General features: G+C 33.9%; 55 protein-coding genes and 1 other RNA gene (2 of these 56 cut by a window edge). 36 read left to right on the forward strand and 20 right to left on the reverse strand.

The features are described 5' to 3' along the window. The 3 genes in view from Q1A60_RS16865 to Q1A60_RS16875 are tightly spaced (at most 10 nt apart) and all read left to right on the forward strand, a layout consistent with a single transcriptional unit that may run on beyond the window. Positions 1 to 1036 carry the 3' portion of an MBL fold metallo-hydrolase gene (locus Q1A60_RS16865; RefSeq protein ID WP_299767587.1) on the forward strand. Its footprint begins 353 nt before the window's first position, so the window shows 1036 of its 1389 coding nt (coding positions 354–1389); its start codon lies beyond the left edge, outside the window; its stop codon occupies positions 1034 to 1036. Beyond that, entirely contained in the window at positions 1033 to 1338 is a 306-nt protein-coding gene (locus Q1A60_RS16870) for a rhodanese-like domain-containing protein (protein ID WP_299767586.1), read from the forward strand. The genes Q1A60_RS16865 and Q1A60_RS16870 overlap by 4 nt, the downstream gene beginning before the upstream one ends. Positions 1339 to 1348: 10 nt before the next feature. Then, positions 1349 to 1735: a rhodanese-like domain-containing protein gene (locus Q1A60_RS16875; protein ID WP_299767585.1), complete on the forward strand. Its 387-nt coding sequence runs from the start codon at positions 1349 to 1351 to the stop codon at positions 1733 to 1735. Positions 1736 to 1814: 79 nt separating this feature from the next. Here Q1A60_RS16875 and Q1A60_RS16880 read toward each other — a convergent pair whose 3' ends face one another. The 3 genes from Q1A60_RS16880 to Q1A60_RS16890 all read right to left on the reverse strand — a co-directional run bounded on the left by Q1A60_RS16880 (position 1815) and on the right by Q1A60_RS16890 (position 8621). Continuing rightward, entirely contained in the window at positions 1815 to 3860 is a 2046-nt protein-coding gene (locus Q1A60_RS16880; RefSeq protein ID WP_299767584.1) for an FG-GAP-like repeat-containing protein, read from the reverse strand. Between the two features lie 17 nt (positions 3861 to 3877). After that, entirely contained in the window at positions 3878 to 5026 is a 1149-nt protein-coding gene (locus Q1A60_RS16885) for a hypothetical protein (RefSeq protein ID WP_299767583.1), read from the reverse strand. Positions 5027 to 5429: 403 nt separating this feature from the next. Then, positions 5430 to 8621: a M36 family metallopeptidase gene (locus Q1A60_RS16890; RefSeq protein ID WP_299767582.1), complete on the reverse strand. Its 3192-nt coding sequence runs from the start codon at positions 8619 to 8621 to the stop codon at positions 5430 to 5432. 505 nt (positions 8622 to 9126) lie between these two features. Between Q1A60_RS16890 and Q1A60_RS16895 the strand changes: the two genes are divergently transcribed. Further along, complete coding sequence (locus tag Q1A60_RS16895; protein ID WP_299767581.1) at positions 9127 to 9582, forward strand: Na(+)-translocating NADH-quinone reductase subunit F; 456 nt, start codon at positions 9127 to 9129, stop codon at positions 9580 to 9582. Here the strand turns inward: Q1A60_RS16895 and Q1A60_RS16900 are convergent. The 4 genes from Q1A60_RS16900 to Q1A60_RS16915 all read right to left on the reverse strand — a co-directional run bounded on the left by Q1A60_RS16900 (position 9579) and on the right by Q1A60_RS16915 (position 11222). After that, positions 9579 to 10187, reverse strand: coding sequence for a hypothetical protein (locus Q1A60_RS16900; RefSeq protein ID WP_299767580.1), 609 nt, complete (start codon positions 10185 to 10187; stop codon positions 9579 to 9581). The two genes, Q1A60_RS16895 and Q1A60_RS16900, sit on opposite strands and share 4 nt — an antisense overlap. A gap of 195 nt (positions 10188 to 10382) precedes the next feature. Further along, the gene (locus tag Q1A60_RS16905; protein ID WP_299767579.1) at positions 10383 to 10535 is read right to left on the reverse strand and encodes a hypothetical protein; all 153 of its coding nucleotides are present in this window, start codon (positions 10533 to 10535) and stop codon (positions 10383 to 10385) included. A gap of 74 nt (positions 10536 to 10609) precedes the next feature. After that, entirely contained in the window at positions 10610 to 10798 is a 189-nt protein-coding gene (locus Q1A60_RS16910) for a hypothetical protein (protein WP_299767578.1), read from the reverse strand. 211 nt (positions 10799 to 11009) lie between these two features. Beyond that, positions 11010 to 11222 (reverse strand): hypothetical protein, encoded by a 213-nt coding sequence (locus Q1A60_RS16915; RefSeq protein WP_299767577.1) that lies wholly within the window; start codon positions 11220 to 11222, stop codon positions 11010 to 11012. 637 nt (positions 11223 to 11859) lie between these two features. Between Q1A60_RS16915 and Q1A60_RS16920 the strand changes: the two genes are divergently transcribed. After that, complete coding sequence (locus tag Q1A60_RS16920; protein ID WP_299767576.1) at positions 11860 to 13443, forward strand: AraC family transcriptional regulator; 1584 nt, start codon at positions 11860 to 11862, stop codon at positions 13441 to 13443. Between the two features lie 83 nt (positions 13444 to 13526). Beyond that, a complete protein-coding gene (locus Q1A60_RS16925; protein WP_299767575.1) occupies positions 13527 to 13694 on the forward strand; it encodes a hypothetical protein in 168 nt (55 codons plus the stop codon). A gap of 111 nt (positions 13695 to 13805) precedes the next feature. On the opposite strand, the gene Q1A60_RS16930 is transcribed toward Q1A60_RS16925, so the two are convergent. After that, on the reverse strand, positions 13806 to 14030 hold the full coding sequence (locus Q1A60_RS16930; RefSeq protein ID WP_299767574.1) for a hypothetical protein: 225 nt from the start codon (positions 14028 to 14030) through the stop codon (positions 13806 to 13808). Positions 14031 to 14572: 542 nt separating this feature from the next. Here Q1A60_RS16930 and Q1A60_RS16935 point away from each other — a divergent pair. The 5 genes from Q1A60_RS16935 (at position 14573) to Q1A60_RS16955 (ending at position 18360) form a co-directional block, all read left to right on the forward strand. Then, complete coding sequence (locus Q1A60_RS16935) at positions 14573 to 16234, forward strand: AraC family transcriptional regulator (protein ID WP_299767573.1); 1662 nt, start codon at positions 14573 to 14575, stop codon at positions 16232 to 16234. Between the two features lie 503 nt (positions 16235 to 16737). Next, positions 16738 to 16944, forward strand: coding sequence for a hypothetical protein (locus tag Q1A60_RS16940; protein ID WP_299767572.1), 207 nt, complete (start codon positions 16738 to 16740; stop codon positions 16942 to 16944). Between the two features lie 13 nt (positions 16945 to 16957). Next, on the forward strand, positions 16958 to 17176 hold the full coding sequence (locus Q1A60_RS16945; protein WP_299767571.1) for a hypothetical protein: 219 nt from the start codon (positions 16958 to 16960) through the stop codon (positions 17174 to 17176). A gap of 579 nt (positions 17177 to 17755) precedes the next feature. Beyond that, the gene (locus Q1A60_RS16950; RefSeq protein WP_299767570.1) at positions 17756 to 17941 is read left to right on the forward strand and encodes a type II toxin-antitoxin system HicA family toxin; all 186 of its coding nucleotides are present in this window, start codon (positions 17756 to 17758) and stop codon (positions 17939 to 17941) included. Between the two features lie 41 nt (positions 17942 to 17982). Then, positions 17983 to 18360 carry a type II toxin-antitoxin system HicB family antitoxin gene (locus Q1A60_RS16955; RefSeq protein ID WP_299767569.1) on the forward strand — a complete coding sequence of 126 codons (378 nt, stop codon included), beginning with the start codon at positions 17983 to 17985 and terminating at the stop codon, positions 18358 to 18360. Between the two features lie 431 nt (positions 18361 to 18791). Here the strand turns inward: Q1A60_RS16955 and ssrA are convergent. Then, positions 18792 to 19191, reverse strand: a transfer-messenger RNA (tmRNA) gene (gene ssrA / locus Q1A60_RS16960). A 275-nt stretch (positions 19192 to 19466) separates the two neighbouring features. Between ssrA and Q1A60_RS16965 the strand changes: the two genes are divergently transcribed. The 3 genes from Q1A60_RS16965 (at position 19467) to Q1A60_RS16975 (ending at position 23497) form a co-directional block, all read left to right on the forward strand. Further along, the gene (locus tag Q1A60_RS16965; protein ID WP_299767568.1) at positions 19467 to 20672 is read left to right on the forward strand and encodes an NAD(P)-dependent oxidoreductase; all 1206 of its coding nucleotides are present in this window, start codon (positions 19467 to 19469) and stop codon (positions 20670 to 20672) included. Between the two features lie 156 nt (positions 20673 to 20828). Next, the gene (locus Q1A60_RS16970; RefSeq protein WP_299767567.1) at positions 20829 to 22466 is read left to right on the forward strand and encodes a carboxypeptidase-like regulatory domain-containing protein; all 1638 of its coding nucleotides are present in this window, start codon (positions 20829 to 20831) and stop codon (positions 22464 to 22466) included. Between the two features lie 113 nt (positions 22467 to 22579). Beyond that, the gene (locus tag Q1A60_RS16975) at positions 22580 to 23497 is read left to right on the forward strand and encodes a TIGR01777 family oxidoreductase (RefSeq protein ID WP_299767566.1); all 918 of its coding nucleotides are present in this window, start codon (positions 22580 to 22582) and stop codon (positions 23495 to 23497) included. Between the two features lie 59 nt (positions 23498 to 23556). On the opposite strand, the gene Q1A60_RS16980 is transcribed toward Q1A60_RS16975, so the two are convergent. Then, on the reverse strand, positions 23557 to 24228 hold the full coding sequence (locus tag Q1A60_RS16980) for a YceI family protein (protein ID WP_299767565.1): 672 nt from the start codon (positions 24226 to 24228) through the stop codon (positions 23557 to 23559). 178 nt (positions 24229 to 24406) lie between these two features. Between Q1A60_RS16980 and Q1A60_RS16985 the strand changes: the two genes are divergently transcribed. The 6 genes from Q1A60_RS16985 to Q1A60_RS17010 all read left to right on the forward strand — a co-directional run bounded on the left by Q1A60_RS16985 (position 24407) and on the right by Q1A60_RS17010 (position 31070). Continuing rightward, positions 24407 to 24955 (forward strand): nucleotide exchange factor GrpE, encoded by a 549-nt coding sequence (locus tag Q1A60_RS16985; RefSeq protein WP_299767564.1) that lies wholly within the window; start codon positions 24407 to 24409, stop codon positions 24953 to 24955. Positions 24956 to 25050: 95 nt separating this feature from the next. Further along, entirely contained in the window at positions 25051 to 26175 is a 1125-nt protein-coding gene (gene dnaJ, locus Q1A60_RS16990; RefSeq protein ID WP_299767563.1) for a molecular chaperone DnaJ, read from the forward strand. Between the two features lie 565 nt (positions 26176 to 26740). Beyond that, positions 26741 to 27676: an ATP-binding cassette domain-containing protein gene (locus tag Q1A60_RS16995; protein WP_299767562.1), complete on the forward strand. Its 936-nt coding sequence runs from the start codon at positions 26741 to 26743 to the stop codon at positions 27674 to 27676. Beyond that, positions 27673 to 28971: an ABC transporter permease gene (locus tag Q1A60_RS17000; protein ID WP_299767561.1), complete on the forward strand. Its 1299-nt coding sequence runs from the start codon at positions 27673 to 27675 to the stop codon at positions 28969 to 28971. The genes Q1A60_RS16995 and Q1A60_RS17000 overlap by 4 nt, the downstream gene beginning before the upstream one ends. Before the next feature lies 1 nt (position 28972). Beyond that, positions 28973 to 29869 (forward strand): mechanosensitive ion channel domain-containing protein, encoded by an 897-nt coding sequence (locus Q1A60_RS17005; RefSeq protein WP_299767560.1) that lies wholly within the window; start codon positions 28973 to 28975, stop codon positions 29867 to 29869. A gap of 37 nt (positions 29870 to 29906) precedes the next feature. Beyond that, the gene (locus Q1A60_RS17010; RefSeq protein WP_299767559.1) at positions 29907 to 31070 is read left to right on the forward strand and encodes a sigma-54 dependent transcriptional regulator; all 1164 of its coding nucleotides are present in this window, start codon (positions 29907 to 29909) and stop codon (positions 31068 to 31070) included. 135 nt (positions 31071 to 31205) lie between these two features. Here the strand turns inward: Q1A60_RS17010 and Q1A60_RS17015 are convergent, their stop codons facing one another. Then, positions 31206 to 32054, reverse strand: coding sequence for a T9SS type A sorting domain-containing protein (locus Q1A60_RS17015; RefSeq protein ID WP_299767558.1), 849 nt, complete (start codon positions 32052 to 32054; stop codon positions 31206 to 31208). Positions 32055 to 32181: 127 nt separating this feature from the next. Here Q1A60_RS17015 and Q1A60_RS17020 point away from each other — a divergent pair, with 127 nt between their 5' ends. Next, positions 32182 to 33054 carry a PPK2 family polyphosphate kinase gene (locus Q1A60_RS17020; RefSeq protein ID WP_299767557.1) on the forward strand — a complete coding sequence of 291 codons (873 nt, stop codon included), beginning with the start codon at positions 32182 to 32184 and terminating at the stop codon, positions 33052 to 33054. Between the two features lie 7 nt (positions 33055 to 33061). Beyond that, on the forward strand, positions 33062 to 34477 hold the full coding sequence (locus tag Q1A60_RS17025) for a M20/M25/M40 family metallo-hydrolase (protein ID WP_299767556.1): 1416 nt from the start codon (positions 33062 to 33064) through the stop codon (positions 34475 to 34477). A 61-nt stretch (positions 34478 to 34538) separates the two neighbouring features. Here Q1A60_RS17025 and Q1A60_RS17030 read toward each other — a convergent pair whose 3' ends face one another. From Q1A60_RS17030 to Q1A60_RS17040, 3 genes are all read right to left on the reverse strand, one after another. After that, positions 34539 to 35150, reverse strand: coding sequence for a hypothetical protein (locus Q1A60_RS17030; RefSeq protein WP_299767555.1), 612 nt, complete (start codon positions 35148 to 35150; stop codon positions 34539 to 34541). 65 nt (positions 35151 to 35215) lie between these two features. Continuing rightward, positions 35216 to 35599: a hypothetical protein gene (locus Q1A60_RS17035; RefSeq protein ID WP_299767554.1), complete on the reverse strand. Its 384-nt coding sequence runs from the start codon at positions 35597 to 35599 to the stop codon at positions 35216 to 35218. Next, positions 35596 to 36087, reverse strand: a complete 492-nt coding sequence (locus Q1A60_RS17040) for a hypothetical protein (protein WP_299767553.1) — start codon at positions 36085 to 36087, stop codon at positions 35596 to 35598. Before Q1A60_RS17040 ends, Q1A60_RS17035 begins: the two co-directional genes overlap by 4 nt. A gap of 147 nt (positions 36088 to 36234) precedes the next feature. Between Q1A60_RS17040 and Q1A60_RS17045 the strand changes: the two genes are divergently transcribed. From Q1A60_RS17045 to Q1A60_RS17065, 5 genes are all read left to right on the forward strand, one after another. After that, entirely contained in the window at positions 36235 to 37605 is a 1371-nt protein-coding gene (locus Q1A60_RS17045) for an MATE family efflux transporter (protein WP_299767552.1), read from the forward strand. Between the two features lie 45 nt (positions 37606 to 37650). Further along, positions 37651 to 37881, forward strand: coding sequence for a hypothetical protein (locus Q1A60_RS17050; protein WP_299767551.1), 231 nt, complete (start codon positions 37651 to 37653; stop codon positions 37879 to 37881). A 6-nt stretch (positions 37882 to 37887) separates the two neighbouring features. After that, the gene (locus Q1A60_RS17055) at positions 37888 to 38448 is read left to right on the forward strand and encodes a phosphatase PAP2 family protein (protein ID WP_299767550.1); all 561 of its coding nucleotides are present in this window, start codon (positions 37888 to 37890) and stop codon (positions 38446 to 38448) included. Between the two features lie 108 nt (positions 38449 to 38556). Beyond that, positions 38557 to 41403, forward strand: coding sequence for a pitrilysin family protein (locus Q1A60_RS17060; protein WP_299767549.1), 2847 nt, complete (start codon positions 38557 to 38559; stop codon positions 41401 to 41403). 9 nt (positions 41404 to 41412) lie between these two features. Next, entirely contained in the window at positions 41413 to 43134 is a 1722-nt protein-coding gene (locus tag Q1A60_RS17065; RefSeq protein ID WP_299767548.1) for a M28 family peptidase, read from the forward strand. 75 nt (positions 43135 to 43209) lie between these two features. On the opposite strand, the gene Q1A60_RS17070 is transcribed toward Q1A60_RS17065, so the two are convergent. The 6 genes from Q1A60_RS17070 to Q1A60_RS17095 all read right to left on the reverse strand — a co-directional run bounded on the left by Q1A60_RS17070 (position 43210) and on the right by Q1A60_RS17095 (position 48763). Further along, entirely contained in the window at positions 43210 to 45021 is a 1812-nt protein-coding gene (locus tag Q1A60_RS17070) for a zinc-dependent metalloprotease (RefSeq protein WP_299767547.1), read from the reverse strand. Positions 45022 to 45229: 208 nt separating this feature from the next. Next, entirely contained in the window at positions 45230 to 45361 is a 132-nt protein-coding gene (locus tag Q1A60_RS17075) for a hypothetical protein (RefSeq protein WP_299767546.1), read from the reverse strand. Positions 45362 to 45365: 4 nt separating this feature from the next. After that, complete coding sequence (locus tag Q1A60_RS17080) at positions 45366 to 45668, reverse strand: hypothetical protein (RefSeq protein ID WP_299767545.1); 303 nt, start codon at positions 45666 to 45668, stop codon at positions 45366 to 45368. Positions 45669 to 45863: 195 nt separating this feature from the next. Then, positions 45864 to 46352 carry a hypothetical protein gene (locus Q1A60_RS17085; protein ID WP_299767544.1) on the reverse strand — a complete coding sequence of 163 codons (489 nt, stop codon included), beginning with the start codon at positions 46350 to 46352 and terminating at the stop codon, positions 45864 to 45866. A gap of 180 nt (positions 46353 to 46532) precedes the next feature. Then, on the reverse strand, positions 46533 to 47363 hold the full coding sequence (locus Q1A60_RS17090) for a DMT family transporter (protein WP_299767543.1): 831 nt from the start codon (positions 47361 to 47363) through the stop codon (positions 46533 to 46535). Positions 47364 to 47620: 257 nt separating this feature from the next. After that, positions 47621 to 48763, reverse strand: a complete 1143-nt coding sequence (locus Q1A60_RS17095) for an acyl-CoA dehydrogenase (RefSeq protein WP_299767542.1) — start codon at positions 48761 to 48763, stop codon at positions 47621 to 47623. Between the two features lie 83 nt (positions 48764 to 48846). On the opposite strand from Q1A60_RS17095, the gene Q1A60_RS17100 reads away from it, so the two are divergent. From Q1A60_RS17100 to Q1A60_RS17140, 9 genes are all read left to right on the forward strand, one after another. After that, positions 48847 to 49917, forward strand: coding sequence for an anhydro-N-acetylmuramic acid kinase (locus Q1A60_RS17100; RefSeq protein ID WP_299767541.1), 1071 nt, complete (start codon positions 48847 to 48849; stop codon positions 49915 to 49917). Between the two features lie 202 nt (positions 49918 to 50119). Then, complete coding sequence (locus tag Q1A60_RS17105) at positions 50120 to 50515, forward strand: ArsC/Spx/MgsR family protein (protein WP_299767540.1); 396 nt, start codon at positions 50120 to 50122, stop codon at positions 50513 to 50515. A 121-nt stretch (positions 50516 to 50636) separates the two neighbouring features. Beyond that, positions 50637 to 51863: a Glu/Leu/Phe/Val dehydrogenase dimerization domain-containing protein gene (locus Q1A60_RS17110; protein WP_299767539.1), complete on the forward strand. Its 1227-nt coding sequence runs from the start codon at positions 50637 to 50639 to the stop codon at positions 51861 to 51863. Positions 51864 to 51886: 23 nt separating this feature from the next. Beyond that, on the forward strand, positions 51887 to 53254 hold the full coding sequence (nhaD, locus tag Q1A60_RS17115) for a sodium:proton antiporter NhaD (protein WP_299767538.1): 1368 nt from the start codon (positions 51887 to 51889) through the stop codon (positions 53252 to 53254). Positions 53255 to 53305: 51 nt separating this feature from the next. Continuing rightward, complete coding sequence (locus Q1A60_RS17120; protein WP_299767537.1) at positions 53306 to 54010, forward strand: MotA/TolQ/ExbB proton channel family protein; 705 nt, start codon at positions 53306 to 53308, stop codon at positions 54008 to 54010. Position 54011: 1 nt separating this feature from the next. Then, positions 54012 to 54404 (forward strand): biopolymer transporter ExbD, encoded by a 393-nt coding sequence (locus Q1A60_RS17125; protein WP_299767536.1) that lies wholly within the window; start codon positions 54012 to 54014, stop codon positions 54402 to 54404. Between the two features lie 46 nt (positions 54405 to 54450). Continuing rightward, positions 54451 to 55284, forward strand: coding sequence for an energy transducer TonB (locus Q1A60_RS17130; RefSeq protein ID WP_299767535.1), 834 nt, complete (start codon positions 54451 to 54453; stop codon positions 55282 to 55284). A gap of 127 nt (positions 55285 to 55411) precedes the next feature. Next, on the forward strand, positions 55412 to 55765 hold the full coding sequence (locus tag Q1A60_RS17135) for a hypothetical protein (protein WP_299767534.1): 354 nt from the start codon (positions 55412 to 55414) through the stop codon (positions 55763 to 55765). A 203-nt stretch (positions 55766 to 55968) separates the two neighbouring features. Continuing rightward, a protein-coding gene (locus Q1A60_RS17140) for a T9SS type A sorting domain-containing protein (protein WP_299767533.1) crosses the window boundary here: on the forward strand, positions 55969 to 57671 show its 5' portion. It continues 772 nt past the right edge of the window; the window shows 1703 of its 2475 coding nt (coding positions 1–1703); the start codon lies at positions 55969 to 55971; its stop codon lies beyond the right edge, outside the window.

Genomic DNA, 57671 nt, shown 5'->3' on the forward strand with positions numbered 1-57671 from the left:
ATTAAGAGATGAAGATGGTAAAGAACAAGCGCTTTTTACAGGGGATACTTTATTTATAGGAGATGTAGGACGTCCAGATCTTGCAGCAAAATCAAATCTGACTAAAGAGGATTTAGCAGGACATCTTTATGATAGTTTGCATAATCGTATTATGCCACTCTCTGATGATATTATAGTGTACCCAGCTCATGGAGCGGGTTCTGCTTGTGGGAAAAATATGAGTAGCCAGACCAGTGATACATTGGGAAATCAAAAAGAAACTAATTATGCTTTTAAATTAGAAAAGCAAGATTTTATAAAAGAATTGGTCACAGGGTTAAGTGCGCCACCTAGTTATTTTCCTGAGAACGTAGCGATGAATAAACGTGTAAACACAGATTTTGACACGATCATTAAAAGAGGGACGACACCACTTTCGGTATCTGCGTTTGAGGATTTAGCATCTCAAAATGATGTATTGGTGTTGGATACAAGAAGTGTTTCCGCTTTCGCGAAAGCATCGCTATCACAAGCCTGGTTTGTTGGATTGAGCGGGCAGTTTGCTCCTTGGGTAGGTGCAATCGTAAAGGATATTAATCAGAAAATTATCGTTATCACTGAAAAAGGAAAGGAAGAAGAGGTAGCAACACGTCTTTCTAGAGTAGGATACGATCATAGTTTAGGATACCTTAAAGGAGGGATAGATGCTTGGATTGCTGAAGGGAAAGAAGTAGTACAAACACAAGAAATTACAGCGCAAGAATTTATAGATGGTTTGTCAAACGGAAGTATTGCATATCCAGTAGATGTGCGTAAAGATGGAGAATTTGCAACAAGCCATATAGAGGGAATTGCTCATAAGCCATTAGATAATGTACATACAAATAGTAAGGAATTAGATCCTGCAAAGACCTATCATGTGCATTGTGCTGGAGGGTATAGATCTTTAATATATGCATCTATAGCTCGATCTCAGGGCGTGAATATGGTGAATGTCTTAGGAGGCTATGGGGCTATTAAGAAAACAGAATTAGGAACAATTAAAATAACAGAATGAAAGATATAACAGTAGAAGAGTGGAAGTCACTCATAGCAACCGATGATAATGCAGTGATTCTAGATGTTCGTACGCAGGATGAAGTTGATGAGGGTGCATTAGAAAATGCACATCACATAGATATATTTTTAGGGCAAGGGTTTATAGATGAAGTCAAAAAATTAGATGCTGAAAAGAATTATTATATTTATTGTCGTTCTGGAAATCGTAGTGGTCAAGCATGTACTATTATGAGTCAATTAGGCTTTGAAAACACCTATAATATGATAGGTGGTTATATGGCTTGGGAAGAAGAATTATAAAATTATAACAATGCGTTTTTTCTTATCTATATGTTTTTTAGTTGTGATTGTAGCTTGTAAAGAGAAAGCTACAACGCCTCGTGTCGAAATAATTTCTGTTCAAGAAATGAAAGATGTACTTAAGGCTGAGACTGTACAATTGATAGATGTTCGTACACGTAATGAATATGCTTCTAATCATATTAAAAATGCTAAAAACATTGTATATCAAGGCGATGATTGGGAAACTCAAATAGCATCTTTAGATAAAGAAAAACCAGTATATGTATATTGTCAAAAAGGAGGCAGGAGTGCAAAATGTGCTTCTTTATTAAAGGAAGCTGGTTTTGAAAAGATATATGATTTAGAGGGAGGGATATCACAATGGATGGCTCAAGGTAATGAAGTTGAAGAGTGATATTACTTCCGGATATTAAAATAATGACATAAAAAAGCGTGCTTTTAGCACGCTTTTTTGTTACAACAGTATTTCTATTTTACTTTTTCAAAAATTGTTGAACATAGGTGTTGTTATCTTGTAGAATACGTATAAAATAGTTTCCAGTAGCAAGATTGCTTACATCTATTGTTTTAGTGTCATCAAGTTTAGCATTTAATACACGCTTTCCTTCTACTGTAAATACAGAGTAGATTGCATTATTTAATTGAATAGATGTCTCTAAATTAATAATGTTGTCAGCTGGGTTTGGATATACTTTTAGATCGTTTCCAGTGATATCATCTATGCTTAATGCTTCACTTTCATCTATAATAAGTGTATCATTAATGTCAGGGTTTTCAACTACAGAAATTTGCCCAGATGGCCAGTATACTGTTACTATTTCGATCTCTTCATCTTGACCAAGACCAAAATGTGTATTAAGTGAACTCATATATCTAAAGCCTTCTCCACTTCTTACATCTCTAATTTGAGTGCCTAGCCCAGGAGACGTTATTTCTACACGAGCTCCAATACCATTTATGTTACTTTCGTCTCCTATAGTAACAATTTTAATCCAGTTGTTGTCATTCCCATTGTTTAAGAAAAGTCCATTACTGAAAATATCAAGAAATCCATCGTTGTTTGCATCTCCTATAGCCCCACTATCTGGTACTGTTTGTGTGATTGTTGTAAACGATAGTCCATCACCTCCATTTAAAAGAATTCGTCCGTTAGAGAATATATCAATATGCCCATCATTATCAAAATCGGCAGGTGCATTTTCAATTCCTAATGGTGTGTTAGAAAGGTCTACAGATCCAGAAATATCAGTAAATGTACCGTCTCCATTATTACGCACATACTTTGTAGGTCCATCTGAAGTAGAACTAGCGCCAATATACCCATCCATATCTCCATCATTATCATAATCTCCCCATGCAGAAGACCATGTCTGTAATGGGTCGGCTAAGTCTACTCCACTATCTGGAGCCACATTTGTATACGTATTATCTCCATTATTTCTATGAAGTTCATTGATTTTTGCATCTGTATTTCCTCCACGACACTTAGCAATAAAGAGATCCATATCACGATCATTATCGTAATCAATCCATACGGTACCGTAGTTACCTCCATTACTTACAAGTCCTAATCCAGAAGGAATTCCGTCTGGATCTGCTCCTTGGTAGAAGGTAAGATTTCCTTCACCATCATTTATGTAATATACATTAGGCGCAATATCATGGCATACAAATGCATCTAAATGCCCATCATTATTAAGATCTACAAAATTGGAACGTTGTGAAAATACAAACTCTGGCCCAGAAACTTCAGTATACGCAGTACCATCTTCATTTGCCATCATAAAGGTAACACCATTACCACCTCCGTATAGAAGGTCATTATACCCATTGCCATCTATATCACCAGCAGCAAGACTCCAAGATGGTGTATAGTCTGCATTTGTAGTATTAATGTCTACAGGATTAAAACCACCTGTTTCGAGCTGATAATTGATGTTTATATTATTAGCGGTTACCGAAACTAAATCATCAAGATAATCACCATTCATGTCTACCATTGCTAATCGAGATCCACTTGTAGAAACACTTTGTGCCGTAAATGTAAGTTGCCCTGGAGGCGCCGCATCTGCTTCATTTATTTCAAAATCGAAGCCAGCTGATGACCATCTGTTATCCCAAGCGATATAGTAAGACTCTCCTGCGTTTGCTTGAAAAGAAGCTACCGATAGAAAACCCTCTCCAATATTCCCACCATCATCGTCTCCTACAAGACAATTTAAATTGTCACAAGTGCCAGCATATATTTGTACACGCGTATCTCCACCTGAGTTAACTTCTAAATCTGAAGTTACGGTTACATACACATCATCTCCTGCTGGGGCTGTATAGATATACCATTCTCCATTATTAGCTTGATTTGTTGTTTCTGTAGTACATACAGGAGTTGGAGCTTGTCCATCTATACCGTCTACAGTATGCGTTCCTGCTGCTACGGGAACAGCATTTGCACAGTCTTGTTGCGCATGTATTGCAATAGGCAAGCACAACAATGTGGTGTAAAATAGTAGTTTTTTCATAATTAGTTTAGTTTAGTTTATTCGCATTCTGTATCTAATTCATTGATAAATTCTTCTAAGAGGGTTACTGCTTCTTCATGTATAAGTGTTCTTCCTAATAACGGCATACGTGCTTCTTCTGCGGTTGTATTTAGTCTAAAGTATAGGGTAGATCGTTGTATGTTACCAGGTCGTATAATGTGTGTAAGTCCATTGCCTAAGTCTTCATCAGGTACTACACATACTCCAATATTTTCATCTAGAAGAGATGATGTGTAATCTAAGCGTATAGGTCTATACGAACAATGTCCGTCGTCTATATGACAGTGTGCGCAGTTAACCTCAAAATAGTTGCGAACTCTATCTTTTAATGGAGCACTGGTATCTTGCCAGTCTATAAGAGCGCTTACATCTGCAGGAACTGATTGTAAATATCCTTCTTCAATCCATTTATCTAGTTGGTTTGCTGTGCTTCCATCTGTATATGTGAAATCTCTATTGAGGTTTTGAGGTTTGGGTCCAATAGGAATAGAAGTATCTCCAGATTTATGACATGTTTGACACTCTGTTACGTTAGGTATTCTATAGTTTACAGATCTTGTTTCACCATTTAATTCCCACATAATATCTACATTACTGCCATCTAAATTGTATGTAGCTTCAGTTTGTGTTTCATTCCAGATATAGTCTGCAAATTCCCAACCATCTGCAGTATTTATAAGAAGTCGTGTCTCTAGAATTTGTCTTGCGTTTTGAGGCAGTACATTATCATAAAAGAAGTTTTTTATAATGATGGTCCCTACAGGAAACACTAATAGTTTATCATCTGCATCATAGGAAGCACTCACTCCCTCAGGCATCCATATAAAACGTTTTTTTATAGAGTAGTCAGAAAAAAGTTTATTGATTAAAGAGTATTCTAGTACTCCTTCGTTAGGAGTAAGATTAGCTAGATTTCCATCAAAAAAACCATATTCAGATAAGGTATCAAAAGGGACAGCTGTTAAATCAATAGTCACTCCCATATCTTCATCTGTACTTCCTTCATCATCGGTACTTCCTCCGTCATCATCTGTCATCATGGGGTCATCATCTGTTTCTCCCATAGGTGTATAGTTGTCGTCGTTTCCGCAGGATAATAATAGTGTAAATAGTATAGTCGTGAGTGTTAAGTAATACTTACTCATATTTAATGTAGTTTTGAAAAATATGGTTTTTATTATAATTGGTTTAATCCCCTTTTTAATAGCAAAATAACACAAAACATGTTATTATTTTGTACGCTGTCTTGTTATGGTGTTAAAAAAGCGTTGATTTGCTATCTTCTACTAAAATAACAACTGAATGTCAAAAGTTCCTACCTAAAACTGTTAAAAAAAGATGTAGTAGTCTTAATGCTTGTTTTATAGTAGGTTCCTTTGTTTTGCATGTTCAATATTACCTATTAAAAGATTGCCTGAATTATGCGTGCTTTATACGCTTTCGCGAAAGCGTATTTAGTAAGGAATACAATTCTAAAGTAGTTTCAATAAAAAAAGGGTTGTCTTAAAACAAGACAACCCTTTTTGTAAAAGTATGTGTTATGTATTATTATTTGATAATTAATTTATCAATAAATGTTTCTCCATTAGCAGTACTTGCTTTTACTAAATAGATTCCTGTGTTAAGTGTATTAACATCTACTTGTAATTGAGAAGTTCCTGCTTGAATATCTATACTTTTCACTTTTTTACCAGTGATATCAAAGATCTCTAATTGCTCAAGGCTATTAGTAGCATCCCAATTTAATGAGAAACTTGAACTTGTAGGGTTAGGGAACATGCTTACTTGATCAGAAAGTGTGTTCTCTTCAATAGCTAATGTACAGTCAATAGTTACTGTAGCAGTACACGTTGATGTATTTCCTGCTGTATCAGTTACTGTTATTGTTACTGTATTATTACCATCATCACTACAATCAAAAGTATCTATATCTAATGTTACTGTAGTTTCGTTTCCACAGTTATCACCAAATACTCCTTCTTCTGGAATAAAAGCAACATAATCATCTGTCGCACTCCAGCTAGCTGAATTACGTCCAGGTGTTGCTACTCCAATTGTTCCGTCTATGTTTTCTATACCTTGTGTCGCGTTACCATCTGCAGGTATTGACGCACTGTGTATCTCTACTATGTTAGATCCTTCAAGTAAATGTACTTGCGAAGTCACTGCATTTGTAGATCCAAAATACGGTACATTATCAAATTCCATAACAAGTGTTCTATTAGGAGCAGTACCAATTGTTTGATAGCTAATTGATCCTCCTGCAGTTGGGTTTATATCTTCCCATGCAAAAGCAATAAGATTATCTATACCATCAGTTGATGGAAGCACTGGTCCTGTACAACATCCATTATCTACTCCAGATGAGAATGTGATAAAACCATTTGATGAGATATAAAAGTTTTGATAAGTTTCTCCAAAGAATTCAAAATCAAAACCTATAGGTAACGCACCAGATACTTGATCATCTCCTAAGCCAACTCCAGTTCCATTGATATCTGCTGGAGCAAATTCTCCAGTTTGATCAACTGTATAATTATCTCCTGCTGGGAAATTTGCAATTACATCTCCTGGTGTGATTACGACAACTTCTTGTTCGTCATTTACTTCGATAGTAATGTCTTGACATTCTAAAATTGGAGTGTCAGAACGCACTTCTATAGTATCTGTATCTGTATTTCCTTCAGAACATTCACTTTCTGCTGTATATGTAACTGTATGTACACCAATTCCAGCTGCTGCAGGGTCAAATGTATATGTCATACCATTTCCATCGTCAGTTACTCCTGGTCCAGAATAGATTCCTCCTGCTGGTAATCCTCCGTCTAGAACCATTGTTGCTTCAGATACACAAAATACTGTGTCTGGAGTACTTAATGTTATAGATAAAGAATCAAAAGCTTCTGTTCCATCATTTCTATTATTAGAAGAACCTTGATCAGCACTAAAGCCTAAACCTCTTTTTGCAAATGCTTCCCATATGATACATTGGTTTTCACCATTAAAAAGTGCTGCATCTGCTGCTAAGATAGCATCTCTTCCGTCTACAAATCCTGGGCTACAAGGTTGTAATTTTAAACCTTCAGTAACTAATGCTAATGCAATATTATTACCTCCTGTACCATTATATAAATCTGGATCAAATCCATGCTCTTCAATTAATCCCCATGTTACTTCCCATAACATTGCAGCCCAAACAGAACCTAATGGGTGAGGCCCACCAGTACCTTGGATTGAATTATATGTTCTAGGATCTTGTGCTAGATCTGTTGTGTAAGGAAAAGCTCTAATTCCAGGTCCATTTTCATCTTGACCAAATAACCAGTTTCCTACAGGGCGTAAGTCAGTGCTTACGTCATCAGCTTCAATGGTAAGAACTGTTCCATACCAGTCACTCCATCCTTCTCCCATCTGCTCATCGTTAGAAAGACATCCAGAGTTACCTCCACCACCAGTAAGACGTATTGAAACACCGTGTCCATATTCATGAACTATTACTAAGTTGTCTGTACTTCCATCTCTATTTCCACAAATGAAATTAGACATTTCTCCAGAAATACCATCTGGTGGAGTACCGAAGAAAGCATTACAGTTATCTCCAATTTGAGATAATGCATTAACAGAATCATTTCCTAATCCTCCGTTTCCATAATTATTTACTTGAAAGTTACCACTAGCTTCGTCAAAACCATAACGGTACGTAATATCGTGTATCACGTTACTCCAGTAAAAAAGATTTGTAATAGCTGCGTCTTCAGACTGGTCACCATTACTGAATACAGGATTGTAAGGGAAATCAAAAACAAGTCCAGCACCACCATCAGGTTGGTACCCATTATTATTACCAGCTTCAAATGCATTTACATTATTTCCTTCTGTAACTGTAAATTCTGCTCCATCTGCTCCATCAGTATCATGCCATCCAAAAGGAGATGCAATCACATCGTGTGGATCTGATACAATACTACGATCACCTTGTAGTGGAGAAGCAAGTGGTAATGCAAATACATTATATGTTCCATTATCCATAACTGCAGTTGCAGCTGCGGCAGGTCCCATGTTAAAAGCAGTAGCGGCATCTTTTGAATGGTCATGTGCGTGTCCTGCATCACACTGTATCATCCAGTTATTTCTTGAGATAATTAATCCTGTTGTAGCATCAACAAAAAAGTTATACCAATTATTATCATTTACTTCTTGTATAGAAATTTCCCAAGTAGCTACCCATTTACCATTTTCTAGTTTGCTATATACTAGCTCGGTAGGGATGTCTTTTTTTGAGATACCTCCATTACTAAATAATGTCTTGTCTGGAAAATTACTATTGTTTGGTAATTGCGTAATAGAAGACGTAATTGAATACTGCATTCTTTCAGCGATACGTTGAATAGCTTCAGTTTGACTAAGAGTAGGTGATACAACTCCAATTTTCTGATCAACATCTTTTATAAATGTATGTTGTCCTTTTATTAGATTCCCATTTTTTAGGTGAATGCTACTTTCTGTACCAATTACCTCATGACCATTGTAAGATTGTCTGAAGTAAATGTGTAATATCCCACTTTGACTACTTGTATGCTGACTAGTAATTTTATAGTTAGCAATGTCTGTAGGATTTAAATCATTGTTTTGTACTTGTTGTAACAAATACATAGTCACATCTGATGATTGGCTTTGCGCATTTATTGTAAAAAAGCCCAGACATGCAAGTAGTAGTAATGCGTGTAATTTTTTAAACATATTTTTTAGTGTTTTGCTTTATGCTATTAAAGCGTTTGAGTGATTGATTGAGTGAATAGTTAAAAATGGAATTCTCAATATTTACTATTTTGGAAGCTATTATATTATTGAAATACCACATTTATTAATTCCCCTTTAAATGCATTAGTAATAAAAGTTTTAAAAGTAAATTAAAATCTATGCTAATGTGTAAGCTCCGATAAAAATTTACTTAGGTTATGTAATTAGTTAGTTATTAAATATTAAACGATAACGAGTTAAAAATAGTTAATATATAAAGATATAACAATTAAAAATTGAAAAACCCTACCGAGCAAGAGTAAATATTTTTTAAAATACATTTAAATCTCTGAATATCAAATTCTTAAAGGTGTTTTCTTTTTGTTTAAGAAATACTATTTATTTTTATACGCTTTCGCGAAAGCGTACTCAAAAAAAATAAAGAGTGTTAATTTTTATGGTCATTACATCATATATTGTATTTTAAATTCATAATATTGGAGTTATGTATACATCGAAAAGATTAGAGCACGCTATTACAAAATTGTACACAGCCTTTCACAATAATACACTGCATCCAGAATGTTGTAAATCTTGTGCAGTAGGTAATATACTTGATAATACAGATGCTTGGAAACATCTTTCTGATGTGCATGGTTCTATAATTTTAAATTATATTGGAAAAGTACATCAAGGCTTGGGAAGAAAATTTAATGGGTATACACCCCAAGAATTATTACAGATAGAAGCTGTTTTTTTAGAAGCTTGTGGGTATTCCTTGCCACTTACTTATAAAAATATAAAACCTTCTAATCCAGAAGATAAAGAGACTTTATTTCAGGGTCTTTCTGAGACTATTTCTTTTTTATGTAAACTTGATAACATCACTAATGTAATGGATTACTCGAAGTTATTTGAGTTTAAAGAAGATCATGCTCCAGTTTATGAGCTAGCTTTTTAATTTTTTTCTTTAAGATAGTCTTTATATTCTTTAAGATAGTTTTCTAGGGCATCACCTACAGCTACTTTTCTCCACAATTCTATATCTTTTTCTATAATTCTAGGATCATAAGATGCATTTATATACTTTTTTATAGAAGTGATATATCTTTTGTCATTTTTAGGGATTTTTATGATAGATTGTTTACCAGTTATTGCATAATTACCTTCATAAGAAACACAAAATACAAGTACTTGATCTCCATTTGAAAGGGTAGTTCCTTCAAAACAATCGGTGGTTATACTTCCTATACTGTTCATATCATTGCCATGTGATTTTGAATCTAAAATCACTTCTTTTATAGTGATATGGCCTTCTACAGATGTATATATAGCATCTTCAGAAACCTCAGCAGGGTTTTCTATTTTGGTAACCGTGCCTAAAAGTATAAGGCTATAACGTGACCCAAAACCAAAGGGTGTAAAATCATTTGCCCAATACATATACCCAAGATCTAATGTGTCTGTTTTTATTACATTAGGTTGGATGTTTTTATGAGATTGACATGCTGTGGTAATAAGCAGTGTAAATGCAATCAGTAAAATGGGTGTGTAGAACGTTTTCATACAATATAATTACTAATCATATTGTAAAATACGAATTAATCTTCCAAAGAACTATTTCTGTAATAGTAAAGATTCGTGTGCTGAGAAAGTATTTGACTTTTAGCTTCTTTCTTAATTGTAGTGCAATAGAGAAAAGATTTTAAAACAAAAATAAGGTCGTATTTATTAAAATAATACGACCTCACTATTTTGTTACTAGCAATTTGCGCAAACATGAGCACAAGGCCCAGGATTTAGACAATCTGCACAAAGTGCTACGCGACCACAATTTGGGTCCCAATTTCCTCCGTCAACTTCTTGTTGTTCTACTTTAGTTAAAACTTTTCCTAGACTTAATAAATCTTTCATAATTTCATTGTTTATAATTACTGAAATCTTGAACTTTTAAAGACACTCAAGATTTATGTCCATTTATTAGCTAATTAGAAGATTCTACACTCTTCACCAGATCCAAATATATCAGAACATGGTACGCAAATACCTCCTAGAGATGCACATGTAGATGGACAAGATGGACCACAACCACTACCAATAAATGGACGACGTGCTCCTTGAATTTCTTTTTGTTCAATTTTACTTAGTACTTTTCCTAATTTTAATAAGTTTTTCATGAATTATATTTTTATGGTTAATAAAAGAATAGTTAGAGACTACCTTAGTTTTAAAATAAATGATCTACTTAAACACTACTCATTATTTCATTTTACTATGGTCAAATAGTAACAAGCGTACAATGAATTATAGATTTGAATTCGTGCAGTGTTTTTTAAGTAGATGAAGCTATTTAAAAGAGGTCTCTTTAAATGATGTAGGCTTAATAAATTAGTTTAAGCAACAAACAGATCCATTATGAGTCCCGTAACATACGCTCCCTCCAGGACCTGGAACGGCACATACATTAGTTCCTTCTTGACATAGATATGGAAAACCAACACAGCTTCCCGATGCACAACCAATTGGTCTAAGTCGACCTCCATTAATTTCTTTCTGTTCTTCTTTGCTTAGAATGCTTCCTAAATTTGATAATTTTTTCATAAGTTTTAGTTTTAATTTTTTTAAAAATCTTGAACATTTAGAGACATTCAAGACGTATGTCTTTAGTAATTTGTCTAGTTCGTAGTAATACACTAAGTACTATCATCTTACACTCAAACTTCATTGTTTTACTAAGAGAATACAAGAAAAATTTACAGGAATTCGCGGAATTTCAGTATTAAAAATTAAATTTAAGTATTTGTTTTTTAGTACTTTATATGTTTTTTAAAAGTGCAGCGTAGTAAGAGGAAAAAAATATCGGAACGGATGTTGTATTCTGTTTTTTTGAGGAAGTAATATCAAATTTTTATAATGTAACCGCTCACTTTTAATATCTTATGTTTTTTAAATATAATTCGAAATGAGTTCGCTTTCGCGAAAGCGTATACTAGAAATATAGAAGTATTTCTCTTAATAAAGATGTTAAATCTACGTTGTTATGAATGTATCGTTTTGATTTGATTATTTTAGAGAAAAAATGCAATCTCCCTAAATGTGCACATTTATGTATTTCAATAGCATACGGTTTTTTTTATTTTGGAGCTTATGTTGTTTGTATAGTTGCGTATATGCGCAAGATGGAATATTAGAAATACCTGATTCTCTCAAAAATAAAACGTATGATTATTTATATACAATGCAGGGACAAAATGTTGAAGACACCATTTCTTCTAAGATGTATCTTAATGCTTGCCTCTATAAAGCTACTTTAACTAATGACTCCAAAAATAAGGCAAGAGCATTAAATGAACTTTCCTATTATGTAAAATCTAAAGAAGTTAAATTAGATCTTATACAGAAGTCTTTAATTGAGAGTCATAGTTTAGATTCTACATATTCTATAGCAGCTTATAATAATTTAGGATTATATTATCTAGATTATTATGATTATGACAAGGCGCTTACAGAATATCTTAGAGTACTACGTCTTTCTAAAAAATATAAATACAAAACGTATGAAGTTATAGCGACCACTAATATCGCTGAACTTAAAACAAATATTGGAAAGCATGAAGAGGCTTTAGAATTATATAAAAAATGTTATGAGATAGAAAAAAACAAGAACCCTATAGAAGATGTAGCCATTGTTGATGTGTCATTATATTTAGCAAATTCATTTCGAAATAATAAGAAGTATGACTCAGCTTCCAATTATTATCATTCGGTCATAGATAAAATAGAAAAAAAGTATCCTTATTTTTTAAGTATTGCAAAGATAAACGAAGGAGCTAATTTGTTTTATAAAAAGGAATATAAGCAGGCTAAAATTTTATTGGAAGAAGGAGCCTCTCTTATAAATACGAACTCTGCGTTTTATTTGAAATATTATATAATATCGCAATTCTACTTAGGGAAAATACATCAATTTTCAGATAATCAACGCGCAATAGATCATTTTTTAAAAGTAGATTCTTTACTTACAAAAGTAGATATCGTTATTCCCGAGGTAAGAGATACGTATGTATCATTATTAACAGAACATACAAAGAATAATTCTTATGAAGAACAGTTACATGTGATTAACAAACTCATGAAATTTGATAGTATTAAGAATGCTATTAGAATTAGTATGGGAGAAAAATTAAATGCTGAATTTGACACTCCTGAATTATTAAAAAGTAAAGAAATAGTAATTCAAAAATTAGAAAATAAAAATCAGAATCTCAATTTAAAATTTGTCCTTCTACTAATACTGTTTCTTATCATTACAGGGATTATTATCATTCAATTTAGACGACATAGACTATATAAGTTGCGCTTTGAGAATTTATTAAATGAATCTAATAATACAACTAAAGAAGTTCCAAAAGTAGACGTAGAAAAAACATTTCAAAATTTGAATATTGATCCCAAAACAGTTTCATTGATTTTAAATAAGCTACAGGTTTTTGAAACAAAAAAAAGGTTTTTAAAAAATGGAATTACGGTAACATTACTCGCTAAAAAGCTCTCTACAAACACAAAATATTTATCTAGGATTATTAATATTTATAAGGGAAAAACATTTATTCATTATATCAATGATTTACGTATTGAATACATTTTGGATGAACTAAAAGTCAATACAACACTTCAACGTTATACGATTTTAGGTATTGCAAAAGAAGCAAGTTTTAACTCTGCTGAATCCTTTACAACTGCTTTTAAGAAAAAAACAGGTATAACCCCTTCATATTATATAAAGAATTTGAAAAAACAAAAACTAGTATCTGAAATTTAGTAAAGATTCAGTTAGCGCTGTAAATTATTCTAGACATTTATGTCCATTATTTTGTATCTTGATAGTTCTAATTCAAAAAAACAATGAAAAAATTAAAAAAACTACGTTTTGATAAATTAACTATTTCAAAACTCACAAGTTCAGATGTAATTATGGGTGGTTCTGGTATTTGCGGAGGAAGAAGTCGTCCATATCATTGTCCTCCAACTAATAATAATTGTCCAGGAAGTACTCCAGCTAACGGTTGTTAATATCCATATCATATATTCTTTTAAATAATAAAAGAATCATATGGTACATTTAAAATGGGTCTGCTTTGTATGAAGCAGACCCAAATAAATAGTAAACGTTACTTCTCTTACTTAACATTGCATCCCAACATTTTCAGGGCACATGTCACCACCGCCACCACCGCCAGGAGATATACAATAACCATCTACAGTACATACAGTGTCACCTGGACATTCATAAGCACTACATGGCCATCCTTCATCACCAGGTCTTGTAAAAGTTGCTCCATCACCAGCAGCAATGCTTTTTAATTCAGTAGTGTTTAAATTTCGTCCAATGTTCAATAAATTTTTCATAATTGTGGGTTTTATTAATTGATCTATATCTTGATCATTTAAAGACATTCAAGTGTATGTCTGTCACTTATTACAGAGATGTTTTATACTAGGAATACCCTATGTAATGTGACATTCAAATGTCATTTTTTTAAACGTGTGGTACAAGGAATACTTGTTCTGATTCACGGAATTGAATCATTTAAGTAAACATTTAAATAATTGATTTTGAGTGTTTTGTGTTTGTTTTTCTATTTAATGAGAAAACACTTAGACTTATGTCGCTATATCATTTTTTAAAACGTTTTTTATACTCTATGAATTTATTTTGTAGGGTCTAAGGCTTGTAGTGGAGTTTAATACCTTTCATTATTTAAAAAAGAGTACATCCTAAAATATAATTCTTTATAAATTATAAAGTTTATCCTTTAATAAAAACACTTTCTTACATTACTATTGCTAATTTGATTACATTACAATCTTAAATAATATTCCCTATCAAGTTGAAAGCATGTTTATACGTAAGTAATAAAGCCTATTTTTTCTTAGTATTCTTGTTATGTGTGAGTCCTATATATGCACAAGATAAAGTATTTGAAGTGCCAGATACCTTAGCAGGAAAAACATATTTTTATCTTTATAATCAATATAAGAAACGTGTCTCTGATACGACTCATTCGAAATTATATCTCAATACTTTTCTTAGTAAAGCAACAAAAGAAGGCAATAGAATAAATAGAGCGTTAGCATTTAATGATCTTTCTTACTACGTAGATACTAAAAAGGAAAAACTACAACTTATACAGGCATCATTAGCAGAAAACAGTCATATAGATTCTTTGTATTCTATTGCTACGTATAATAGTTTAGGATTGTACTATAAGAATTCTTATGATTATGAAAATGCTCTTGAACAATACCTTCGAGTTTTAAGTATTGCCCAGAAAGGAAATGACACATTGTATCAAGGAATAGCTAGAGAAAATATTGCAAAAATAAAAACCGAGATAGGAAATTATGAGGAAGCATTAAAATTATATAAGAGAGAGTTTGATCGTAAAAATAAACGAGATGATGTGTCTGAAGAAAATATAGTATTAACTACTTTAAGATTGGCAGAGTCGTATAGGTATAACAAAAAATATGACTCGGCTTCTTATTATCATCATTCAGTCATTAAACTTGTAAGAAAAAAATATTCATACATTCTAAGTATGGCAATTATTAATGAAGGAATTAATGAATTTTATAAAAAAGACTACAGGAAGGCTAAGGTATTATTAGAAGAAGGTGTATCTCTTATAAACTCAAATTCGCTATACTATCTAAGATATTATATTCTTGCACAATTTTATTTAGGAAAAATAAATGAATCTATAGACAAAGATCTCTCGATATCATATTATCAAAAAATAGATTCGTTGCTTACAAAAGTTGATATTGTCATTCCAGAAGTCAGAGAAACTTATGAGTATTTAAAGATTAATCACAAAAAAAATGATGATTATTCAGGACAATTGTATGCGATAAATAAATTGTTGAAATTTGATAGTATTATTGCTGTTAGAAAAATAAAGACTTCCTATAAATTAAATACAGAGTTTGATACGCCAGAATTTCTTAGGAATAAAGAGCTGTTAATTAGTAAATTAGAAAATAAAAATTATAATCTGAGTATAAATTTCATTTTTCTTCTAATTATAATTGTGATAACTATTACAGTCATTATCATCCAATTTAGGAGGCATAAAATATATAAACGACGTTTTGAGAATGTCGTGAAGGAGTTAGAATACAAACCAGAAGAAACTCCAAAAATAGAGATAGAAAAAGCGTCTCAAGATTTGAATATTGATCCAGAAATAGTTTCTTCAGTATTACATAAGTTAGAAATATTTGAATCGAAAAACGGATTTTTAAAAAGAACAATCACTATAACATTATTAGCTAAAAAACTATCTACCAATACAAAGTATTTATCAAAGATTATAAATACGTACAAAGGGAAGACGTTTGTTCACTATATTAATGATTTACGTATTGAATATATTTTACACGAGTTAAAAGTAAACCCGAGATTACATCATTATACAATTTTGAGCATTGCTAAAGAAGCTAGTTTTAATTCTATAGGTTCATTTACAGTAGCTTTTAGAAAAAAAACGGGCATTACGCCTTCATACTATATTAAGAATTTAAAGAATAAACGAAAAGGCGAGGTGTAATTTTGTATATTCATATCTCTTCAATAACAACATAAGAATCATGAAAAAAAAATCTCTAAAAAAACTATCACTGAACAAACTACATATTTCAAAACTTACAATTTCTGATACTATTGTTGGTGGTTCGGGCAATCACATATGTTGGCCAGAGAGTGAACCCTTTAATGTCTGTCCACCACCTGCAACATGTTTTAGAACAAGATGTGATTCTTGTAATACAAATCAAGTAAATGGTTGTTAGAAATTAATAGTAGTAAGGCATATAAGTCTTAGCTAGATAAAAACAGGAAACCCAATCAAATATATTTGATTGGGTTTTTTAATTTAATCCATAACATAACGCAATTATGAATGATCGTGGAGTCGGGAGTTAATGTATAAGGACTAACGAGTGAAACTCCAACCCTATCACAATTAGGAATAACAAAGAATGAAAGTAGTACCTATCAAAAAATAGCAAGTATTAAATAATTATATTTATGGAATGATAAATTAATACTGCTATGAGTAAGCCAAAAAAGGAAAAGATTAGCAACCCATTAACTCAAAAGGAAATCGACGTCTTGCGGAAGTTAATCAATCGGTTTGAAGCTCAGGAAGAAACTAAAATAGTTCCTGAGCTAACACCAAAGGAGAAGCGAGTAAAGAAGTGGGAAAAGATATTAAATAGCGGAAAACGAGTAACTAAAAAAGATATACTAGGAATGTAAACCTTTGCTAAAAATGAGTAAAGAATTATTTGATAGAGACTTTAAGCCTTATTTTGAGAATAGAAAAGAGGTTGCAAAAATTGACAGGAGCTATCCGCCCGAAATAATGGTTGTGCTATCATGTGGATATACACAAAGATTTGCGCATCAAATGGATGATGAAAATGCAGTTGCTAGATGTAGAATGATGAAGCGTAAAGGGATTGAAACAAAAACTTTAGAAAACCTATGACAATATAAGTGTGTATATTGTCATAAACCTAGATTATATCCAAAAAGTAATAATAAATGCTTAAAAATGATCAAAAAATAAACTTAAACGTTTATTGATGTAAAGCAAACTAGGTGTGAGATTTCACCAGATTTGCAAGGCTTATGAATTTAGATACCCCAGAGGGGGAGTTAGTGAAATACACTAAGTATTACTAAGGTGTTTGTAATAGAAAACTAATACATAAGCGCCAGGAAACATGAGTCATTAATGCTAAAAGCAATTACCCTTCTTTTGGGGTGTTAAAACTATTTCCTGTTGTTGTCTTTATCTTCTTCTTGTGCTCTTTCTTTCTAATATTTTTTACATTAAAGGTTAATTTAGAAAAATTATACGCCTGATTACAGAAGATGAAAAGCGCTGAAACTACAGATTCGAACTAATTCAATCCTTTATATTCTTTAGGATACTTTATAAGTTTACATGTTTATTAAATTAAACATAACAATTTTGTTATATAACAAATATGTTATATATTTGCAATGTGATAAAGATTAAGTTCTTTGAAAAATTGATGTTTAATTTAAAAACTATAGCAAAATGGCTAAAGTTAGTGAGCTTCTTAGGAGGCTTAAAAAAGATGGATGGCATATACATCGTCATGGAAAAAAACATGATCTGTATAGACATCCAGAGAAAAACGGCGAGTTAGTTATTCCCAGACACGGGAGTAAAGAATTAGCAAAAGGTACTTTACATAGTATCTTGAAAGAGGCGGGGCTTTAATAGCCCCATCTTTTTCAGATTCGGAGAAAAAATACACAAACATGGAAAAAAAATCATTAACAGCAGTAATAGAAAAAACTGGAACTGGCTTTTCTGGTTACATTAAAGAAATTAGCGGAATTGTGTCGGTCGCTGATAGTTTAACAGAAATAAAGGAAAATTTATCGGATGCGTTAGAGTTGAAATTAGAGAGCATTGAAGATATTAAATTAGAATACGTTATAGATTTAGAGCAATTTTTTGAATATTATAACGTTTTAAATAAATCTGCTTTTGCAGATTACATAGGAATGAATAGAAGTTTATTCCGACAATATATAAGCGGTTTAACAAACCTTTCTGACAAGAAGTTGTTGGATATTAGTAAAGGTTTACATAGATTAGCTGAAGATTTTAGTGATGTTGTTTTAGTTAAGTAAATTAATTATTCAATTTTCATTGAACATTTATCACACCAATTTTTAAGAAAAAAAAACATTTTAAAACTCTGTTTTTCTTAATCTTTACCTTTCAAAAGGGCTACATTAGTAGCCCTTTTATTGTTTGATTATAGTTGAAAATATAATTTAATCTGCTTAGAACTTGAATACAACAACATATTTGTATTTAGTGTAAATAAGTGCGATAATCCAAATCGCAAATATTCGACTTGATGTAACAATTAATCTATTTAGAATGAATACAAATAACGGTGAGATTATGGTTAGGAAATTATTTAAACATGAAGGTTAAAAAAATCCAATAATTCAAAGTTAAATAAAATTATTGTCTAAATGTTGTCTAAGAAAATCAACATAAAAACCTTAATCATCTGTTAATAAAGTGATTAAGGTTTTATGTAAACGATAATAAGTGGAGTCGGGCGGACTCGAACCGCCGTCCAAACAAGTAACGAAATAGCTTTCTACACGTTTAGTTTCTAATTAGTTTTCGTGCAACCACCGGTCAGAAACTACCAAGGATTACCTTATTCTCAATTAAATTTCGCTTTCGTATCAAGACCCTACAAAAACTAGGTTTACTTTTACGAAGTCACTATATCAAAAACCGCAAACCAAGGTGTTTGAGTGACTTCCTGCTTGTCTACCTTGTAGACCGAGGCGTAATCCTACTATAATTCGGATTATGCAGCTAGGGCGTAGTTATTTTCGCCGTTTAAAAAGTTTGAAATATGATATTTACGAGCTATATCCCAGCGCTCGACGTGCTTACCATTTGGTTAATCTCGCTGTCAAAACCAAATCGACCCCTTCCATAAGATGGGCACGTTATACGTACCGTAATCGAATTGAATCCTGAACTTGTTTCAGGAATTCATCGATATCTCATTTATTTTCAATGAACATTTTCCGATGTAAATAATAGATACCGTCTAGAAAATAGTATTATTTTGTATACGCTTTCGCGAAAGCAAAACAAGTCCGCAAATATAGGACTTAAACCCATATATTTGCTATATAATTTATGTCAAAAGGCGTACCACATCGCTTAACTGACAAATCAACAGAACATAAAATACATATTCATGAAGTTTGCCATTATAAAAGAACGTAAAAATCCACCAGATCGTAGAGTCGTTTTTTCTCCTCAGATGCTTGCAGAAGCACGATCACAATTTCCTGATGCCTCTTTTGTAGTCGAATCTTCAGATATTAGAATTTTTTCAGATCAAGCCTATGCATCAGAAGGTTTTGAAGTAACACAAGATGTCACAGACGCCGATGTGATGTTAGGTGTAAAAGAAGTGCCTATTGATGCACTTGTGCCTAATAAAAAGTATTTCTTCTTTAGTCATACCATTAAAAAACAGCCTTACAATAGAAAATTATTGCGTGCTATGCTTGATAAGAATATTGAGATGTATGATCATGAAGTGATTATTAAAGCCAATGGCGCTAGGCTTATTGGTTTTGGACGTTATGCAGGATTGGTAGGTGCCTATAACGGTTTTCGATTACTAGGAATACGCGACGGACTTTTTGAATTACCTAAAGTAGAATACTTACGTGATCTTGATGAAGTAAAACAAGAGCTAGATAAAATTACACTTCCTACCATTAAAATTGCACTTTCAGGAACCGGAAAAGTAGCAAAAGGAGCTAAAGAGATTTTAGACCATTTGCAAATAAGAGAAGTGACAGATGAAGCCTACTTATTACAAGACTTTGACGAACCTGTATACTGTCTCATTGATGTGATGGAATATAATAAGCGTAAAGATGGCGGTGAAGGTGATAAATATGCATTCTATAAAGATCCTTCTCCCTATGAGAGTGATTTTATGAAATATGCAAAAGTGACCGATTACTTTATTGCTGGTCATTTTTATGGAGACGGTGCCCCTTTCTTATTTACTCGAGAAGATGCTAAACATCCAGAGTTTAAAATCAATTTAGTAGCAGATGTATCTTGTGATATAGATGGTCCTGTAGCCAGTACTATACGACCTTCTACCATTGCAGACCCGTTTTATGGCTATGACCCAAAAACAGAAACTGAAGTTGCTATGGATGCTCCAGGGGCTATTGCCATGATGGCGGTAGATAACCTTCCGTGTGAATTACCTAAAGATGCGAGTGAAGGTTTTGGAGAAATGTTTATGAAACATGTCATTCCTTCCTTTTTTAATGATGATGCCGATGGAATTTTAGAGCGTGCATTAATGACGCAAAACGGAAAATTAACAGCACGATATGCCTATTTACAAGACTATGTAGATGGAAAGGAATAGTTTCTTATACATAAATTGATATAAAATGTGTTGATTTTAGTTACATAATGTGGTATAAAACTTGTTGCTGTATATAGATTCTTTAGTGATACTTAAAACTAATTTATGAAACAGTACTACAGCTTTATACTATTATTATTTTCTATTTCTTTTTCATTGTTTTCTCAAAATGAAAAAGAAATTATAGGTCAAGTTTTAGAAATAAATACCTTAAAGCCTATATCATTTGCAACAGTACAAATTAAAAACACGAAGTTAGGGGTTATTGCAGATGAAGAGGGATATTTTAGGTTACCTTATGTATACAAAGAAAAAAAAGGAAGTATTATTATAACTTCTATAGGGTATCAAAAGAGAGAGATTGCATTAGCCAGCTTGAAAGATGGGGTTGTAAATACGATTGCTATTTCTGTTCAAACAGAATCCCTTGGAGTTGTTAATTTGAAATTTAAAAAGAAAAAGAGATTATCTGCTAGACAAATCGTTAAAAAAGCTATTGCAAATATACCTAGAAACCTTCCAAGTATTCCTCATGCTTATATAGGTTATTATAGAGATTATAAGTTGTTAGATGATGAATATGTAAATCTTAATGAAGGTATTGTCGAGGTTTTTGATGGGGGTATTCAAACAGATAAAATTGGAGACTCATTAAATCAATCTGTACTATACAAGTATGCATTAAATGAAAATTTTAAAAGAAACAAACTTCTAGAAAAGCCATATGATAATAGAGATTCTAAATACATAATTGATAGGTTAAAATATATAGAAGGGGCAAGAGTTACACCACTAGGAGGTAATGAATTGTCTATACTAAACCTACATGATCCGATAAGAAATTACAATGAATTTTCATTCTCTTTTATTGATGTTTTTGAAAATGATTTTATAAAGAATCATGACTTTAGATTAATAGGTAAAACTTTACTTAATGAACTTTCTATTTATGAAATAGCCTTTACGGCTCTTGTCGATGCAAAAAGAAAACGATATAAGATTTCAGGAAAAATATTTATCGAGACCACTAATTTTGCAATTCATAAAATAGAATATGAAAGCTTTCAATCCGCTATATCCACAAACTTTGAAAGTATTCAATATGCATCAAATTCAAAAGCCATATCGAACGAAAAATTTAAACCTTTTTATTCTTTAAAATTACAATATAGCCGAATTAGAGACAAAATGTATTTGAATTATATTTCTTTTAATAATTCTTTTAGACTAGATACTGAAGAAGGCTTTTTTGTGAAAGATTTTCTTTATGATAAAATCGATAATGCTTTTTTTGTGGAGTTTAGTTCAGATGTACCTGCTTCTTTATTGGTAGATAGTAGGTCCGATAAGTTAAATGGGGTTTCTTCCATAAGAAAAATAACGCCTAGATATGTTGAAGTAAATAATGTAAAGAATTATTTAGTGAAGTATAGAAATATCTCTTTAGAAATAAAAGATGTTGAGATTTTAAAACCTAATTTGATTAAAATTAATTTAAAAAATACGGACCTATTGAAATTAAGTAATAGGAATATAAAAAATCATTTAAAATATGAGATATATAATTTAAAAGATGTTTATGGTAGAGATATCAATCAAGTAGATGTTTTTGATGTATATCAATTTAGGGAATTTTTTATTCAAGAAGTATTTGTAGACAAAGAAATTCCTGATGATCTTGAATTCGTTGAAAAATCAAAAAACCTAACTAAATCTAAAATTAATACTTTAGATAATGTATCCCGTTATTGGATTAATACACCTTTAAGAAAAATTAAAGAAAAGTCAAGATAGATTCAAGATAAATATGCATACCTGTAAGCCTATGTAGACGGAAAAGAGTAAGCTGTTAAGATTCCTATAAATACCCGTATTTTTTTAGATGCCCTACGTATCTTTGTAGTGCTATGAAAGTACTTATTACAGGAGCTACAGGGCTTGTAGGGAAAGAAGTGACTCGATTATGTCGTGCACAAGGTATCTCGGTACACTACTTAACAACGTCTCAAAAAAAAATCGTTTCTGAACCTGATTATAAAGGGTTTTATTGGAATCCTTCTCAAGATGAATTAGATGTTGCTTCTTTGGAGGGAGTAGATGCTATCATTCATTTAGCAGGCGCTTCTATTGCTCAAAAGTGGACACCTAAAAACAAAGAGATTATTAAGGATAGTCGTATTAAAAGTGCGCAATTATTATATAATGCCTTGGTACGCTTTCGCGAAAGCGGAAACATATCTACTGTAAAACATATCATATCTGCCAGTGCTATAGGATGCTATCCTTCTTCACCCACCAAACTATATAATGAAAAATATCCCAGCTATGCTTCAGGGTTTTTAGGAGAAGTTGTAAAAGAGTGGGAGGAAGCTATCATAGCGTTTCAAAAATTAGATATAGGAACGAGCTTGATTCGTACGGGTATTATCTTAGATAAAACACAAGGTGCTTTACCTAAAATAGTAAAGCCTATACGCTTTTTTGCAGGAGCACCTATTGGGGACGGACAACATTGGCAATCATGGATTCATATCGAAGATATGGCACGTATGTATGTACACGTGCTACAAGAAAAACTTACAGGAATATATAATGGGGTGGCACCAAATCCTGTGACAAATGAAAAGCTAACAAAAGTAGTAGCACATACTATAAAGAAACCACTTTTCTTGCCCAATGTTCCTAAGAAGATGTTGACATTACTGCTTGGAGAAATGGCGACTATTGCTTTAGAAAGTCAACTCGTTTCTGCCGAAAAAATTCAAGAAACTGGGTTTGTATTTACATATGTTACTGTAGAACAAGCCATCGAAAGCATCTTGTAAAAAGAAAAGCCACTTCGTGACGAAATGGCTATCTGATAGTTGTAGTGGTGATTTTCTGCTTACGCTTTCGTTGCTTTAATTGAAATTGTAATTTCCATATCATCACTGATAAATTTATCCTTAAGATCGTCAAAGACACTTTTAGACATAAACTCAATACCCCATTGTGTACGATCTATTGTAAAGGTTTTACTACCTAATGTCATCGTGTCTCCTCCTACAGTATATGCTACAGGGAATTCTATATTTTTAGTCTTTCCTTTTATCGTAAGGTTTCCTTGCATCATTTTTGCACCTGCTTTGTCAGAAACTCCTGTGATTTCAAAAGAAGCCGTTGGATATTTAGCTACATTAAAAAAGTGATCTTCTTTCCCTTCAGCAGCTCCTTTTAAATGCGCTTCAAGACTAGCTTTGCCATCTCCTTCAAGATCGGTAACAGTGATACTATTCATATCGATTACAAAAGATCCTGTAATGGTATTATCTGCTGCTACTTGCATAGATCCAGACTGTACGTTAATTGTTCCTTCATGCGTTCCTGCGGGTTTAGACCCTTTCCAAGTAATTGTAGAAGCATTAGCATCTACAGTATAGGTAATTGCTTGTGCTTCTGGAGTAGCTGCTTCTTTTGCAGTGGTTGCATCGGTTTCATTTTTTAGATCACCTTTACAAGCAACGGTACTTACCAAAATAGCTGTGATGGCAATTGTATTTACAATCAATCTGTTCATTATATATTGTTTTGATGTTAAAAGGGTACGAAGGTACATAATAACATAAACTACGTATTTTAAATTTATATTAAAATAGTATTGCAACTACTAAAATTATACTGTGACATTTTGACATTTTTTCCAGAAATGGCAGTACTTTTGCCACCTCCATGTAAAATTGAAGTAGTCACCAATTATGGCAAAAAAAGATAACACACAAGAAATAGAAGATACTCAGGTAGATGCTACCTTACAAGATGATGTTGCAACAGAAACAGAAGCAACAGAAGAGTTAAATGAAGTAGATCAATTAAAGAATGATCTTGAAGCAGAAAAAGATAAATTCCTTAGACTTTTTGCAGAGTTTGAAAACTATAAGCGTCGTACTACAAAAGAACGTTTAGAATTGTTTAAGACGGCTGGTCAAGAAGTGATACAATCATTACTTCCTGTAATAGACGATTTTGATCGTGCACTTACAGAGATCGAAAAAGCAAAAGATAAAGAACTTGCAAAAGGAGTAGGGCTTATTAGTAATAAGCTAAAAGAAACTCTAAAGTCTAAAGGACTTGAAGAAACAAAGGTGAAAGCTGGAGATACTTTTGATGCAGAACTCCATGAGGCTATTACACAAATACCTGCTCCTAGTAAAAAAATGGTAGGTAAAATTGTAGATGTCATAGAGAAAGGATATACTTTAGGAGATAAGATTATACGTTTCCCTAAAGTAGTGACAGGAAAGTAATTTTTGAAAACCAATTCAAAATCTAATGTTGCTTCTTCAAAAAGAGCAATAGAAGATTTTACTAATAAAATACTCAGGGAGGCTGGGTAGTATATATGAAAGAAGATTTTTACGACATATTAGGCATTTCAAAAGGTGCTTCTCAAGCAGAAATTAAAAAAGCATATCGTAAAAAAGCGATTGAATTTCACCCTGATAAAAATCCAGGTGATGCAACTGCTGAGGAGAATTTCAAAAAAGCAGCAGAGGCTTATGAGATATTGAGTGATGAGCAAAAACGAGCTCGTTATGACCAATATGGACATAAAGCATTTGAAGGCGGCGGCTTCGGCGGAGGCGGCGGAATGAATATGGATGATATCTTTAGCCAATTCGGTGATATCTTTGGCGGCGCTTTTGGCGGAGGCGGCGGTTTTGGCGGCTTTGGTGGTTTTGGAGGTGGCGGACAGCGACGTGCTAAAGGAAGTAACTTACGCATTCGTGTGAAACTTACATTAGAAGAGATAGCGCAAGGTGTTGAAAAGAAGATCAAAGTAAAACGAAAGAAACAAGCACCAGGAGTTACTTATAAAACCTGTGAGACCTGTAAAGGATCTGGACAAGTAACACGTGTGCAAAACACAATATTAGGTCGTATGCAAACCTCAGCACCTTGTTCCACATGTGGAGGAGCTGGCCAAAGTATTGATAAACGTCCTGATGGCGCAGATGCCCAAGGATTAAAAGTAGAAGAAGAAACAGTAAGTATAAAAATACCTGCAGGTGTTGTAGATGGTATGCAACTTAAAGTGCAAGGAAGAGGGAATGATGCACCAGGTAATGGTATCTCAGGAGATTTACTAGTAGCCATAGAAGAACTTCCTCATGAAAATTTACAACGCGAAGGTGATAACTTACATTATGATATGTATATCAGTATTAGCGAGGCTGTTTTAGGAAGCTCTAAAGAGATAGAAACAGTTACTGGGAAAGTGCGTATTAAAGTAGAATCTGGTGTTCAAAGCGGGAAAATATTACGCCTTAGAGGTAAAGGAATTCCATCTATAAATGGATATGGTAAAGGTGATTTACTCGTACATGTAAATGTATGGACACCTAAAACACTTACAAAAGAACAAAAGCAGTTCTTTGAGAAAATGGCTAAAGATGAGAATTTCACACCTAATCCAGAGAAAGAAGACAAATCTTTCTTTGAAAAAGTGAAGGATATGTTTTCATAGTCCGTGTTAAATTGTCAATTTTTCTAAAGGTTTTCATTATAGGTTTATAAAAAAAACTTATATTTGAATAACGTTAAACACTATTTAACGTTATTTTTCTTTTTCATAGCAATTTTTTTCCCATCCTAGACATTCGTCAAGGGTGGGTTTTGTATTTATAGACTATTGTTTTTGAGTGCTTTAAAGTATTTCTTTAGATAATATGTAGCGTAAGTATTGATCGGGAGTAACTATAGTTAGCATCTATTTATTGATTTTATAGAAATAGATAGATTGCTAAGTATAATATATCTTCATAATAGCTACAGTAGGTGTCATCAAAGATTTGTCAATTTAAAGTATTAAAAAGATTGAGCGTACCTATATTAAGAACTATTCGTATTCCTGTTCTTGAAAATTTTAATAGTATGTTTTATCTTGAAGCTAAGATCTAGAGAAATTTTTAACCCAACACTACAAGACTTCATAGACGGTAATTGTAGTAATTAACTCAGGTATAAAAAACAGTAAAGTACATACATCCTCTCCTATCTTATTCCTATCTTTAGCCTACTAAAGATCAACTATGAATTCATTACTTGTTGCAGATACAGTTTCTAAACAATTTGGGAACTTTACTGCACTTAACGGAGTGTCTATAGCGGTACCTCAAGGGAGTATTTTTGGGCTTCTAGGGCCTAATGGAGCAGGAAAGACGACGCTCATACGTATCATTAATCAAATTACCATGCCAGATACGGGCTCAGTTACTTTAGATGGCGAGCCATTGCAACAACATCATATTAGTGATATAGGATATATGCCAGAAGAACGTGGTCTCTATAAATCTATGAAAGTAGGAGAGCAAGTTTTATATCTAGCACAATTGAAAGGACTTGATAAAGCAGAAGCTAAAAAAAGAGCAAAACACTGGTTTGAGAAATTAGAAATTGGTGCCTGGTGGAATAAGAAAATTCAAGAGTTATCTAAAGGACAAGCACAAAAAATACAATTTGTAGTTACGGTGATGCACAATCCTAAATTACTCATCTTTGATGAACCTTTTAGTGGTTTTGATCCTATCAATGCAAATCTTATTAAAGATGAGATTCTTCAATTGAGAGATGAAGGGGCTACGGTTATATTTTCAACACATCGTATGGAGTCTGTAGAAGAATTATGTGATCACATTGCGTTGATTCATAAATCCAATAAAATTTTAGACGGGGAGATTAATACGATAAAACGTCAATATAGAAACAATACATTTGATATTGGCGTGGAGATGGAGGCGTCCGCTTTCGCGAAAGCGGAAACAGCATTACAATCTACATTTAAAGTAACTCCGGCAGAATTTAAATCACTAGGCGATGAACTAAAATTACGAATTCAACTTGGAGATCAAGGAAACTCAAATGACTTGCTGAAACAATTACAGTCTTATGGGCAAGTAACTCACTTTACAGAAGTGATTCCTAGTGTAAATGATATTTTTATCCAAACAGTAAATGAAAGTTTATGAGTGTATTGTCATTAATTATAAAAAGAGAATATAAGGCAAGGGTTCGTAATAAGTCATTTTTGATTATGACATTTTTGAGTCCGCTTATTTTAGTGGGGATGGTTTTTTTAATTGGATATCTTACACAATTAAATAGTGATACAAAACGTGTTATCGCTTTTGTAGATGAGTCAGGCCTGTTTGAAACAACATTTACTACAACAGATCAAACTACATATATAAATCTATCTTCTCAAGGATTAGAAACGGCAAAAGAGGTTGCTGAAGGAGAAGAATATTTTGGACTTATTTATATTCCTGAAAATACAGAAAACCTAGCTTCTGGTGTTAAGTTTTATGGAGAAGAAACGCCTCCTCTTGGACTTGTTGAGAGTATAGAGAGAAAAATAGAAAACAAACTCACGAACCAGATACTTGCTAGTAAAGGAGTTGATCCGCAAATGATTGAAAATGTAAAAAATGATGTTAGCCTAGGTATAGAAAACTATTCGGGAGAAAAATCATCAAAACTGAGTAATTGGGTCAAAGCTGGATTTGGAGGCGCTGCAGGATATTTACTGATGATGTTTATTATTATCTATGGTAATATGGTGATGCGTAGCGTGATAGAAGAGAAGACCAATCGTATTATAGAGGTTATTATCTCTTCTGTAAAACCTTTTCAGTTAATGCTAGGTAAAATACTGGGAACTACAATGGCAGGAATTACGCAATTTTCTATATGGGTTTTACTAGGTGGTATACTGCTTATTGTATTGCAATTAGTACTCGGTATTGATCCTAATGTAACAGAAAACATGACAAATGCTGAAGTGCAAGAAATCCTTAAAGATCAAAATCTTGTAATTCAAATACTAGAGGAAGCAAAAAGGCTTCCATTGGTACAATTAGTATTTGGGTTTTTAGTATATTTTATCGGAGGGTATTTTTTATACAGTTCTATTTATGCTGCTATTGGTGCTGCCGTAGATAACGAAACAGATACCCAACAATTTATGTTGCCTATTATTATGCCATTAATGCTCGCTATTTATGTTGGCTTTTTTGCAGTGATTGATAATCCTCACGGGACGGTAGCAACAATATTTTCTATTATACCGCTTACATCCCCTATAGTGATGTTGATGCGTATTCCTTTTGGTGTACCAGGATGGCAAATAGCATTATCTGTAACATTACTCATAGCTTCGTTTGTTTTCACGGTATGGTTTGGATCAAAAATATATAGAGTTGGTATCTTAATGTATGGCAAAAAGCCTACGTATAAAGAACTCTTTAAATGGCTGAAATATTAATATGCTTCAAGAAGATACAGTAGATAAAGTAAAAGATGTGATCACCCAAGATGTTTGGGGGAGTATCAAGGAGTTCCTTAATTGGGGGCTTCACTTTGGTTCTGGAAAAGAAAAAATTCATATTACTATAGGAACTTTTTTACTTATCATCATATCATTTATTATTGTCAATCGTCTTCTTATACTTTCGCGTAAGCTAGTATCTAAGAAATTACCGGAAGATGACCGTAATAAATTTAATAGCATCTTTACCTTTTTAAGGTATCTTATCTATATCCTTGTTGTTATTGCTGTATTAAGTGCTTCAGGTGTAGATGTGACTGTGTTTTTGACAGCATCTGCGGCACTATTTGTAGGATTAGGATTTGCCTTGCAAACACTATTTCAAGATGTGCTTTCGGGTATTTTTATTATTCTGGATCAAACATTACATATAGGAGATATTATAGAATTTGATGATGGGAAAATAGGTCGTGTATTTGATATTAAACTAAGAACGACTAGGGCATTGACAAGAGATGATAAAGTAATTGTGATTCCTAACCATAAATTCCTAACAGAGAAAGTATATAACTGGACTCAAAATCATAAAACAACGCGAGAACACGTTTCTATAGGTGTTGCCTATGGAAGTGATACAACACTAGTTTCTGAATTGCTTATAAAAAGTCTTGAAGGGCAAGAAGGAATACTTAAGGCTCCTAAGCCATTTGTGTTATTTGAAGATTTTGGAGATTCAGCATTACAATTTGGCGTGTATTTTTTTACAAGCAATAGTTTTGCAGATCCTCGTATTAAAAGTGACTTGCGATTTAAGATAGATGCATTATTTAAAGAACATAATATTTCGATACCTTTCCCGCAACGAGAAATACACGTATACAATAAAAAGGAATAGTATTTGATTCCCACCTAGAAAATAAAAGAGATCATATATGTCTAAAATATTAATAATAGAAGATGAAGCTGCAATACGCAGAGTACTCACAAAAATTCTTTCTGAAGAGAGTAAAGACTATGAAGTAGAAGAGGCCGAAGATGGTCTAGAGGGAATTAATAAAATTAAGGAGAAAGATTACGACCTTGTACTTTGTGATATAAAAATGCCCAAAATGGATGGGGTCGAAGTACTTGAAGCAGCAAAAAAGTTGAAACCAGAAGTTCCTATGGTAATGATTTCTGGACACGGAGATTTGGATACAGCTGTAAATACAATGCGTCTAGGGGCTTTTGATTATATTTCAAAACCACCAGATTTAAATAGGTTACTTAATACAGTTCGAAATGCATTAGATAAGAAAAATCTTGTCGTTGAGAATAAATTACTGAAAAAGAAGGTGAGTAAAAAGTATGAGATGATAGGTAATAGTGATGCTATCTCTCAAATAAAAGAAATGATAGAAAAGGTGGCTGCTACTGATGCTCGTGTATTAGTAACTGGACCTAATGGGACTGGTAAAGAGCTTGTAGCGCATTGGTTACATGAAAAAAGTGAACGATCTAATGGCCCATTAATAGAAGTGAATTGTGCTGCAATACCTTCTGAATTAATAGAGAGTGAACTTTTTGGTCATGTCAAAGGAGCATTTACCTCAGCAAATAAGGATAGAGCTGGGAAGTTTGAAGCTGCAAATGGAGGAACTATATTTCTAGATGAAATAGGCGATATGAGCCTTTCTGCTCAAGCAAAAGTGTTAAGAGCGCTTCAAGAAAGTCGAGTGCAACGTGTAGGAAGCGATAAGGATATTAAAGTCAATGTGCGTGTAGTTGCCGCTACGAATAAGAATCTTAAAAAAGAAATTGAAGAAGGAAGATTTAGAGAAGATTTATATCATAGACTTGCTGTGATTCTTATACAAGTACCTGCTTTAAATGATCGTAGAGAAGATATTCCATTATTGATAAACCATTTTGCAAAGAAAATATCTGGAGAGCAAGGAACAGCAGAAAAGAAGTTTTCAGATAAAGCCATAAAATTACTACAAGATTATGACTGGACTGGAAATATTAGAGAACTTCGTAATGTAGTAGAGCGACTTATTATTTTAAGTGGCGTCGAAGTTTCTGAAGCCGATGTAAAGTTATTTGCAAGTAAATAAAGCTGATGTATTAGCACCATCGAAAAGTTTAATACTTCGAGGTAGTTTACTTATTTAGCATAAAAATGCCGAAATCATTATGATTTCGGCGTTTTTTAGTTTGTTGAGTTGTGTATGAAAAACTAAAACTTAGTTTTAATTTTTGATAAATTTAATGGTAGTAGTTGCTGTTTCATTAGAAATTTGAGCAAAATAGATACCATTCGCTAATTTGCTAGTAGCGATTGTATTGTTTCCAAATCCATCTACAGAAGCATTTAATACTTTTTGACCGTTTACGTTGATGATGTCAACAGTAGTAGTTCCAAAGTTTCTAGCAAAGTTGATGTTTAAATCTCCATTTGTAGGATTTGGGAATACAGAAATGTTATCACTTAAGATATCATCCTCTACTCCTAATGTAGCATCATCAGAAGTTAATGTCATATAAAAATGCGCATCTGGGAATCCGATATCAGTTGGTAATGTATAATTAGCAACACCACATTGTGCAGATCTTAAAAAACCTTCAGCTGTTTCATCTGCAGTTCCTCCAACGAAAAAGTTATTACCTAAAGGAGTAGTAATTGCATAAACAATTGCTTCAGTACCAGCAGGAACTACTATTGGAGTATCAAAATCAAAGTTGATAATAACTTCTGCATCAGTTTCAGCTATAGCAACATCTTGTGTTCCAAGAATATTAGTGTCATCAAAAGTTGCAGGGAAATCAGCAGTAGCTCCAAAAATAGTAACCGTAGCTGAAGTTCCAGTTGCGTCAGTAGTTTGAACACCAAATGCCCCTGAATTTAAAGTAAAATCTACAGATGTGTCAATGAAAAAGTCAGATAAAATAAAAAGTCTAGCCCAATCATTATCACCACCTGGACATCCTACAGAGTTCGTACCTGTAACAACATCATCCGTGTTTTGAGAAATTGTAGTTTGAGCATTTACTGCAATACCTACAATAAAAATTAAAATAAAAAGAGTAATTTTTTTCATATTGTTTATTGTTATGATTATAATATGCTAATATATTAAATAAAATGCTATGTTATTTGCTATATAATATGCTTTAACAGTACTATATTGCATAATAAATAGTTTTTTGTCATTAATTGCGAATTTTATGGAGAAATTAAATCAATATAAGGTTAATCAAAAAATTAACTTAAAAGACTTTGAAGGAATTAAAATTTCTGAACTTCCTGATGAAGAATTAGAAAAAAAACTTCGTAAGGTTCGTAAAAAATTAGGGAAGCTTCAAGACACATTATATGCTCATGATAAATATAGTGTCCTTGTTTGTTTACAGGGGATGGATACTTCTGGAAAAGATAGTTTAATCCGAGAGGTGTTTAAAGATTTTAATGTTAGAGGTATAGAAGTTCATAGCTTTAAAGTGCCTACAGATTTAGAGCTAGGACATGATTATTTATGGAGACATTATATCGCTTTACCACAACGCGGTAAATTTGGAGTGTTTAATAGGACACATTATGAAAATGTATTAGTAACTAGAGTACATCCGGAATATATTTTAGGAGAAAACTTACCAAATGTACATTCTGTAGAAGATATAAACGATGCTTTTTGGGATAAGCGATTTGAACAAATTAATGCTTTTGAGAAACATCTTGCCGAAAATGGTACGCTTATTTATAAATTCTTCTTGCATTTATCTAAAGAAGAGCAAAAAAATAGATTGCTACGTCGTTTAGATAAAAAAGAGAAGAATTGGAAATTTTCTGCAGGTGATTTGAAAGAACGTAAGCTATGGGACGACTATCAACGTTGTTATGAAGACGCTATTAATCGTACATCAATGCCGCATGCGCCTTGGTATGTAATCCCAGCAGATAATAAACCTGCAGCAAGACTTGCTGTAGCTAGTATTTTATTAGAAACATTGAGTGCTTATGATGATATTAAAGAGCCAGAACTTGATGCAAAAACAAAAGCAAATATAGCATTGTATAAGGCCCAATTAAATAATGAATAAATATAACATGATGATAAAAAGACTTGTATTTCTAATTTTAATATGTTGTGTTTCCGCTTTCGCGAAAGCGCAAAATGATTCCATCCAAATTAGAAAAATATATGATGAGGCCTTAAATAATGGGAATAGCTATGAATGGCTGAGTTATTTGTCTAATCAAATAGGTTCTCGTCTCAGTGGTAGTTTGGGGGCGGAACAAGCTGTTAATTGGACAAAAGAGCAATTAGATAGTATAGGTTTAGATAAAGTTTGGCTACAGCCAGTGATGGTGCCTAAGTGGGTAAGGGGAGTGCCTGAATATGCTTTTATCGAAACAGATCTAGGTAAGACTACACAAGTTCCAATTTGTGCGCTAGGAGGTTCTGTTGCTACACCTAATGGAGGTGTAAAAGCACCTGTAATAGAAGTGCAAAGTATAGAAGAAATTGAACGTTTAGGTGCTGCCAATATAGGTGGTAAAATTGTGTTTTTTAATAGGCCTATGCAGGCAGATGTTATAGATACATTTAAAGCTTATGGGGGTTGTGTAGATCAGCGTTATGGTGGTGCGGAAGCAGCAGCAGCGTACGGAGCTGTAGGTGTTATAGTGCGATCTGTAACGCATAGCCTTGATGATTATCCTCACACAGGATCGATGTCTTATGGAGATTTGAAACCTGCGCAACGTATACCTGCAGCAGCTATAAGTACCAATGGAGCAGAATTATTAAGTACACTCCTTAAATTAAATCCAAAAACAAAGTTCTTCTTTTCAATGTCTTGTAAGAATTTACAAGATGTACAGTCGTATAATGTCATAGGAGAAATCACAGGAAGCGAATTTCCAAATAGATATATGGTTGTAGGGGGACATTTAGATTCTTGGGATCTTGGAGATGGTTCACACGATGATGGAGCAGGAGTGGTACAGAGTATGGAAGTATTACGTATCATGAAGGCGATTAATTATAAACCAAGACATAGTATACGTGTTGTGCTTTTTATGAATGAAGAAAATGGATTAAGAGGTGGTCGTAAATATGCAGAGGTAGCCAAAAATAAAAGAGAAAAACATGTTTTTGCATTAGAAAGTGATGCTGGCGGATTTACACCAAGAGGTTTTTCTTTTGATACTGATGATAGAAATTTTGATGAGATCTTAAGTTGGAAACCGTTGTTTGAACCCTACTTTATACATTATTTTGTGCGAGGAGGAAGCGGCGCAGATATAGGGCCTCTTAAAGGAGATGGAACGGTATTAGCAGGGTTGCGACCAGATTCTCAACGTTACTTCGATCACCATCATGCAGCCAATGACACCTTTGATGCAGTAAATAAAAGAGAATTAGAATTAGGTGCAGCAACCATGACAGGTCTCATTTATATGATGGATAATTACATTCAGAAACCAGGTAAATTAATGACACTGCCTATTAAGGACTAAGTTGAAATCATAACATAAAAAAGGGAACCCATTTGGTTCCCTTTTTTATGTTGTATGTTTTTTATTGTCTCCATTTTACCCAGATAACAAGAGAGAGGTTTGTTGTAGATGTAGAGGCATCTCGTGCTCTCGCAGTAATAAAGTCTCCAGCATTAAAATCAAGATTAACAGCGTTATCTATATATCGAAGGCTTGAAAGAGTAATTGTTTCATTTATAGAATTTGTATTTGTAGCATCTCTGGCACGTATGTTAATATCGGTGTCATCTCCTGCACTTCCCATAGCAGCAATAGCCACAATAGTTCCATCTAAAGGCATTAAAGAGCCAGAAACGCCGCTCGTTAAATCACCGCCATAAAGAAGTTGGTTATCGTCAGAGTTTCCGTCACGTGCATATTGTATCGCTGTGCTTTCAATACTGAGCCATTTACTACGAGAACCATCATACATATATAAGGTGTTACCTATTACAGCAAGTTGTCCGTTAGCGAGATTTGTAGTAGGAGTGGGTTGTGCAATTAATTCTAATGCAGCCGTTGTTCCTGAACTACCATCAATGGTCAACATTCCATTTGGAGTTAAGGTTCCTACACCTACTTGAGCATTAGAAAAAAATGGTAATAATAATAGTATGAGTAGTTTAAAATGAGCCCCTTTCATCTCAAGAACCATTTTTTTTTAAAACTATTCGATCAAGAACGATGAAACCACGATGAAATCACGTAATACTTTTATGGTTATGATGTAATTAGGAGCTCTTTTTCTTGATATGTCTTAATACCGAGTGCAATCATTTTTGTGATATGAGCTTTTAAATCATCATCTATTTTTTTAATATGAAAACAACTTTTACCTTTTAAACATTTACGTAATGTAGGGTCTATGTCTTTAAAGAAGTCTGCGTCTGTGTAAATAGGGAAAAAGTATAAACGCACATCTTTTGGTTTTGGCATGACACTGGCAAAATAAAAACCATCAACCTTTTGTTTTCCTTGCATGGTAGGAATGGTTCCTGCAGCTTCCAATACAGTTGCTTCGTCTTTTCTAATTTGTAGTGGCCCTATATGCTCTTTGATTATAGTACGTAATACGTGGTCTATTTCTTTTGGATCGGTTATCATAAGTTTAATGTGTTTTCTAAGTACGCTCCATCTTGTATATTATTCCATTCAGAAATAAGATGTGCATATTCGGTTCGTATAGTATTGAGTGTGTCTGCTGTTAAATTATCTGGATATGGAAGCTTATTTTCTTTCAATATAGTTTGTATTTCTTCTATAATGTTAATAGGTTTTTCAGCATTAAATTGTTCAATGGTAAGTAGATTGACCAAGTGTTCTGTAATTAGAGATTCTTTTGGGAGGTTAGGACCTCTTAATGCATCAGGTTTTTGAGATTCGGGTAATTCAAAATCTGAGATATTTACACCTTTTGAGACTAATCCATAAAAAGCATTTTTGAATCCTAATCCTTTTTCTACTGCGATATGTGCTAGATCGTGATATTCTGTATTAGGGTGTAACTTAGACCAAGTCTCACTTTTATTTGCTCGAATACACTTAAGAATGGTAGGTTTATGCTGGCGTTTATGTAGTTGTATTGTTAGCATAATGGAAAGGTACTATATTTTTAAAAATAATTAATAAGTTCATAAGAAGATCGCGTATAAGTTGGTATGCAAGCCTTATTTTTGACACCTGTAAGTATGTTTTGATGTAGATCAATTCTAACCCGTAGCATAGGCTTAAAAATCATCATGCAAATTCAAAAATATACGAAAGAATTTTCTCAGAATGTGATCATAGCTGCCCCTATAGCTTTAGGGCAACTAGGCCATATTTTGGTAGCTTTTATAGATAACCTCATGGTAGGTCGTTTGGGAGCAGCTCAACTTGCTGCTGTAAGCCTTGGGAATAGTTTGGTGTTTATTGCATTGTCATTGGGAATTGGTTTTTCTTTTGCAATAACCCCTTTAATTGCAGAGACAGATGGAGCAAATAATATAGAAAAGGGAAGATTACATTTTCATCATGGTGTGATTATGTGTGCGGTAAATGGTCTTGTATTATTCCTTGCGTTATTAGTTGCAAAGCCTATTTTGTATTATTTAGATCAACCGGAAGAAGTAGTAGAATTAGCAATTCCATACTTGGAAATTGTCGCTTTTTCTATGATTCCTTTAATGATATTTCAAGCGTTTAAGCAATTTGCAGATGGACTTTCTCAAACACGTTATGCGATGTATGCGACTTTAATTGCAAATGTGATTAATGTGATTTTTAATTATTTATTGATTTATGGGATTTGGATCTTCCCAAGGCTTGAAGTAGAAGGAGCTGCATGGGGAACATTAATTTCGCGCTTTTTTATGTTAGGATTATTAATTTATATGCTTTCGCGAAAGCGTAGATTTACCCCATATTTTCAGTTTTCAAATTTTGCTCATATCAAATGGGTAGAATTTAAAGAATTATTTCGTCTAGGATTTCCTACGGCATTACAAATGCTTTTTGAAGTGGCCATATTTACAGCGGCTATATTTCTGTGCGGTCTTTTAGGGACCAATGCGCAAGCTGCAAATCAGATAGCGCTTAATCTTGCATCTATGACCTTTATGATCGCCGTAGGACTTGGAGTAACTGCAACGATACGAGTGGGAAATCAAAAAGGAAAAAAAGATTACCCTAATTTACGACGTATAGCTATTTCTATATTTATACTTGGATTTCTAATTGAAGCCGTGTTTGCTGTGTTATTCATTGTATTTAAAGATGTATTCCCAACGATTTATATTGATGATGTAGAGGTGATTGTGATCGCTTCTCAATTGCTCATAGTAGCTGCCTTATTTCAATTAAGTGATGGGATTCAGGTAACGATATTAGGAGCGTTAAGAGGACTTCAGGATGTCAACATTCCTACGGGGATCTGTTTTATAGCCTATTGGATTATTGGATTTCCTGTGAGTTGGTATTTAGGGAAAGAAGATCAGATGGGAGCGCAAGGAGTTTGGGTAGGATTATTAGCAGGATTAACAGCATCTGCAGTGATGCTCTATTTTAGATTTAATTACCTTAGCAAAAAATTAATCAGAAGTACATCCTATCAAAATTCGACAACTGTATAAGTTTTCGGATACTATATATATTGATAAACTAATACGACATTTAGAATGACGATTCCAAAGTTCCTTATAGGTGATCACTCAGCGCATGAAGATGCTATTTTTGTGATTCATACAGAGTTTCCAAGATTTATCATAGATCTAACCAAAGATGAGATAGAGTGGTTTGAAGAGTTTGATAAGCAAGATGAAGCAGAGCTTGCCACCGAAACAGAAAATGCGATTAAGGAAGCCACTGCTTTTTATGATGCAGAAATTGCAAAATACAAAGACGGATAAATAGCTATGGAAACGCTTACAGCATATGATCAGGAACTTTTTCTTTTTCTAAACAATCTTGGTTCAGAGACTTGGGATGAGTTTTGGTTGGTAGTGACCAATAAGTTATCTTCTATTCCTTTGTATGCGTTATTGCTGTTTTTTATGTATCAAAAATTTGGACTGAAAGGAATGCTTATCACAATGGTAGTTGTGGCTGCTATGATTACTGCAACAGACCAACTTTCGGACTTTTTTAAAAACTTTATTCAAAGACCTCGCCCTTGTAAAATATTTTCTTGGGAAGAAACCATGCGTTTTATTGCGCCTCGTTGTGGTCGTTATGGCTATTTTTCTGGACATGCAACAAGTAGCATGGCTACGGCTGTTTTTGCAGGACTTGCATTACAATCTAAATACCGAAACCTTATTTTTATATTGTTGTTTTGGGCCGTATTTGTCGGGTATAGTCGTATTTATGTAGGAGTGCATTATCCGCTAGATGTATTTACAGGAATGATAGCAGGAGGTTTACTAGGGTTTGCTTTTTATAGAATACAACAGTTTTTTGTTAGAAAATACACATAAACCTTCACTATATAGAGAGTACTATTGTATAGACATATGTTAACTTAAATTAACAGATGCTCCTCTCCTTTTTAAGTATCTTCGAAGCCTAATTATAAGTACACCTATATGAAACCATTTCGTTTGTTAATCCTACTTTGTAGTGTTTCTATACTCTTTTCTTGTAACCAAGAGAAAACAACTACAAAAACAGAAGAATCTCAAGAATTTAATGTCCCTTTTGAAAAATTCACATTAGATAACGGCTTGACAGTTGTCTTGCATAAAGATACGTCAGATCCTGTCGTTGCAGTAGCGTTGACAACCCACGTGGGATCTGCGAGAGAGATAGAAGGGCGTACTGGGTTTGCACATTTATTTGAACATTTATTATTCTTAGAATCTGAAAACCTTGGGAAAGGAGGTCTTGATAAAATGAGTGCACGTATTGGAGGATCAGGAGCTAATGGGTCTACAAGTCGTGATAGAACAAATTACTTCCAAACTGTACCAAAAGATGCGCTAGAAAAAATGATTTGGGCAGAAGCAGATAAGCTAGGATGGTTTATAAACACTGTAACAGATCCTGTGCTATCTAAAGAAAAACAAGTCGTTAAAAATGAAAAACGTCAAAGTGTAGATAATCGACCATATGGCCATGTGCAATATGTGGTAGATAAAAATTTGTATCCTGGAGATCATCCATATAATTGGCAAGTAATAGGGTCTTTGGAAGATTTGCAAAATGCAACATTACAAGATGTAAAAGATTTTTATAACCGATGGTATACTCCTAATAATACTGTATTAACCATTGCTGGAGATTTTGATACAGAGCAAACTAAAGCGTGGGTACATAAGTATTTTGATGAAATAAAAAGAGGCGAAAAAATACCTGCATTAGAAAAACCAGCAATTACTGTAGCCGAAACTAAAAAGTTATATTATGAAGATAACTTTGCACGTGTACCTCAACTTACAATGACGTGGCCGACAGTACCTTTATATCATAAAGATTCTTATGCGCTTAATATGCTTGCCCAATACCTATCTGATGGGAAGAAGGCTCCTTTTAATGAAGTGTTGGTCGATGAGAAACAACTTACCTCTGGAGTAACTATGTATAATTATGCATCGGAATTAGCAGGGCAATATCGTGTTCAAGTGCGTGCTTTTAGTGAAAAAGATTTGGATGAAATTGCGCAAGGGATTCAGTCCGCTTTCGCGAAATTTGAATCAGAAGGAATCCCTCAGTCTGCCATAGATCGTATTAAAGCTGGTCAGGAAACTAACTTTTACAATGGATTGTCTAGCGTACTTGGGAAAGGATTTCAATTAGCACAATACGAAGTGTTTGCTAATGATCCTGGATTTATAGCTAAAGACATAGAAAACATATTAGCCGTTACTGTTGAAGATGTACAACGTGTATATAATACATATATAAAAGGTAAAAACTATATCGCTACGAGTTTTGTGCCTAACGGACAAGTTGATTTAGCGTTAGAAAATTCGCAATTAGCAGAAGTGGTTGAAGAAAAAATCGTAGAAGGCGCCGAAGAATCTTTTGATGCCAGTATTGCTGCAACATATGAAAAGACACCCTCTGCGTTCGATCGTTCTATAGAACCTGCGTATGGAGATGCTCCAGCGCTTACCATTCCTGATGTATGGCAAACCGATCTTTCTTCTGGAATAAAAGTGTATGGAATAGAAAATAAAGAAGTACCATTAGTACAATTTCAGTTGAGTTTTGATGGAGGGTTATTATTAGAAAATCCTGAAAAAGTAGGTGTTTCTAATTTGATGGCGCGATTAATGACAAAGGGAACTGCTTCCAAAACTACAGCCGAACTTGAAGAAGCTATAGAACGTTTAGGCGCTTCTATAAATGTATTTGCAGGAAATGAAAGCATCGTTGTGACAGGCAATACACTCGCTAAAAACTATGATGCTACAATGGCATTAGTAGAAGAAATCGTATTACAACCTCGTTGGGATGAAAAAGAATTTGATCTTATCAAGCAAAGTGTGATGAATCAAATTGTACAACAACAAGCAAACCCAAATAGTGTTGCTTCCAATGAATATGCAAAACTTATTTATGGGGATACCCATATCTTATCTCATAATCGATTAGGAACACTAGTTTCTGTCGCAAATATTAGTATAGAAGATTTAAAAGCATTTTATAAAAATATTTCACCTACTGTTGGAAATATGTATATCGTAGGAGATGTAAAAGAACCTACAGTAGTTCAATCATTAGCAGGTATTAATGAAAATTTAGAAGCGACCCCTGTAACAATTCCTACATTTGAAATGCCTAAAAGACCAGAACAATCTACCGTATATTTTTATGATGTTCCAGGAGCAAAACAATCTGTATTACGATTTGGGTATCCAGCACTTGCTGCGACAGATCCAGATTATTACCCTGCACGTGTGATGAATTACCGTTTAGGAGGTGGTGGTTTTGCTTCACAACTCACGCAACAATTACGAGAAGGAAAAGGGTATACATACGGAATTGGGTCAAGGTTTTCAGGAACAGCACTACCTGGGGCTTTTACAATTTCAAGCGGAGTTCGTTCTAATGTAACGTATGAAAGTGCTGCCTTAGTAAAACAGATACTTAATGAGTACGGAGCCAATTTTAATGAAGAAGATTTAGAAGTCTCAAAAAGCTTTTTAATTAAAAGTAATGCACGTGCTTTTGAAACTTCAGGAGCAAAATTAGGAATGCTCTCTAATATTTCAGAACTAAACCTTCCCGTAGATTATGCAAAGCAACGAGAAGCTACTGTACGTGAAATGACAGTAGAAGATATTAAAGCACTTTCTGATAAGTATCTAGATCCAAATAAAATGATTTATTTGGTAGTGGGAGATGCTAAAACGCAGCTTAAAAAACTAGAGCAATTGGGATACGGGACACCTGTGTTGTTAAATCCTAAGGAAGAAATTAAGAAGTAGATATCTTCTATGAAATATAGACATAATTTTTTAACTCTTTTTCTACTAGGTAACCTGTTCTTACTAGGGTGTTCTCAAAAAAAAGAAACAATAGCTATAACAGATGCTTATTTTGAAAAAGTAGCCCCTGAGTTTAAAGGTGATATTGCCTTTGAAACTACTGCTTTTGTAGAGCAATTTTGGAGAGTTGCAGGAAATACAGGATTCAATAAAACAGTTTATAAAATTGTTGAACAATTAGAAACTGTTGGGTTTGTAGAAGAAGTCACAGCACCAAAAGGAGCTATTCTTACCTATAGAATAGAAAAAAGGCCCATGAAAAGGCCTACTTGGGAACCTGTAGATGCTAGACTTCGTATTCTGGGTGAAGAAATTCCTTTGTTAGAATACAAAACCAATAGGAATATGATCTATCAGTATGCAAGTTCGACACAAATAGATGGTATTACTGCTGAGGTTATATATCTCGAAAAGATAGAAGATCTTGAGGTGTTAGATGTAAAGGGCAAGATTATTTATACAAATATGAGTCCTTATAGGGTATATAAAAAGACTATTGTAGAAGGAGGTGCCTTAGGACTTATTACTTATAATAACCCTGACTATTTACAACCAGAAAAGAATGTGACATCCATTCAGTTTAGAGGAATTCCATACAATGAAGATATATCTGCATGGGGTATTGCATTGTCATACCAAGCAAAAGAACGATTAGAAAAGAAGCTGTCTCAAGGCAAGGTAACAGTGAATGCTTTCGTGAAAACGAAAATATATCCATCAGAAGAGCTTACCGTAGTTGCTACAGTTAAGGGATCAGAATTGCCAAAAGAAAGTTTAGTCTTTAGTGCGCATATTCAAGAACCTGGAGCAAATGATAATGCAACAGGAGTAGGAACTCAATTAGAGATGGCTTCCATTACGGCAAACCTTATTAAAAGTAAAAAATTAGACCTTAAAAGAACCTTGACATTTCTCTGGGGAGATGAAATTATTTCTACACGAAGATATATAGAAGAGAAAGAAAAACGTACTTCGGCTATTAATTGGGGAATTAGCTTGGATATGGTAGGAGAGAATACAGCTATTACAGGCGGTACTTTTCTTATTGAAAAAATGCCAGACCCAAGTGCTATATGGACGCGAGGTAATGACAAACACTCAGAATGGGGAGGAAGGAAAATGAAGCTAGAAGAAATGAAACCGCATTACCTCAATGATTTTATAATAACTGTTTTTAAAGAGCAAGGCAAACGCTCAAATTGGGAAGTACAAACAAATCCTTTTGAAGGTGGTAGTGACCATACACCTTTTCTAGATGCTGACCTTCCAGGTATATTATTATGGCATTTTACAGATCAATTTTATCATACAGACAATGACCGTATAGATAAAGTGTCTCAGGAAACAATGAAAAATGTAGGAATCGCAGCACTAGTAAGTGCTTATACACTACTTAATAGTGATACCACTACGGCAAGTTGGATCCTAGAAGAGATCATGCAAGTTGCAAAATCTCGATTAACTACAGAATTTGAACTAAGTAAAGATGCAATTGTAGATGGTGCCTCTAAAAAAAGTCAAATAGAAATATTAAATGCATGGAGTGATTGGTATGTAAAAACGATAGCGACCGTAAAGGATATGACAACTGATCCTGATATAGATGAAGAGATTATGATATCCCAAAATAAGATACGTGCATTTTCTGAAAATTTATTAAGTCAGTTATAAAGTGCTTTATTAAAATAATATATGGAATGAAAAAAGCCCGCTTAAACGGGCTTTTTTTGAATGTATACTCTATTTTTATTTTTTAATAAGTTGAATGGTTTCTATAGAACCATCTTCTAAATATACTTTTGCGAAATAAACACCTTGAGAACCTCTGTTTATAGAAATTTGCTCTCCCAATTTATAAGGTATACTCTCTATGAGAACACCTGTTGCGTTATATACTTCTACTTTTTCAATACCAATTTCAGAACTGTTTTCTATAGTAAATTGATTTGAAAATGGATTTGGATATGCACTTGTTTTTTCATCTTGAATAATACCAAGACACTTTATATTTAGTGATTTTTTATTAAAATAACATTTTGAAGTACTTCCATCAAATAAAGTAATATTAGCACTGTAAGATCCATTTGAATTATAATTAAAGAAGTAATTGCCACTTATAAGATTAGCTTCTGTGATAGTCACATTGTCTGTCGCAGAAATACCTCGATTAAAAATCACAGTATAACAATCTAAAATTTCGCTAGGTACCTGTAATCTATAAGATCCACAACCAAAAGCAGGAAATATATTACCTATTAGTTCATTTCCAGCAGTGGTACAGTCCATACATTCATTTATGCAATCAACATCTATGGTAAATGTTCGTGTAGCAGTAGCACATTCTTGTCCTGCTCTCCAAACCTCAATACGTACTTCATAAGAACCATTTTCATCATATGTATTATAAATTGTATCATCATCATGAAGAATTACAAAGTCATCATCACCGAGAGAAGTGTCCCAATATACTCGAACTTCATCACAAATATTACTGATAAAAGGACCTGTTAATGAGTATTGACCACAAGCTAGTTCTGTTTCAGAGTTTTCAATAGCTTGGCTTACAAAAGTAGCTCCATTACAATTTAAACATGGGTCTGGAGGAATAGGACAGTCTACAAGTAAGTTATTTAAATGTGATTGTGAAGTAATAAAGTACTTCATTCTATTTTTTTGACCCGTTGTAAAGTGATTAAAACATTCAGGAGTCATGGCTGCAAAATGAGTAGGTCTCATAATGTTTGTTGGATCACCAGCAGGGTAATCCAATCCACTTCCACAAACATCTTGTATAGGCTCAACTCCTATAGTACAATTTCCTACAAATGTATCATTAAAATAATCTGGAAGCGTATCTGCTACAAAATCTCCAGAAGCAATACTATTACTTCCATCGGCACATTCTACAATATCGCGGTGTGTACCATTTATACTTCCCATATAACCATCACTATTTTCACAATTAGAATTAGTTCCTGCTCCAAAAGTTCCATGATACGTGTGAAATAGTCCTAATACATGACCAATTTCATGACTTATAGCTTTAATGTCATTATTATTCACACTCAATATAATTCTTGTCTGGTTTGCAATACCATCTGCTGCAGAGACCGCACTATTACCGCCTCCTAAATTCTTATCATAAAAAAATAAATCAATAGCGCCAGAAGAATCAAAAGGGTCTGTAAGTCCAAAATTAAATGAAGGACATGGAAGACCAGAAACATCTGCGTTATAAAGTGCAGTGCTATTGGCCACATTAATTACGCCATCCCATACGAAGTCAATATCACCAAAAAAAGCGCCTAATGATTCCATTCTGTCTTCTATAACAGCATCTGGAACTCCAGGAGCAGACTGGTTAGTGGTTGTAACCCGATGGGCTCTTACGGCAATACAATAATCCCCGTTTGTGTCAAAATTTCCAGTAGGAGTATGCAATTCTCCAGGAGTGATTAAAGCAGCCCTAGTCTGTGATGACGAGCCTATTAGGCAATTACTATCCTGTGCTAGGATAGGCCATGATAGCATAAGTAATAGTAAAATTAAATTTTTCATACTTTAATTGTTTAAAAGTTTATTATTAGTAACCATGAGAATGTTCTGATAAGAATAAATTCTTACCCACTTCATGAAAAAAAATATTAAAAATATGCAGGAATCCAGTAAACGTGTTACCGCATTTCTGAAGATGTATTACTACTCTAGAATCGTGTTAGTAATACTTATATAAGAGATGGGTACGCTTTCGCGAAAGCGTATACAGTTACCTTCTGCTTTTTATCCAAACATTCAAAAGCATACCAAAGACGACAAGGATCATCCCTACAATAGGCCAAAACGTATAGCTCTCATCAAATAGGAAAAAACCGAATAATAAAGCATACACCAATTCCATATATTTAATAGGAGCTACGGTGCTTGTGTCTGCTAGTTGAAATACACGGGTTAAGAATACTTAACCTATGTTCTAAAATACCTATCGAAGTAACCCACCCCCATTCTTGACCAACAGGCATATGCCAATGCTGAATGAAAAAGAAACTACCCACAATCGAAATGACCATAAAATAATTAATAATCGTTAGGAAGTGTTCACGTGACCCTAAGTAGCCTACAATAGCAAATATACCCCCTACAAGAACTGACGAAAGCATAATGAGTATAAAACTTGTAGTATCTATTCTAAAATCGACACCTTTCATAATAAAAGCACTTGCTAGCTTGAAAGATATAACTCTTGATGAACAGGCAGTAATACAAAATAAAAAATCTCAAGAAGCGATAGATACTTTTTCTAGAAACCTTTTAGAACAACTATAATACTTTTAAAAGACGAAAGCACTCATTTTTGATAAGTGCTTTCGTTTAATAGATATTATTTTTTAGAAATAAGTGATTTATCTGTATGGCATAAAATCAGTCCAATCACAATCTTCTATTTTCATACGCCATTCTGTAGGTTGCGTATAAGCTGTAAAATAACTGTTGATAGTTGAACTACAACTATTAAAAATATCTGTTTCTGTTTGAGTAACTCCATTAATGATAAACTCATAGGTTACATTTACAAGACCACATGGAGGTGGTGGACTTTGAGTGAAGTTAAAGTCAAACTGAAAATATACAGCAGATCTATATACAGGAAATCCAGGGCCTATAGCAGAATAACCAGCATCAAAATCAGAAATTTCTACAAAACCACAAAACGTAGAACTAACAGCTGAAACACTTCTTCTTCCTGTTTCTGTTGTTGTGTCTACTTCAAAATCATCAATTAAAAATTCAAGATTTTCTGTAGTAGGTGTAACTTCGGCGTCATCTTCAGAACATGAAATGACAAAAGTAAATAATGCTAAAAGCAGCGTGATTTTAAAAAAATGCTTCATGGATAAAAATTTAAAAAATTAGTTTTACTGTAAACTTTTTAAGACACTTACAGTTTGTGTCTCTTCTTGCAAGAAATTTATATGAATACTTACAGCATAAGTAAAACCATATACAAGTATGTATTGATTCTTATCAATTCTTACCCTAGAAAAAAAAGATTTTTTAATGTATTTGTAGATTTACCCTTTCCGTTTGATCCAAACATTGAGAAGCATCCCTAAAACGACTAGTGTCATTCCAACAATAGGCCAAAACGTATAGCTCTCATCAAACAGAAAAAAACCGAATAATAATGCATACACCAATTCCATATATTTAATAGGAGCTACGGTGCTTGTGTCTGCTAGTTGAAAGGCACGGGTTAAGAATACTTGACCTATAAGTCCTAAAATACCTATCGAAGTAACCCACCACCATTCTTGACCAACAGGCATACGCCAATGCTGAATGAAAAAGAAACTACCCACAATCGAAAAGACCATAAAGTAATTGATGATCGTTAGGAAGTGTTCGCGTGATCCTAAGTAGCGTACAATAGCAAATACACCCCCTACAAGAACTGACGAAAGCATAATAAGTATAAAACTTGTAGTATCTATTCTAAAATCGACACCTTTCATAATAAAAGCACCTACTATTGATATAATTAGACTGATCCATTGCCCTAATTTTACAACCTCTTTTAGAAAAAAATAGGCTAGAATAACACTAAAAATAGGAGCTGTATACCGTAAAGCAACCGCTGAACCTAACGGAATATCTTGTACTACTTTAAAGAATAAAGCTAAAGAAACAAAACTCAATACACCTCTAAGGCTTAACCACATGACATTTTTCCCTATCACGGGAACTTTTTTAATAAGCATGTAAGGGAAAATGAAAATGAAAGTGCCAAAAGCTCTAAAAAAAACGACCTGTAAAGGATGAAAATCATCTAAGTATTTTGCAAGAAGGTTCATCCACGCAAAGGCAAATGCGGCGATAAGCATATACACAATTCCTCTACCCATAAAGATGGTTTTGTTTGCCTTACGAAAGTACGATAAATATGAAAGTTAACTTTAAATTTATCTACATTATATACATATATAGCGTAAGAATATATAATTCTATATACGGGCAGTCTTTAAATATATAATTGGTAAAATACCTACATGTAAATTATGAAAATGATAAATGGACACCCATCAAAAAAGGAGAGCCTATTACAGGCTCTCCTTTTGTTTATGTGGTATATGCTTTCGCGAAAGCGTATAAAAAGTACATCTTATTCTTTGATCAGACTTCTAGAGATCACAATTTTTTGAATCTCACTAGTTCCTTCATAAATCTGAGTGATTTTTGCATCACGCATTAAACGTTCTACATGGTATTCTTTTACAAAACCATTTCCTCCATGTATTTGTACAGCTTCTACACTATGCTCCATCGCTACTTTTGAAGCGTATAATTTTGCCATAGCACTTGAACGATCATAGTTGTTTCCTTGGTCTTTATCCCATGCAGCTTTCATTACAAGATGACGTGCAGCATCGATCTCTGTGTACATATCGGCTAATTTAAAAGCAATTGCTTGGTGATTGCATATTTCTGTTCCAAAAGCTTTACGCTCTTTAGAATATTTAAGCGCTAGTTCATACGCTCCAGAAGCAATTCCTAAGGCTTGTGCCGCAATCCCGATACGTCCGCCAGAAAGTGTTTTCATTGCAAATTTAAATCCGAATCCATCTTCTCCAATACGGTTTTCTTTAGGAACCTTAACATCATTAAATTGTAATGTATGTGTATCACTACCTCTAATACCTAATTTGTCTTCTTTAGGACCTATCTCAAAACCTGGCATTCCTTTTTCAACAATAAATGCATTAATACCACGGTGTCCTTTTGATCTATCTGTTTGTGCAATGACTAAATAAACATCAGAGCGTCCACCATTGGTAATCCAGTTTTTTGTACCGTTAAGTACATAGTGATCACCTTTATCAATCGCAGTAGTTGCTTGCGAAGTTGCATCAGAACCAGCTTCTGGTTCACTTAAACAAAATGCACCTACAAATTCACCTGTAGCAAGTTTTGTAAGATATTTTTGTTTTTGTTCTTCATTACCATAGGCTTCAAGACCATAGCATACCAGCGAGTTATTTACAGATACAATTACTGAAGCAGATGCATCTATTTTGGATAGCTCTTCCATAATGAGTACATATGAAATCGCATCCATACCACTTCCTCCATATTTTGGATCTACCATGATTCCTAGAAAACCTAGGTCTCCCATTTTTTTGACAAGTTCTGCAGGAAATTGCTGTTTTTCATCACGTTCTATAACACCAGGAAGTAATTCTGTTCTAGCAAAATCACGAGCTGCGTCACGTATCATTAAATGTTCTTCAGTTAAACTAAAATCCATAAGAGGAAAATTTTTTAAGAATTATGTAAAAATTGTATGCAAAGATACTAGAATCTTACATTTTTCTCAATAATTTTAACGTGATGGAAAGAAAATACTATAACGTTATCGGGGTGATGAGCGGAACCAGTCTAGACGGTATTGATTTTGCGTACGTAAAGATTGCTGTAAAACCACAGTATAATGCTCAAATTATAAAAGCAGAAACCCAGCCATATCACCACTTCTGGGTAGAAAAACTTCAAGAAGCGCTACAGTATACTAAAAATCAACTTGAAGAACTCAATACATCATATACACAATACTTAGGGGAAGCAATTAATAGATTTATTGAAAAAAATAACATTTCACGTGATCATATCGATGCTGTATGTTCTCACGGACATACTATTTTGCATCAACCAGATCAAGGATATACCTTGCAAATAGGAAACCTTCCTGAACTTGCAAGAATTATTCAATGTAAAACAGTATGTGATTTTAGAGTACAAGATGTTGCTTTAGGTGGTCAAGGAGCTCCTTTGGTTCCGATTGGAGATCAGTTATTATTTTCGGCATATGACTATTGCCTTAATTTAGGTGGCTTTGCAAATGTATCCATGCAAAAAGAGAATATCCGTATTGCATATGATATTTGTGCAGTAAATACCGTGCTGAATACCTATGCTCAAAAGCTAGGAAAGGCGTATGATGCTGAGGGCGCTTTCGCGAAAGCGGGAACAATAAATACATCATTATTAGAAGAACTCAACGCATTGCCATTCTATAAGAAAACCTATCCGAAGTCTTTAGGGGTAGAATGGGTGCAAGGAATTATTTTTCCTTTGATACATAGATATCGTTTAGATCCTAAAGATGTTTTAGCCACTTTTACAGAGCATATAGCACAGCAATTAGCACATCAGTTTGATGAGAAATGCTCGGTCTTAGTAACTGGAGGAGGTGCGTATAATGAATTCCTAATGTATCGATTACAAAAATTAAAAGATATAAAAGTGGTACTTCCTGATGATTTGCTTATTGAGTATAAGGAAGCATTGATTTTTGGACTGTTAGGAGTATTGAAATTAGAAGGTGTAATTAATTGCTTGTCAAGCGTTACGGGAGCGAGTAAAGATCATAGCTCTGGTGTTGTTATAGATTATACTTATTGAGTTTTACTTTTCTTATAAGAATAAAATATAATGTCAAATTCTCATAAAGTATTTTTTTGAAAATTAGCTGTTTGAGAAACAGGAATGTAAGCTGTATTACATTATTAAGCATCTGATTTAAAATAACTTAGTAAGGATTTAGTTTCGGGGTTGACATATGGAAGAACAGTACGTTTGTTTTTAACCCTAAAACATAATGATTATGTATGTAATTTACCACGACCCAGGATGTGTATACTCTCTTATTTGTTTAGCTATTTTGAGAAGTAAAAAAGTAAATTATAAAAAGGTACACTATCTTAAAGAACCACTTACATTAGAAATTATTCAAGATCTTATTAAAAAATTAAATATATCTGCAGTCGATCTTATTCGAGAAGATCATCCAGATTGGAAAAAGTTTTATAAACACTTAGCATTAACAGAAGAAGAGATGATACATCTAATGCTCGAAAATCATGGGCTTATTACGAGACCTATTATAGTAAATGGAAATCAAGCGGTTATAGGACGTCCTCCTAAAAAAGTTATTAATCTACTAAAAGAGAATAGAAAAAGGGTTTCTAATTATACAAACAAAAATACGATCTTCTCCTAAATAAGATATTCACAATATAATCTTTGTTTTTCTATTTATATTATAGATTCTTTAGCGCATAAGTACATTGTACTTTTTATATTTGTAATACACTAATTACTTTTTTAGGTGTACATACTATATGAGAGAACTACTAGCAAAGTACGAAGATAAAACCCCAGAAATTGTTTTTCATTGGAATGACCCAGAGACAGAAGCAGAAGGCTGGGTGGTAATTAATTCTTTACGAGGAGGTGCTGCCGGTGGGGGTACTCGTATGCGTAAAGGACTTAATATGAATGAGGTGCTTTCATTGGCAAAAACCATGGAAGTAAAATTTACAGTTTCAGGACCTGCTATTGGAGGGGCAAAATCAGGGATTAATTTTGATCCTAAAGACCCGCGTAAGAAAGGTGTTTTAGAACGTTGGTATAAAGCTGTTTCTCCATTACTTAAGAGTTACTATGGAACAGGAGGTGATCTAAATGTTGACGAAATTCATGAAGTAATACCTATCACAGAAGAGAGTGGTGTTTGGCACCCTCAAGAAGGTGTTTTTACAGGGCACTTTCAACCTACAGAAGCAGATAAAATTAACCGAATAGGCCAATTACGTCAAGGCGTTATAAAAGTGATTGAAAATCCTAAATTCTCTCCAGATGTAACACGAAAGTATACAGTAGCCGATATGATTACGGGATATGGTGTGGCAGAAGCTGTACATCACTATTATGATATTTATGGAGGAGATATAAAAGGAAAGCGTGCTGTCGTGCAAGGTTTTGGAAATGTAGGAGCTGCAGCTGCATATTATCTAGCTCAAATGGGAGCAAAAATAGTAGGGATTATAGACATTGTAGGAGGGCTTATAAATGAAAATGGATTCTCTTTTGAAGAAATACAATCCATGTACCTCAACAAGAAAGGAAATACCTTAGGAGAAGAGAATTTAATTCCTTTTGACGAGATGAATGACCGTATTTGGAATCTTGAGACAGAGATATTCGCACCTTGTGCTGCATCTCGATTGATTACGCAAGATCAAATAGATCGTATGATCGATACAGGGCTCGAAGTGATTTCGTGTGGCGCAAACGTGCCTTTTGCAGATAAAGAAATCTTTTTTGGACCTATCATGGAACATACTGATGCCAAGGTAAGCCTGATCCCTGATTTTATTTCTAATTGCGGAATGGCGCGTGTATTTGCCTATTTTATGGAACGTAAAGTGCAAATGACGGATGACGCTATTTTTAATGATACTTCTAGGATCATTAGAAAAGCAATTCAACAAACATATGATCAAAATAAAAATACAAAAAATATTAGCAATACTGCTTTTGAAATTGCTTTAAAACAATTACTTTAAAAGCTTCTTAAAAACCAACTTTTATGGAATCCGTTATTATATTAATTTTTGTTATTGGCTACTTGTCAATTACCCTTGAACATCCTTTAAAACTTGATAAAACAGTACCTGCACTTATCATGGCTTCCTTAATGTGGGCTTTCTTAGCAGTAGGATTTAGTCAGGGATGGTTTAATGTAATTGATTCCCATGAGCATGTGTATAGCTTTCTGTCTGGAGGAGAAGACGCAAAACATGGATTTGAAAACACCCTGTTGCATCATCTAGGAAAAACAGCAGAAATACTAGTGTTCCTTATTGGAGCGATGACTATTGTTGAAATTATCGACTTACATCGTGGTTTTGAAATATTGAAGTCAGTAGTCCGTACAAAGAGTAAGAAGCGATTATTATGGATTATTGGAGTGTTAGCTTTTATCTTATCAGCAATCATTGATAACCTTACAGCTACGATTGTTTTAATTACGCTATTGCGAAAATTAATCAGTAATAAAAATGAACGTCTTTGGTTTGCTGGTATGGTGGTAATTGCAGCAAATGCAGGAGGTGCATGGTCACCTATTGGAGATGTAACAACAACCATGTTATGGATAGCAAACAATGTTTCTGTAATGGGACTTATTAAGACTTTAGTAGTACCTTCTATATTATGTTTTGCTGTTCCTTTTGGGATTGCTATGTATTTACCCGCTTTTAAAGGAGATATAGAAGTAGAAGAATTAGAAGAAGATGTAGAAGCTGGCCGCTTACTTAGTAGCAAAACGATGCTATTTTTAGGATTAGGAATGATTGTTTCTGTGCCTATTTTTAAAACATTAACGCATTTACCTCCATACATGGGGATGATGTTAGCACTAGGAGTTGTTTGGTTGGTTTCAGAATATATTCACCCTGAAGAAGATTTCTCTAAAGAACGTCGTCATTTATATTCAGCACATAAAGCACTATCTCGTATAGAGATTAGTAGTATATTATTTTTCTTAGGAATATTAATGGCTGTTGGTGCTTTAGAAACACTTGTATATGGTACCATTGGAGGAGGAGAAGTAGGTACATTACGTTATTTAGCAGAAGTATTACAAGCTGCGATTCCTAATCAAGATGTGGTAGTCGCCTTATTAGGTGTATTCTCAGCAATTATAGATAATGTGCCATTGGTAGCTGCTTCTATAGGAATGTATAGTGAACCACTAGATAGTAATCTATGGCATGCCATTGCGTTTGCAGCTGGAACAGGAGGGAGTATGTTAATTATCGGATCTGCCGCAGGAGTTGCCGCTATGGGAATGGAAAAAATAGATTTTATCTGGTATCTTAAAAAAATATCTTGGCTCGCTGCTGTAGGGTTTTTAGTAGGTTACATATACTTAGTCATTATGTTCTCGTTATAACACATACTTATTCCCCAGATAATTCGTTATGAACTTAACTAATCCTAAATTATGATTAATATGTTATTGCAAGAAGGCGCTCAAGATGCTGCCGATGCACTTTCTACAGATGAGCCTGTAGAAAAAACACTCTCTATAATAGACCTTTTACTTACTGGAGGTGTTTCTGGTATGGTGATTATAGGAGTACTATTTGTATTACTTTTTGTAGCTATTTATATTTATTTTGAACGCCTATTTGCTATTAAAGCAGCTTCAAAAATAGATGGAAACTTTATGAATCAAATTCGTGATAATGTTTCAAATGGAAATATAGAAGCCGCAAAAATACTATGTGCTCAAACAAATTCTCCTGTAGCAAGATTAACTGCGAAAGGAATCTCTAGAATTGGAAACCCACTAGAAGATATTAATACGGCTATAGAAAATAGCGGTCGGTTAGAAGTATACAGATTAGAAAAAAATGTAAGTGTACTGGCAACCATTGCTGGTGCGGCACCTATGATCGGGTTTTTAGGAACCGTAATAGGAATGGTACTTGCCTTCCATACACTAGCAACCAGTAGTGGTCAAGCAGATATGGGAACACTTGCCGAAGGTATTTATACGGCTATGACAACCACAGTAGCAGGACTTATTGTAGGTATTATAGCATATATGGGATATAATCATCTTGTGGTACGTACAGATAAAGTAGTACATGCTATGGAAGCAAATGCAGTAGACTTTTTAGATTTACTTAACGAACCTATCTAGTATGAATCTCAGAGGAAGAAATAAAGTAAGCCCAGAGTTCAGTATGAGTTCTATGACAGATATTGTTTTTCTGTTATTAGTCTTCTTTTTATTAACATCTCCTGCGATTACTCCAGATGCATTAGATCTTATATTACCAAAAGCAAAAGGGAAAACAAGTAATAAACAGAACTTATCTGTGAGTATCACAAAAGACCTGGATTACTATGTAAATAAGGAACGTATAAGTGAACGAGGTATTGAAGCTTTTATCACTAAAGAGCTAAATGGTGTAGAAGAACCTACCATTATTCTGAGAGCAGAAGAAGGTGTTCCTATCGAAAATGCCGTTAAGATAATGGATATTGCAAATCGTAATAAATACAAAATTGTACTAGCAGTACGACCTAATTAAAAATAAAATATACGCTTTCGCGAAATCGTATAAAGAATCATACAACGTGGCATACTTAGATACCCCACATAAGAAAAAGTCGTTTACCATAAGTAGCATTATTATGGCGATCATCCTATTGCTTATGTTTTGGGTAGGAATGGACTATTTAGATCCACCCCCTGAAGGAGGTATTGCTGTAAACTTTGGAACGTCTAGTGTGGGGTCTGGAAATGTACAACCTACTAAACCTGTCGCTTCTGCTCCGAAAAATACAGCACCAGAGCCTGTGCCAACACCACCTCAACCTGAAATTACAGAAGAGGTAGTGACACAAGACACAGAAGACGCTCCAGTCATAGAAGAAAAACCTGAAGAAACCCCAAAACCTGAGGTAGAACAGCCAAAAGAGAAACCTGAAGAAAAACCTGTAGAAGAAGCAAAACCTGATCCTACACCAGATAAGAGTACTACAAATGCATTAGATGCCTTAATTAATGGTCCAAAAAAAGATGGTACTGCACAAGGAGGAGAAGGTGATGATAATCAAGCAGGAGATAAAGGAGATCCGAATGGCGATCCAAATGCATCTAGTTATTACGGAACTGGAAAAGGGCTAGATGGTGATGGGAACTACCAGTTAGGAGGACGTAAAGCATTAGGAAAACCAAAACGTGTACAAGAATGTAATGAGGCAGGAATTGTTGTCGTGAGTATAGAAGTAGATCGTACTGGAAAAGTAATCAAAGCGGTACCTGGCGTACGTGGGACAACCAATAATACAAAATGTCTTTTAGATCCTGCAAAAGCGGCCGCACTTGCCACCAAATTTAATGCAGATTCAAAAGCACCTTCTAAGCAAATAGGAAAAATCGTCTACAGATTTAGCCTTTCTGATTAAAAAATAATTCATTTTTAGGAAAATTGACAAGCTTTGTGTCGGTATTGACACGATAAAGCCTGTAAGTGATTTTTTGTTTGCCGACTCAATGGGCATATAAAAAATTAACGTAAATCATAAACATAAAATGGAAAATCAAATCAAAAATGCATTATTAGATCTTAAAGAATTATTAGGGAAAGGACAATTTATAGAAGCTATGGAAAAATACTTAGCTGATGATGTAGTTTTACAGGAAGCAAATAACGAACCTAAAATAGGAAAAGAGACTGCGCTAATCGCAGAAAAAGAACTACTAGCTACAGTCACTGATTTTGGAGGCTATGAAATGAAAAATATTGCAGTGAGTGGTGATACATCATATTATGAAGCTGTAATGGAATTTACGACAAATGATGGTGTCTCTCATAGATTTGAACAAGTAAATCGTACTGTTTGGAGAGATGGAAAAATTATAAATGAACGTTATTTTCATGCTTAGAAAGTAATCGTTTCAATCATAAAAAAGAGCAGCTCTATCATAGAGCTGCTCTTTTTTTATGCTTTCTTTTTGTCTTATGAGTACTAATTTTGAATATACTGTATTCGTGAAATTTGCAACTATTAGTTCTCTTTTTGGTAATTTTTACTATTCAAACATAATTTTCTTAGTGTACCTTTATCATATCTTAAAGATTCGCTATTATGAAAAATAGATTCGTATTTCCCATTTTATTAGTTCTTTTTGCATTTGTTTCTTGCGAGCAGAAAACAGAAAGTACTATACAAAACGAAGAAAAATCACCTTTTGATCTTATGTTTATGCAACGTGCATATCCTACGGGTGAGTTAAAACCGGGTGCTTACCGAGAAGCAGCACATTGGAAACAAAATCTAGCACAAATACAAAGTGATGATGTTAATCCTTGGATTTTTGTAGGGCCTGTTAATATAGGTGGTCGTATTACAGATGTAGAGGTAGTCGCTGGGACAGAAGATGTTATCTATGTTGCTGCCGCTTCAGGAGGAATCTTTAGAACCGTAGATAATGGTGCGAATTGGGAACCTATTTTTGATGACCAACCTATGCTAGCTATAGGTGATATAGATATTTCTAAAAGTAATAATACTATTATCGCAGTAGGTACAGGGGAGGTAAATGCTGGTGGTGGTTCTCTTGCATATGATGGAGATGGTGTGTATGTAAGTAATGATGCGGGTGATACATGGGAATCTGTAGGGTTAGAAGAAGTAGGTAGTATTGGGAAAGTACTAATTGATCCTGATGATCCATCTATTATATATGTAGGTGCTATGGGTCCTTTATTTCGTAATGATGGCAATAGAGGTGTATACCGTACTATAGATGGAGGAACTACTTGGGAACACGTTTTATTTATAAGTGAAAAAACAGGCGTCGTAGATATGGCAATTCATCCTACGAATTCAGATATACTATATGCTGTTGCCTGGGAGCGTGAACGAACTCCTGAAAATAGGAGTTATGGAGGAGATACTTCAGGAATTTATAGATCTACAGATGGAGGCGATACTTGGGTGGAATTAACAACTGGCCTACCAACTGAAGGTAGTCAAAAAGGAAGAATAAGTATTGATATTTCTCAATCTAACCCAGATGTCTTGTATGCTTCCTATGCAGATGCGGTAGGTTCGGTACAAGGGTTTTATAAGTCTATAAATGGAGGAGATTCATGGTCGACTATCAATAGTTCAGAAATTACAAATGTCGGCTTTCATTGGTGGTTTGGAGGATTATTTATCAATCCTGAAAATGAAGATGAGGTATATCACGTAGGTTTTGATATGCAAAAAACAACCGATGGAGGTGCTACCTGGCAACAAACATTTCCAGGAGTTCATGTAGATCAACATGCATTAGCATTTCATCCCGATGATGCATCTAATGTGTTTTTAGGAAATGACGGAGGGTTGTACACAAGTACAGATAGTGGCGCAACTTCTGAAAAAGATTTGACTCTCCCGATTACACAGTTTTATCGTTTTACAGCAGAAAGTTTTGGTAGACTATATGGAGGGTCTCAAGATAATAGTACGATGCGTACTACGACAGGAAGTATAGACGATTGGGCTATTATTACGGGAGGGGATGGCTTTCAGCCTTTGATTAATAAAGATAATAGTGATATCATATATGCTTTAGCGCAGCGAGGTAGCTTACGACGCTCTACAGATGATGGAGCTTCTTTTCAAAGTATTTTGAATGGTATAGATCCTTTAGATCGTAATAATTGGGACACGCCTATAGCCTTTGATCCTGAGAATAATGATATTTTATATTATGGTACACAACGTGTATACAGAAGTATAGATGGAGGAGATTCTTGGATACCTATAAGTGATGACCTTACCAACGGGCCAAGTACTGG

The sequence above is a fragment of the uncultured Dokdonia sp. genome, from assembly GCF_947492535.1.
In the GTDB taxonomy this organism is placed as follows: Bacteria; Bacteroidota; Bacteroidia; order Flavobacteriales; family Flavobacteriaceae; genus Dokdonia.

Coding starts and splice junctions, on each gene's coding strand:
- Q1A60_RS17085 (WP_299767544.1), bottom strand. CDS start 46,352: ATGAAGCATTTTTTTAAAATCACGCTGCTTTTAGCATTATTTACTTTT.
- Q1A60_RS16955 (WP_299767569.1), top strand. CDS start 17,983: ATGGAAAAAAAATCATTAACAGCAGTAATAGAAAAAACTGGAACTGGC.
- Q1A60_RS17120 (WP_299767537.1), top strand. CDS start 53,306: ATGATTAATATGTTATTGCAAGAAGGCGCTCAAGATGCTGCCGATGCA.
- Q1A60_RS17100 (WP_299767541.1), top strand. CDS start 48,847: ATGGAAAGAAAATACTATAACGTTATCGGGGTGATGAGCGGAACCAGT.
- Q1A60_RS16925 (WP_299767575.1), top strand. CDS start 13,527: ATGAAAAAATTAAAAAAACTACGTTTTGATAAATTAACTATTTCAAAA.
- nhaD (WP_299767538.1), top strand. CDS start 51,887: ATGGAATCCGTTATTATATTAATTTTTGTTATTGGCTACTTGTCAATT.
- Q1A60_RS16885 (WP_299767583.1), bottom strand. CDS start 5,026: ATGAGTAAGTATTACTTAACACTCACGACTATACTATTTACACTATTA.
- Q1A60_RS17080 (WP_299767545.1), bottom strand. CDS start 45,668: ATGAAAGGTGTCGATTTTAGAATAGATACTACAAGTTTTATACTCATT.
- Q1A60_RS16920 (WP_299767576.1), top strand. CDS start 11,860: ATGCAGGGACAAAATGTTGAAGACACCATTTCTTCTAAGATGTATCTT.
- Q1A60_RS16980 (WP_299767565.1), bottom strand. CDS start 24,228: ATGAACAGATTGATTGTAAATACAATTGCCATCACAGCTATTTTGGTA.
- Q1A60_RS17005 (WP_299767560.1), top strand. CDS start 28,973: ATGCTTCAAGAAGATACAGTAGATAAAGTAAAAGATGTGATCACCCAA.
- Q1A60_RS16890 (WP_299767582.1), bottom strand. CDS start 8,621: ATGTTTAAAAAATTACACGCATTACTACTACTTGCATGTCTGGGCTTT.
- Q1A60_RS16940 (WP_299767572.1), top strand. CDS start 16,738: ATGAGTAAGCCAAAAAAGGAAAAGATTAGCAACCCATTAACTCAAAAG.
- Q1A60_RS16905 (WP_299767579.1), bottom strand. CDS start 10,535: ATGAAAGATTTATTAAGTCTAGGAAAAGTTTTAACTAAAGTAGAACAA.
- Q1A60_RS17045 (WP_299767552.1), top strand. CDS start 36,235: ATGCAAATTCAAAAATATACGAAAGAATTTTCTCAGAATGTGATCATA.
- Q1A60_RS16965 (WP_299767568.1), top strand. CDS start 19,467: ATGAAGTTTGCCATTATAAAAGAACGTAAAAATCCACCAGATCGTAGA.
- Q1A60_RS16995 (WP_299767562.1), top strand. CDS start 26,741: ATGAATTCATTACTTGTTGCAGATACAGTTTCTAAACAATTTGGGAAC.
- Q1A60_RS16930 (WP_299767574.1), bottom strand. CDS start 14,030: ATGAAAAATTTATTGAACATTGGACGAAATTTAAACACTACTGAATTA.
- Q1A60_RS17025 (WP_299767556.1), top strand. CDS start 33,062: ATGATGATAAAAAGACTTGTATTTCTAATTTTAATATGTTGTGTTTCC.
- Q1A60_RS17020 (WP_299767557.1), top strand. CDS start 32,182: ATGGAGAAATTAAATCAATATAAGGTTAATCAAAAAATTAACTTAAAA.
- Q1A60_RS17050 (WP_299767551.1), top strand. CDS start 37,651: ATGACGATTCCAAAGTTCCTTATAGGTGATCACTCAGCGCATGAAGAT.
- Q1A60_RS17035 (WP_299767554.1), bottom strand. CDS start 35,599: ATGATAACCGATCCAAAAGAAATAGACCACGTATTACGTACTATAATC.
- Q1A60_RS16945 (WP_299767571.1), top strand. CDS start 16,958: ATGAGTAAAGAATTATTTGATAGAGACTTTAAGCCTTATTTTGAGAAT.
- Q1A60_RS16875 (WP_299767585.1), top strand. CDS start 1,349: ATGCGTTTTTTCTTATCTATATGTTTTTTAGTTGTGATTGTAGCTTGT.
- Q1A60_RS17095 (WP_299767542.1), bottom strand. CDS start 48,763: ATGGATTTTAGTTTAACTGAAGAACATTTAATGATACGTGACGCAGCT.
- Q1A60_RS16975 (WP_299767566.1), top strand. CDS start 22,580: ATGAAAGTACTTATTACAGGAGCTACAGGGCTTGTAGGGAAAGAAGTG.
- Q1A60_RS16910 (WP_299767578.1), bottom strand. CDS start 10,798: ATGAAAAACTTATTAAAATTAGGAAAAGTACTAAGTAAAATTGAACAA.
- Q1A60_RS16895 (WP_299767581.1), top strand. CDS start 9,127: ATGTATACATCGAAAAGATTAGAGCACGCTATTACAAAATTGTACACA.
- Q1A60_RS17015 (WP_299767558.1), bottom strand. CDS start 32,054: ATGAAAAAAATTACTCTTTTTATTTTAATTTTTATTGTAGGTATTGCA.
- Q1A60_RS17135 (WP_299767534.1), top strand. CDS start 55,412: ATGGAAAATCAAATCAAAAATGCATTATTAGATCTTAAAGAATTATTA.
- Q1A60_RS17110 (WP_299767539.1), top strand. CDS start 50,637: ATGAGAGAACTACTAGCAAAGTACGAAGATAAAACCCCAGAAATTGTT.
- Q1A60_RS17075 (WP_299767546.1), bottom strand. CDS start 45,361: ATGGAATTGGTGTATGCTTTATTATTCGGTTTTTTCCTATTTGATGAG.
- Q1A60_RS17040 (WP_299767553.1), bottom strand. CDS start 36,087: ATGCTAACAATACAACTACATAAACGCCAGCATAAACCTACCATTCTT.
- dnaJ (WP_299767563.1), top strand. CDS start 25,051: ATGAAAGAAGATTTTTACGACATATTAGGCATTTCAAAAGGTGCTTCT.
- Q1A60_RS17060 (WP_299767549.1), top strand. CDS start 38,557: ATGAAACCATTTCGTTTGTTAATCCTACTTTGTAGTGTTTCTATACTC.
- Q1A60_RS16985 (WP_299767564.1), top strand. CDS start 24,407: ATGGCAAAAAAAGATAACACACAAGAAATAGAAGATACTCAGGTAGAT.
- Q1A60_RS17055 (WP_299767550.1), top strand. CDS start 37,888: ATGGAAACGCTTACAGCATATGATCAGGAACTTTTTCTTTTTCTAAAC.
- Q1A60_RS17125 (WP_299767536.1), top strand. CDS start 54,012: ATGAATCTCAGAGGAAGAAATAAAGTAAGCCCAGAGTTCAGTATGAGT.
- Q1A60_RS16880 (WP_299767584.1), bottom strand. CDS start 3,860: ATGAAAAAACTACTATTTTACACCACATTGTTGTGCTTGCCTATTGCA.
- Q1A60_RS17070 (WP_299767547.1), bottom strand. CDS start 45,021: ATGAAAAATTTAATTTTACTATTACTTATGCTATCATGGCCTATCCTA.
- Q1A60_RS16870 (WP_299767586.1), top strand. CDS start 1,033: ATGAAAGATATAACAGTAGAAGAGTGGAAGTCACTCATAGCAACCGAT.
- Q1A60_RS17105 (WP_299767540.1), top strand. CDS start 50,120: ATGTATGTAATTTACCACGACCCAGGATGTGTATACTCTCTTATTTGT.
- Q1A60_RS17030 (WP_299767555.1), bottom strand. CDS start 35,150: ATGGTTCTTGAGATGAAAGGGGCTCATTTTAAACTACTCATACTATTA.
- Q1A60_RS17010 (WP_299767559.1), top strand. CDS start 29,907: ATGTCTAAAATATTAATAATAGAAGATGAAGCTGCAATACGCAGAGTA.
- Q1A60_RS17090 (WP_299767543.1), bottom strand. CDS start 47,363: ATGGGTAGAGGAATTGTGTATATGCTTATCGCCGCATTTGCCTTTGCG.
- Q1A60_RS16915 (WP_299767577.1), bottom strand. CDS start 11,222: ATGAAAAAATTATCAAATTTAGGAAGCATTCTAAGCAAAGAAGAACAG.
- Q1A60_RS16900 (WP_299767580.1), bottom strand. CDS start 10,187: ATGAAAACGTTCTACACACCCATTTTACTGATTGCATTTACACTGCTT.
- Q1A60_RS17000 (WP_299767561.1), top strand. CDS start 27,673: ATGAGTGTATTGTCATTAATTATAAAAAGAGAATATAAGGCAAGGGTT.
- Q1A60_RS17065 (WP_299767548.1), top strand. CDS start 41,413: ATGAAATATAGACATAATTTTTTAACTCTTTTTCTACTAGGTAACCTG.
- Q1A60_RS16950 (WP_299767570.1), top strand. CDS start 17,756: ATGGCTAAAGTTAGTGAGCTTCTTAGGAGGCTTAAAAAAGATGGATGG.